The organism is Hymenobacter negativus, from assembly GCF_017571495.1.
In the GTDB taxonomy this organism is placed as follows: domain Bacteria; phylum Bacteroidota; class Bacteroidia; order Cytophagales; family Hymenobacteraceae; genus Hymenobacter; species Hymenobacter negativus.
In genome coordinates this window covers 170,996-228,666 of sequence record NZ_JAGETZ010000005.1, presented here as the reverse complement: position 1 = coordinate 228,666, position 57,671 = coordinate 170,996, and the positions used below count along the sequence as shown (strand labels likewise).

The 57,671-nt window shown below is 60.0% G+C and carries 49 protein-coding genes (2 of these 49 running past the window's edge); 19 read left to right on the top strand and 30 right to left on the bottom strand.

All coding sequences use genetic code 11. The features are described from left to right. The 3 genes in view from J4E00_RS13370 to J4E00_RS13360 are tightly spaced (each overlapping or abutting the next) and all read left to right on the top strand, a layout consistent with a single transcriptional unit that may run on beyond the window. Positions 1-2,318: the 3' portion of an urea transporter gene (locus J4E00_RS13370; RefSeq protein WP_208175677.1), read on the top strand. Its footprint begins 49 nt before the window's first position; only the last 2,318 of its 2,367 coding nucleotides appear in the window; the start codon falls outside the window, past its left edge; it ends in the stop codon at positions 2,316-2,318. Further along, entirely contained in the window at positions 2,315-3,616 is a 1,302-nt protein-coding gene (locus J4E00_RS13365) for a tetratricopeptide repeat protein (protein WP_208175676.1), read from the top strand. Before J4E00_RS13370 ends, J4E00_RS13365 begins: the two co-directional genes overlap by 4 nt. Then, positions 3,604-4,215, top strand: a complete 612-nt coding sequence (locus J4E00_RS13360; protein WP_208175675.1) for a tetratricopeptide repeat protein — start codon at positions 3,604-3,606, stop codon at positions 4,213-4,215. The genes J4E00_RS13365 and J4E00_RS13360 overlap by 13 nt, the downstream gene beginning before the upstream one ends. An 89-nt stretch (positions 4,216-4,304) precedes the next feature. Here the strand turns inward: J4E00_RS13360 and J4E00_RS29855 are convergent, their stop codons facing one another. Together J4E00_RS29855 and J4E00_RS13355 are read right to left on the bottom strand one after the other, a co-directional pair. Then, positions 4,305-4,436: a hypothetical protein gene (locus J4E00_RS29855; protein ID WP_262898408.1), complete on the bottom strand. Its 132-nt coding sequence runs from the start codon at positions 4,434-4,436 to the stop codon at positions 4,305-4,307. 49 nt (positions 4,437-4,485) lie between these two features. After that, entirely contained in the window at positions 4,486-4,896 is a 411-nt protein-coding gene (locus tag J4E00_RS13355; protein WP_208175674.1) for a hypothetical protein, read from the bottom strand. Positions 4,897-5,261: 365 nt separating this feature from the next. Between J4E00_RS13355 and J4E00_RS13350 the strand changes: the two genes are divergently transcribed. From J4E00_RS13350 to mgrA, 3 genes are all read left to right on the top strand, one after another. Then, a complete protein-coding gene (locus J4E00_RS13350) occupies positions 5,262-5,678 on the top strand; it encodes a T9SS type A sorting domain-containing protein (RefSeq protein WP_208175673.1) in 417 nt (138 codons plus the stop codon). Between the two features lie 224 nt (positions 5,679-5,902). Further along, the gene (fbaA, locus tag J4E00_RS13345) at positions 5,903-6,988 is read left to right on the top strand and encodes a class II fructose-bisphosphate aldolase (RefSeq protein WP_208175672.1); all 1,086 of its coding nucleotides are present in this window, start codon (positions 5,903-5,905) and stop codon (positions 6,986-6,988) included. Between the two features lie 150 nt (positions 6,989-7,138). Then, complete coding sequence (mgrA, locus tag J4E00_RS13340; protein WP_208175671.1) at positions 7,139-8,125, top strand: L-glyceraldehyde 3-phosphate reductase; 987 nt, start codon at positions 7,139-7,141, stop codon at positions 8,123-8,125. A gap of 94 nt (positions 8,126-8,219) precedes the next feature. On the opposite strand, the gene J4E00_RS13335 is transcribed toward mgrA, so the two are convergent. The 3 genes from J4E00_RS13335 to J4E00_RS13325 all read right to left on the bottom strand — a co-directional run bounded on the left by J4E00_RS13335 (position 8,220) and on the right by J4E00_RS13325 (position 11,152). Then, positions 8,220-8,879, bottom strand: coding sequence for a hypothetical protein (locus J4E00_RS13335; RefSeq protein ID WP_208175670.1), 660 nt, complete (start codon positions 8,877-8,879; stop codon positions 8,220-8,222). 87 nt (positions 8,880-8,966) lie between these two features. Beyond that, positions 8,967-10,460, bottom strand: a complete 1,494-nt coding sequence (locus tag J4E00_RS13330; protein ID WP_208175669.1) for a hypothetical protein — start codon at positions 10,458-10,460, stop codon at positions 8,967-8,969. A 179-nt stretch (positions 10,461-10,639) separates the two neighbouring features. Beyond that, positions 10,640-11,152 (bottom strand): hypothetical protein, encoded by a 513-nt coding sequence (locus J4E00_RS13325; protein ID WP_208175668.1) that lies wholly within the window; start codon positions 11,150-11,152, stop codon positions 10,640-10,642. A 421-nt stretch (positions 11,153-11,573) separates the two neighbouring features. Here J4E00_RS13325 and J4E00_RS13320 point away from each other — a divergent pair, with 421 nt between their 5' ends. Further along, complete coding sequence (locus J4E00_RS13320; RefSeq protein ID WP_208175667.1) at positions 11,574-11,852, top strand: hypothetical protein; 279 nt, start codon at positions 11,574-11,576, stop codon at positions 11,850-11,852. Here the strand turns inward: J4E00_RS13320 and J4E00_RS13315 are convergent. From J4E00_RS13315 to J4E00_RS13300, 4 genes are all read right to left on the bottom strand, one after another. Further along, positions 11,814-15,221 carry a hypothetical protein gene (locus tag J4E00_RS13315; protein ID WP_208175666.1) on the bottom strand — a complete coding sequence of 1,136 codons (3,408 nt, stop codon included), beginning with the start codon at positions 15,219-15,221 and terminating at the stop codon, positions 11,814-11,816. The two genes, J4E00_RS13320 and J4E00_RS13315, sit on opposite strands and share 39 nt — an antisense overlap. 187 nt (positions 15,222-15,408) lie before the next feature. After that, positions 15,409-16,893 (bottom strand): hypothetical protein, encoded by a 1,485-nt coding sequence (locus J4E00_RS13310; protein WP_208175665.1) that lies wholly within the window; start codon positions 16,891-16,893, stop codon positions 15,409-15,411. A gap of 156 nt (positions 16,894-17,049) precedes the next feature. Continuing rightward, entirely contained in the window at positions 17,050-17,460 is a 411-nt protein-coding gene (locus J4E00_RS13305) for a hypothetical protein (RefSeq protein WP_208175664.1), read from the bottom strand. A gap of 15 nt (positions 17,461-17,475) precedes the next feature. Then, positions 17,476-18,813 (bottom strand): hypothetical protein, encoded by a 1,338-nt coding sequence (locus J4E00_RS13300; protein ID WP_208175663.1) that lies wholly within the window; start codon positions 18,811-18,813, stop codon positions 17,476-17,478. 168 nt (positions 18,814-18,981) lie between these two features. On the opposite strand from J4E00_RS13300, the gene J4E00_RS13295 reads away from it, so the two are divergent. From J4E00_RS13295 to J4E00_RS13285, 3 genes are all read left to right on the top strand, one after another. Beyond that, positions 18,982-20,919, top strand: coding sequence for a KUP/HAK/KT family potassium transporter (locus J4E00_RS13295; RefSeq protein WP_208175662.1), 1,938 nt, complete (start codon positions 18,982-18,984; stop codon positions 20,917-20,919). Positions 20,920-21,068: 149 nt separating this feature from the next. Beyond that, positions 21,069-22,085 carry an NAD(P)/FAD-dependent oxidoreductase gene (locus tag J4E00_RS13290; protein WP_208175661.1) on the top strand — a complete coding sequence of 339 codons (1,017 nt, stop codon included), beginning with the start codon at positions 21,069-21,071 and terminating at the stop codon, positions 22,083-22,085. Between the two features lie 103 nt (positions 22,086-22,188). Continuing rightward, the gene (locus tag J4E00_RS13285) at positions 22,189-22,515 is read left to right on the top strand and encodes a 2Fe-2S iron-sulfur cluster-binding protein (protein WP_208175660.1); all 327 of its coding nucleotides are present in this window, start codon (positions 22,189-22,191) and stop codon (positions 22,513-22,515) included. Positions 22,516-22,676: 161 nt separating this feature from the next. Here J4E00_RS13285 and J4E00_RS13280 read toward each other — a convergent pair whose 3' ends face one another. The 4 genes from J4E00_RS13280 to J4E00_RS13265 form a co-directional block, all read right to left on the bottom strand. Next, positions 22,677-22,931, bottom strand: a complete 255-nt coding sequence (locus J4E00_RS13280) for a hypothetical protein (RefSeq protein ID WP_208175659.1) — start codon at positions 22,929-22,931, stop codon at positions 22,677-22,679. Between the two features lie 9 nt (positions 22,932-22,940). Continuing rightward, positions 22,941-23,519, bottom strand: a complete 579-nt coding sequence (locus J4E00_RS13275) for a sigma-70 family RNA polymerase sigma factor (RefSeq protein WP_208175658.1) — start codon at positions 23,517-23,519, stop codon at positions 22,941-22,943. A 77-nt stretch (positions 23,520-23,596) separates the two neighbouring features. Then, the gene (locus tag J4E00_RS13270) at positions 23,597-24,358 is read right to left on the bottom strand and encodes a DUF1223 domain-containing protein (protein WP_208175657.1); all 762 of its coding nucleotides are present in this window, start codon (positions 24,356-24,358) and stop codon (positions 23,597-23,599) included. 267 nt (positions 24,359-24,625) lie between these two features. Next, positions 24,626-25,573: a nuclear transport factor 2 family protein gene (locus J4E00_RS13265; protein WP_208175656.1), complete on the bottom strand. Its 948-nt coding sequence runs from the start codon at positions 25,571-25,573 to the stop codon at positions 24,626-24,628. A 171-nt stretch (positions 25,574-25,744) separates the two neighbouring features. On the opposite strand from J4E00_RS13265, the gene J4E00_RS13260 reads away from it, so the two are divergent. Beyond that, complete coding sequence (locus tag J4E00_RS13260; protein ID WP_208175655.1) at positions 25,745-26,245, top strand: KdsC family phosphatase; 501 nt, start codon at positions 25,745-25,747, stop codon at positions 26,243-26,245. Positions 26,246-26,338: 93 nt separating this feature from the next. Here J4E00_RS13260 and J4E00_RS13255 read toward each other — a convergent pair whose 3' ends face one another. Next, positions 26,339-26,992: a LuxR C-terminal-related transcriptional regulator gene (locus J4E00_RS13255; RefSeq protein WP_208175654.1), complete on the bottom strand. Its 654-nt coding sequence runs from the start codon at positions 26,990-26,992 to the stop codon at positions 26,339-26,341. Between the two features lie 264 nt (positions 26,993-27,256). Between J4E00_RS13255 and J4E00_RS13250 the strand changes: the two genes are divergently transcribed. Beyond that, entirely contained in the window at positions 27,257-27,910 is a 654-nt protein-coding gene (locus tag J4E00_RS13250; protein ID WP_208175653.1) for a response regulator, read from the top strand. A gap of 65 nt (positions 27,911-27,975) precedes the next feature. On the opposite strand, the gene J4E00_RS13245 is transcribed toward J4E00_RS13250, so the two are convergent. Beyond that, entirely contained in the window at positions 27,976-28,701 is a 726-nt protein-coding gene (locus J4E00_RS13245) for a DUF1345 domain-containing protein (protein ID WP_208175652.1), read from the bottom strand. Between the two features lie 67 nt (positions 28,702-28,768). Between J4E00_RS13245 and J4E00_RS13240 the strand changes: the two genes are divergently transcribed. Then, the gene (locus J4E00_RS13240) at positions 28,769-30,259 is read left to right on the top strand and encodes a nicotinate phosphoribosyltransferase (RefSeq protein ID WP_208175651.1); all 1,491 of its coding nucleotides are present in this window, start codon (positions 28,769-28,771) and stop codon (positions 30,257-30,259) included. 158 nt (positions 30,260-30,417) lie between these two features. Here J4E00_RS13240 and J4E00_RS13235 read toward each other — a convergent pair whose 3' ends face one another. The 13 genes from J4E00_RS13235 to J4E00_RS13175 form a co-directional block, all read right to left on the bottom strand. Then, on the bottom strand, positions 30,418-30,840 hold the full coding sequence (locus tag J4E00_RS13235; RefSeq protein ID WP_208175650.1) for a hypothetical protein: 423 nt from the start codon (positions 30,838-30,840) through the stop codon (positions 30,418-30,420). 337 nt (positions 30,841-31,177) lie between these two features. Then, positions 31,178-32,275, bottom strand: coding sequence for an AIR synthase-related protein (locus J4E00_RS13230; protein WP_208175649.1), 1,098 nt, complete (start codon positions 32,273-32,275; stop codon positions 31,178-31,180). Between the two features lie 163 nt (positions 32,276-32,438). Then, entirely contained in the window at positions 32,439-33,938 is a 1,500-nt protein-coding gene (purF, locus tag J4E00_RS13225) for an amidophosphoribosyltransferase (RefSeq protein WP_208175648.1), read from the bottom strand. Positions 33,939-34,022: 84 nt separating this feature from the next. Continuing rightward, a complete protein-coding gene (purN, locus tag J4E00_RS13220; protein WP_208175647.1) occupies positions 34,023-34,730 on the bottom strand; it encodes a phosphoribosylglycinamide formyltransferase in 708 nt (235 codons plus the stop codon). A 23-nt stretch (positions 34,731-34,753) separates the two neighbouring features. After that, positions 34,754-36,043, bottom strand: coding sequence for a phosphoribosylamine--glycine ligase (purD, locus tag J4E00_RS13215; RefSeq protein WP_208175646.1), 1,290 nt, complete (start codon positions 36,041-36,043; stop codon positions 34,754-34,756). A gap of 30 nt (positions 36,044-36,073) precedes the next feature. Continuing rightward, positions 36,074-36,457, bottom strand: a complete 384-nt coding sequence (locus J4E00_RS13210) for a nuclear transport factor 2 family protein (protein ID WP_208175645.1) — start codon at positions 36,455-36,457, stop codon at positions 36,074-36,076. Positions 36,458-36,468: 11 nt separating this feature from the next. Then, complete coding sequence (locus tag J4E00_RS13205; protein WP_208175644.1) at positions 36,469-37,887, bottom strand: phosphoribosylaminoimidazolesuccinocarboxamide synthase; 1,419 nt, start codon at positions 37,885-37,887, stop codon at positions 36,469-36,471. Between the two features lie 21 nt (positions 37,888-37,908). Continuing rightward, complete coding sequence (locus J4E00_RS13200; RefSeq protein ID WP_208175643.1) at positions 37,909-38,844, bottom strand: phosphoribosylformylglycinamidine synthase subunit PurQ; 936 nt, start codon at positions 38,842-38,844, stop codon at positions 37,909-37,911. A 41-nt stretch (positions 38,845-38,885) separates the two neighbouring features. Next, a complete protein-coding gene (locus tag J4E00_RS13195; protein ID WP_208175642.1) occupies positions 38,886-41,939 on the bottom strand; it encodes an AIR synthase-related protein in 3,054 nt (1,017 codons plus the stop codon). Positions 41,940-41,993: 54 nt separating this feature from the next. After that, entirely contained in the window at positions 41,994-42,620 is a 627-nt protein-coding gene (pyrE, locus tag J4E00_RS13190) for an orotate phosphoribosyltransferase (protein WP_208175641.1), read from the bottom strand. Between the two features lie 52 nt (positions 42,621-42,672). Beyond that, positions 42,673-43,452, bottom strand: a complete 780-nt coding sequence (gene pyrF / locus J4E00_RS13185) for an orotidine-5'-phosphate decarboxylase (protein WP_208175640.1) — start codon at positions 43,450-43,452, stop codon at positions 42,673-42,675. 60 nt (positions 43,453-43,512) lie between these two features. Next, positions 43,513-44,361 carry a dihydroorotate dehydrogenase gene (locus J4E00_RS13180; RefSeq protein ID WP_208175639.1) on the bottom strand — a complete coding sequence of 283 codons (849 nt, stop codon included), beginning with the start codon at positions 44,359-44,361 and terminating at the stop codon, positions 43,513-43,515. Positions 44,362-45,462: 1,101 nt separating this feature from the next. Beyond that, positions 45,463-47,682 (bottom strand): hypothetical protein, encoded by a 2,220-nt coding sequence (locus J4E00_RS13175; protein WP_208175638.1) that lies wholly within the window; start codon positions 47,680-47,682, stop codon positions 45,463-45,465. A gap of 369 nt (positions 47,683-48,051) precedes the next feature. On the opposite strand from J4E00_RS13175, the gene J4E00_RS13170 reads away from it, so the two are divergent. From J4E00_RS13170 to J4E00_RS13160, 3 genes are all read left to right on the top strand, one after another. Continuing rightward, a complete protein-coding gene (locus J4E00_RS13170; RefSeq protein WP_208175637.1) occupies positions 48,052-49,410 on the top strand; it encodes a sigma-54-dependent transcriptional regulator in 1,359 nt (452 codons plus the stop codon). Positions 49,411-49,488: 78 nt separating this feature from the next. Then, a complete protein-coding gene (locus J4E00_RS13165; RefSeq protein WP_208175636.1) occupies positions 49,489-52,398 on the top strand; it encodes a PAS domain S-box protein in 2,910 nt (969 codons plus the stop codon). A 14-nt stretch (positions 52,399-52,412) separates the two neighbouring features. Beyond that, positions 52,413-53,516: a flavin-containing monooxygenase gene (locus J4E00_RS13160; protein WP_208175635.1), complete on the top strand. Its 1,104-nt coding sequence runs from the start codon at positions 52,413-52,415 to the stop codon at positions 53,514-53,516. A 299-nt stretch (positions 53,517-53,815) separates the two neighbouring features. Here the strand turns inward: J4E00_RS13160 and J4E00_RS13155 are convergent, their stop codons facing one another. Next, positions 53,816-54,205 carry a T9SS type A sorting domain-containing protein gene (locus J4E00_RS13155; RefSeq protein ID WP_208175634.1) on the bottom strand — a complete coding sequence of 130 codons (390 nt, stop codon included), beginning with the start codon at positions 54,203-54,205 and terminating at the stop codon, positions 53,816-53,818. Between the two features lie 175 nt (positions 54,206-54,380). Here J4E00_RS13155 and J4E00_RS13150 point away from each other — a divergent pair, with 175 nt between their 5' ends. The 3 genes from J4E00_RS13150 to J4E00_RS13140 all read left to right on the top strand — a co-directional run bounded on the left by J4E00_RS13150 (position 54,381) and on the right by J4E00_RS13140 (position 57,606). Beyond that, on the top strand, positions 54,381-55,499 hold the full coding sequence (locus J4E00_RS13150; protein WP_208175633.1) for an NAD(P)/FAD-dependent oxidoreductase: 1,119 nt from the start codon (positions 54,381-54,383) through the stop codon (positions 55,497-55,499). Between the two features lie 181 nt (positions 55,500-55,680). Next, on the top strand, positions 55,681-56,892 hold the full coding sequence (locus tag J4E00_RS13145; RefSeq protein ID WP_208175632.1) for a type III polyketide synthase: 1,212 nt from the start codon (positions 55,681-55,683) through the stop codon (positions 56,890-56,892). A gap of 3 nt (positions 56,893-56,895) precedes the next feature. Continuing rightward, complete coding sequence (locus J4E00_RS13140; protein WP_208175631.1) at positions 56,896-57,606, top strand: methyltransferase domain-containing protein; 711 nt, start codon at positions 56,896-56,898, stop codon at positions 57,604-57,606. 36 nt (positions 57,607-57,642) lie between these two features. Here the strand turns inward: J4E00_RS13140 and J4E00_RS13135 are convergent, their stop codons facing one another. Further along, positions 57,643-57,671, bottom strand: partial view of a histone deacetylase gene (locus J4E00_RS13135; protein WP_208175630.1) — the 3' portion only. It continues 874 nt past the right edge of the window; 29 of the gene's 903 nt are visible here — the last part of the coding sequence; its start codon lies off the right edge, out of view; its stop codon occupies positions 57,643-57,645.

The window sequence follows — 57,671 nt, the reverse complement described above, 5'->3', positions numbered from 1 at the left end:
TGCTGTTCTTCTCGCAGCATCGCGGGCTGGGTGGCTTGTTGCTGCTGGTGTCATTTGCCCACCCGCTGGTGGGCATGGCGGGGCTGGCCAGCACAATGCTGGCGGTGGCGGGCGCACGGCTCGGCGGCTTCAATAGGGAGTGGACGGACCGGGGCGCCTATAGCTTCAATTCCCTACTGACGGGGCTGGCACTAGCATCGTTTTATGCGCCGGGGACGGCACTGGCGGGTCTGGTGCTGGTGGGTGCGGGCGTGGCCTTATTGCTGAGCGTAGCGCTGGGCGGCTGGCTAAGCGGACGCGGGTTGCCAGCGCTGTCGCTGCCCTTCGTGGCTACCGTCTGGCTGCTGATGCTGGGCAGCGCCCCACTGCTGCACCTGCTGCCCGCCGAGGCCAACATCTACTGGCTGAATGAGGCCTACGCGCTGGGTGGCCCCCGGCTGGTAAACCTGATGCAGTGGGTGGGCGAATGGCCCTGGCCGCCGCTGCTGGCCACCTACTTGCGCGCGCTGGGCTCGGTGCTGTTTCAGGATAATGCGCTGGCGGGGCTGTTGGTGGCGGCGGGGCTACTGTGGCACTCGCGCATTGCGTTTTCGCTATCGGTACTGGGCTTTTTGGGGGCCTATGGGGTGCTCCTGCTGGCGGGCCCGGCAGGCAGCGGACCCCTGGAATATAACCTCGGGGCCAACTATATTGTGGCGGCTGTGGCCGTGGGCGGCGTATTCGTTATCCCCTCGGTGGCCAGCTATGGGTGGGCGCTGCTCAGCGTGCCCGTAACGGTGGTGGCGCTGGCTGGCATCACGGCGGTATTGAGTAAGCTTGGCCTGCCAGCCCTATCGCTGCCTTACTGCGCTACGGCGCTGCTATTCCTGTATGTGCTGCTGCTGCGTGAGCGGCCCGGTGCGGGGCTGGTGCTCACGCCGGTGCAGCGCTACTCACCTGAGCGCAACCTGTACGCCTACGCCACCGACCGCGTGCGACTAGCTCACCAGGGCACGGTAGCTTTCACCCTGCCCTTCCTGGGCAGCTGGCGGTGCACCCAGGGCTATGCCAGCGGCGGGCCCACTCATCTTGGGGCCTGGGGCCAGGCCCTCGACTTTGCCATTGCCGATGCCGACGGCCGCACCTACCACGGCACTGGCCTTGCCCTAAGCGACTACTATGCTTACAACAAACCCGTGCTGGCCCCCGCCGACGGCGTAGTGGAGGAGGTAGTTCAGCACATTGAAGACAACAATATTGGCGAGGTAAATACCCGCGACAACTGGGGCAATACCGTGGTGTTGCGCCACGCGCCCGGCCTCTACTCCCAGCTCTCGCACCTGCGAGCCCACTCCGTGCCCGTGAAGCCCGGCGACTACGTGCGGCGCGGCGACGTGCTGGGCACCTGCGGCAGCTCGGGCCGCTCGCCGGAGCCGCACCTGCATTTTCAGGTTCAGGCCACGCCCTACGTGGGGTCGCGCACGCTGGCCTATCCGCTGGCATATTTCATGGCCGTGCCTGCTACAGAAGCGGGCACGGCCGCTGAGTCCGTCCGGCAGGGCATCGCCGAAGCGGCAGAGCTCTCAGGCGGATTCCGGCAGGCATACAGCTCAGCCGGATGGGCGCCGGAACCCGTTTGGGCGGCAGTCGGCCCTGGCGAAGGGGGAACGGACGGGTTTCCGCAGCTTCCCCCAGTTCCCCGGCTGCATCACTTTGACGTACCGCGTCAGAACGAAACCGTGAGTCCGCCCACCTTCAACCGCACCTTGAGCCAAGCCCTGCGCTTCCCGCCCGGCTACGCGTTGAACGTGCGCAACCCCGACACGCCCGACGCCCCGGCCCAGCGCTGGGAGGTCTTCACCGATGCCTACAATTTGACCTACTTGCGCTGTCAGACCACCGGGGCCGTGGCCTACTTCGCGGGCGATGAGTCGGTGTTCTACTTTACGGCTTTCTATGGGTCCGAAGCTTCCTGGCTCTACCTCTTTTACCAGGCCGCCTACCGCATACCGCTGGTAAGCCTGCCGGGCCAGACCACCCACGACACGTTTCCGCTCTCCATCATTCGCAACCCCGCTCTGAGTTGGGCGCAGGATGTGCTGGCTCCCTTCTACCGCTTTCTCAAGCCGCACTTCCGGCTGGAGTGGGCCGGTGGGGCCGAAGCCGCCTGGCCCGGCCGCCCGGTGCGCCTGCGCAGCCGCGTCACGGTGGGCTATTTCGGCCGCGAACGCACCGAGCAGACAGCAGAGCTAACCTTCCGCGACGGCCTGCTGACTGAGCTGCGGGTGAAGCAGGCAGCGCGAGAAGTATACCTGACGTGTTCAATAGCTGGCGCATGAGGAAAACAACCTCTCCCCCCGGCCCGACGACGCAGCCAGCCAACCGGTTGTCGGCTAGACAGCCCCGTGCGCCCCGAAGCGGCCCGCCGCCACCCGTTCAGCTAGCGGAGCGGGTGTGGCCGTGGCTCCGCTTCCTACTGGTCATATTCAGCCTCGGCACCGGCACCCTGCACGCCCAACAGCCCGATTTTCAGACCACCGATAGCCTCATCAGCACCCTCGCCAACCAGTACCGTTGGGCCGAGCTCGACTCTGTGGGCCGCGCCCAGCTGCGCCTCGGCACCGACTACCCCGACCTACGCCGCCGGCTGGGCCAGGCTGCCCTGGCGCAGGACCGGCCCGCCGCCGCCATCCATCACTACGGCCACGCCCTGCGCGAAAACCCGCTTGACACCACTGCCCGCTACGGGCTGGCCCTGGCCTATCTGGAACTTAACCAACCCAACGCTGCTGCCCTCATTGGGCATGGCTTGCCCGACTCGCTACGTCGTCCCCTGCACCTCAACGGCTTTCAGTTGCTCAGCCGCGTCGAGGTAGAAGGCAGCGTGCAATTCCCTGATAACCGCCACCGGGGCACGGCTGGCTTTTTCCGGGTGGGTTTGGGCACCCGCCTCAGCCCCCGCTTTACCTTCAGCCAGAACCTGAGCTTTTTTGGCCAGGATATTGAGCTGCCCGACCGTTTTCGGCGCGGGGCAAGTGCCCCCTACCCCGTGCGCCAGACCCAGTACCATGCCCTACTAGGCACCCAGCTGGCCCCGCGTTGGCGTGCCCTGCTTGGCGGCCATTACCTGAGCAGCGACTTTGGCCGGGTCGAAGCCATTAGCAACTACCTCGGCTATGCTGCCGTGGCCTACGCCCGCCCCTACTGGGCCGTCCAGGCCGGCCTCTACGCCGGCCGCCTCACCGATACCACTCGCTTCCAAACCGACCTACGCCTGACCGTGTACCCATTCGGCAACCTGCGCCTTTATGGTTTTGGGCAGGCCAGTGTGGTGCGCTCCGGGGGCCGCAGCTTTCCGCACGGGCTACTGGGCGCGGGTGGGTACCTGCACTGCGGCGTCTGGCTGGAAGCCTACGGCGGCCTGGGCCAGGTGCCGGTACTGGCTGAGCTTGATGGCCTGTATGTTTACAACCTGCTCGACCCGCTGCGCGCCCGCGCTGGGACGAGCCTGCTACTTTTGCTGCCGCAACGGCTGTCGCTGCGCCTCGGCTACGGCTTTGAGCGCCGCCGCGACTTCATCAGAGGCAACCGCTATAACTTACATTCCCTAAGCACTGCCCTCGCATGGACCTGGTAAAGCTGACCTTTGCTACCGCTGCCCTGGTGTACGCCACGCCGGCTGCCGCCCAGGCGCCGGACCAGGCGGCCGCCTTTGCCACCAGTTACACCGCCGAGGCCAAAGCCGACTACGCCGATGCCATTGCGCCCATCAAGGCCATTTACACCGGCACTTACGAGCAGAATCTGCGCCTGGGCTGGCTCTACTTTCTGGCCAAAAACTACACCGCTGCCGCCGCCCACTACCAGAAAGCCGTGGAGCAGCGCCCCTATGCCCTCGAACCCAAATTCGGCCTAATCAAGCCTCTGAACGCACTGGGCCAGATTGAGCAGATGCTCAGCACCTACGAAAGCATCCTCAAAATAGACCCCCAAAACACCCAAGCCAACTACTGGACCGGCGTCATCTACCTCAACCGCAAAACCTACACCCAGGCCGCTCACTACTTCGAGCGCGTCGTCAACCTTTACCCGTTCGACTACGATTCTACCCTTTCCCTGGCCTGGTCCTATCTCAACATTGGCAAGAAGGCCGAAGCCCGCGCCCTCTATACCAAAGCCCTGCTTATTCGCCCCGGCGATGCTGCCGCTACCGCCGGCCTCAAGCGGTTACAATAGCAAGTATTGTCCGGTTATCTTAAATCAAGAACGTGACGCTCCGGCTACGCTCAACATCACGTTCTTGATTTGACTAGAGCGGAATCCGGCTACTTACTAGGCTTTCGGCCCGGCCGCCGTGCCCGCTGCTGAGCGGCACGCTTGGCTTGAAACTTGGCGTATTCATCGGCTTTTAATACCGTGCGGAGTTGGTTGTCGAATTCGTCTTCAAAGCGTTGCATAGCAAAAATGGAATGGGTGAAAAAGGGACAGTCCGGGAATTAGTAACCCTTATTGCAAAGACGCGACCAAACTAACCCGACGGTCGCTGGGCTGGGCCGTTTCCCACTGCCGCAGCTGGTCCAGTTGGGCTTCTGTAAGCAATCCGCGCAGCGCCTGATTGGGAGCCTCAGCTTCCACGGTGCGGGGTGAGCAGGCAGGTAGTAGGTGCGCAGCCAGCGTGCGACGCATGGCCAGTACCTGGTATGGTTGCAGTTGCAGCGTGGTAGTGAGCTCGCGTAGCAACGCAGCACACTGCGCTGGAGAATACGTTTCAAAGCCACCCGGCGTGTTGGCTTCGGCCGGGCCGATGGGGACGCGTGGCTTGGCGTATTCTATGTCGCGCATTTGGGCAGTGGCGGTTCCTGCCCATAACAACGACAACAGGCAAACAGCGGCGCGGAAGATTCTCAGAGGCGTCATATTTGTGTGGGGATAAGTGAATGAGCAGATAGGTGGGCCCGACGGCCTGCCGGGCTACTCTCGATGCATCAAAGGTGACTGGAGGCCCCATCTCTTTCAAGCCCAATCGCCCAGTCCGTCTGCTACCCCGACCACTGGCCATTTTTTGCTTACTCAGCTCATTTTAATGGCTTACAGACAGTTCGGCGACCACACTCTCGCGTTGGTAGCGGATGCCCTTGCGCTCATCGACTTTTTATAGGCTACTGCCGAGTAATTATCCCATCAGCAGACCGTCGTTCTCATCTTCGGAGAAGCAAATCAAGAACGTCTTTCTTCTGCTTATGTGCTCTTCTTTTTCTCCAATCCCATCCGTCAATTGCCACATGGCTGATGCTCCAGGCTTCGTCAAATCCGCTTTGTTTTCGGACTCAGCACCTATCAGTGGCTGTGCCGTTACCCCCGACGTAATACTGCCGCTCACCAACATTTTTGGCCCACGTATCCCCGACCGTGTAACCGGTGGCCAGTTTATTCTTGGCCAGAACTATCCCAACCCGTATAAGGGTGAAACCAATGTGCCTTTCACCCTGGCCAACTCAGCCGATGTCCGCCTCAACATCCTCGACCTGATGGGCCGAAAAGTGGCCGGCGTGGTGCGCAAGGGCTGCAGCGCCGGCGCCCAAAGCATCCGGCTAAACCTGACCGGTATTGGCTTGCCACCCGGCGACTACGTATACGAGTTGCAGGTCACGACCCGCCAAGGCGTGTACCGACAGTCAATGCTAATGACAACCGAATAACCAGAATGGGCCGCACGAATAACTACCGTGCCGCTTCGAGGCTGACCGCTGCAACGGTCAGCCTCTTTTTTGGGGGTTAATCGCGCCGGGAGCCAAGTCGTTGGGACAAGTCCTTTCAGGTTAGGCGGCAGGGACCGTACTTTGCTGCCGGGGCCGCCGCGCAGGTGGCCCGCTCGTTCTGCCGCTTTCACATCCCACCGCGGCCCTGCCGCACAACTTTTTTTATGGCTGACCAAACCCTAACCGGCCTGCGCGCCGGTGTGCTGCACGGCGACGAAGTGCAGGCCCTCTTCCGCAACGCCAAAGCCAACGGCTACGCCCTGCCCGCCGTGAACGTGACCGGCACCAACACCGTGAATGGTGTACTCGAAACCGCCAAAGCCCTGAATTCGCCGGTGATGGTGCAGTTTTCGAACGGTGGCGCGCAGTTCTTCGCCGGCAAGTCGGTACCCAACGACAAGCAGCAGTCCAGCATCGCAGGCGGCATTTCGGGAGCGCACCACGTGCACCTCATGGCCGCGCTGTACGACGTGCCAGTAGTGCTGCACACCGACCACGCCGCCAAAAAGCTCCTCCCCTGGATTGACGGCCTGCTCGACGCTGGCGAGAAATACTACGCTCAGCATGGCCAGCCCCTCTACAGCTCGCACATGCTCGACCTGTCGGAAGAGCCGATTGAGGAGAACATCGAAATCTGCAAGCGCTACTTGGAGCGCATGGCTAAAATCGGGATGACGCTGGAAATCGAGCTCGGCGTGACCGGCGGCGAGGAAGACGGCGTCGACAACTCCGACGTGGATTCGAGCAAGCTCTATACCCAGCCTGAGGAAGTGGCCTACGCCTACGAGCAGCTGAGCGAAGTGAGCAACCGCTTCACCATTGCAGCTGCTTTTGGCAACGTGCACGGCGTGTACAAGCCCGGCAACGTGAAGCTGCAGCCCAAGATTCTGCACAACTCGCAGGAGTTCCTGCGCCAGAAGCACAACATTGAAGAGGCCCTGCCCATCGACTTCGTATTCCACGGCGGCTCAGGCTCGAGCCAGGAGGAAATCCGCGAGGCCATCAGCTACGGCGCCATCAAAATGAACATTGACACCGACTTGCAGTGGGCGTTCTGGGAAGGCATCAAGGATTACTACGTGAAGAACGAAGGTTTCCTGCAAGGCCAGATTGGTAACCCTACCGGCGCCGATTCGCCCAATAAGAAATACTACGACCCACGCGTATGGCTGCGAAAAGGCGAAGACACCTTCGTGGCGCGCCTGAAACAGGCCTTTGAAGACCTGAACTGCATCAACCGCCGCTACTAGCACTTATTGCCAAAAACAGAACGTCATGCTGAGCTTGCCGAAGCATTTCTACCGTGTTAGTAAAATCAATTACTCTTGCGGTAGAGATGCTTCGGCAAGCTCAGCATGACGTTCTGTTTTAGTACCTTATACGCCACTTCTTCAACCATCATGCCGTACCAGCCCGCTCCCACTCGCTACCAGGATATGACCTACCGCCGCTGTGGCCGCAGCGGCCTGAAACTACCGGCGCTCTCATTGGGCCTGTGGCACAACTTTGGCGGCGTAGATACGCTCGAAAACGGCCGCGCCATCCTGCGCCGGGCCTTCGACCGCGGCATCACCCACTTCGACCTGGCCAACAATTACGGCCCGCCCCCCGGCTCGGCCGAGACAAATTTTGGGCGCATTCTGCACGAGGATTTTGCTGCTCACCGCGACGAGCTCATTATTTCCAGTAAGGCTGGCTACCACATGTGGGAAGGCCCCTACGGCGAGTGGGGCTCGAAGAAGTACTTGGTTTCCAGCCTCGATCAGAGCCTCAAACGCATGGGCCTAGAGTACGTCGACATTTTCTACCACCACCGCCCCGACCCCGAAACGCCCCTGGCCGAAACCATGTCCGCGCTCGACCTCATCGTGCGTCAGGGCAAGGCGCTGTACGTGGGCCTCAGCAATTACCAGCCCGCCGAAGCCGCCGAGGCCTTCAGGCTATTGCGCGAGTTGGGAACGCCCTGCCTCATCCACCAGCCCAAGTATTCCATGTTTGAGCGCTGGGTAGAGGGCGGGCTGCTCGACCTGCTGGACCAGGAAGGCGTAGGCTGCATCCCCTTTTCACCCCTGGCCCAGGGCCTGCTCACCAACAAATACCTGCACGGCATTCCCGAAGATTCTCGCGTGGCCAAGGGCGTCGGCTTTCTCACCGAGAACAACCTCACGCCGGAGCGCCTCTCACAGGTCCGTCGCCTCAACGACCTCGCTCAGACCCGCAATCAAAGCCTCGCCCAGATGGCCCTGTCCTGGCTATTGAAAGACGAGCGGGTAACCTCCGTCCTAATCGGCTCCAGCAAGCCCGAGCAACTCGATGACTCATTGCGTTGCTTAGAAAACTTAGCGTTCAGCGCGGAGGAGTTGGCAGCGATTGAGGAAATTCTGTAGGGGCGGGTTGCACCCACCCGCTGTTGAACGATTCGTCGATTGAAAGCACAACGGTCGGGTTTGATGCGAATAGGCGGGCGGGTGCCACCCGTCCCTACTTTCCAATCGACCCAATCTTGGGCTGAATCTGAATGATAAACCGCTTGTTTAGAGCCTCCTGGCTGCCGGTGTAGCGGCCCGCGCCGCGGAAGCCGCTGCCGGCCGCTATTACCTCCAGGTTGCTGGGAAAGCGCAGACCGGCTTCCTCCCAGAGGCGAATTACCGATAGCGCACGGCTGTAGCTGAGCTGGCGCACGGCCGGGCCGTCGAGGTTGTGCGGGTCGTTGGCGGGGTAGCGCAGGTCTTTGGCGGCGCGGCCTTCTACCACAATGAGGTACTGTACGTTGTCGTCGTTTTTTATCGACTGCATTTCGCGCAACAAGAAACGGCCGGCTTTCACGAGCGGTGTTTGCGCCTCATAGGGCAGCACGTCGCTTTTGGGCGCGAAGGTGACCGGAAACTTCAGCTCGTAACGCTTGTAAGTAGGGTTGTACTCGAAATAATTGCTTTCAAGGCGTTTGAGCGCGGCTTTTATCTCATCGAGCTTGCGCTTTTCCTGAACCTGCACTTTCAGGTCGGAAATCAGATGCTCGTTAACCCGTTGCTTGTCGCTGGCCCGCTTGAAGCCCAGCACGAATAGTACGAGCATGATGAGGAACAAGGCCGTCATAAGGTCCACGTAGCTGGGCCAGAAGAAGTCCTTGTCTTTGCTCATGGTCTGGATATTAACTGGATTGATTTAGCACGTCATGCCTCGGCTGCACTGGGCATTATGTTCCTTCTATTGCGGTGCTTCCCCTGCCTATTTCTTGCCCAGCACGGTGCGCTGAAACCAGTTGGGCTTGGTCAGTTCTTCCAGCACTTTATTGGTCCGGTCCACCTGTTTCAGTAGCTCCTGTTGCAGTTGCGAATCAACCAGCAGGCGACCTTCCAAGCGCTGCATGGCCTGGGCCGTTTGCTGGGCCTGGCGCTCCTGCAGCAAGTTCAGGTCTTTTTGCTGGGCCGGAAGCTGAGTGAAAGGATTGAGGTACTCCGTGATTTTTTGGTACACGTTATTCTCATTAAGGCGGCGGAAATGCTGCTGCCACTGCTCGTGGGCGGTGCTGGCTTCCTTTTGCAACTCTTGCAGGCGGCCATCCAGCTCGGCATCCATGCGGTGCACGCCCTCGCTCACGCCCTGGCGGATTTGGGCGCCTAAGTCCTTTAGCAGCGCCCCGTGCTGGGTGAAGAACGCGACTTGCTGGCGCAATGCGTCGTCGTGCTGCTGCAGGTATTGCGGCACGCTGGCGAGCCCCTGTTCCAGTGCCGTGAGGCGGTTGAGGAGCGAGCCGATGGTTTGCGCCGCCTCGTTGCTGTGGATGACGGTGGTGTTCAGTGCCTGCTGGTAGCCCAGGAATTTCTCGAAAGTCTGGGCGCTTTCATCTACTCTATCAAATACCTTGATGGTAGCGTTGGCCAACTCGGAGTAGCCAATTTTCTCCAACTGCTCGAGAAAGCGCTTTTGCACGCTCACGTTCTCGGTAATGCTGGCGATGAGCGGCGTAAACTCGTGAATTTTACTAAAGAAATCGTTTTGAATCTGGCTGAAGAACTCGGAGTTGAACGAGTCGAGTACCGCTTTCAGGTTGCTCATACCCGCCTGCATATCGGAGTTTAGCTTGGGCAGCAGGGCTTTTTGCAGGAAGGTGTAATAGGCGTTTTTGTTGCGGTCGCGCACGGCGCGGGCTTGCTTCAACAGTTGGTTGCCAGCCAATGTGAAGGCTAGGCCAAACAAGCTGCCAATCATGGCAATAAGCACGCCACCGAGGAAATGCTGCACGTCGCCGTTACTGAATGACGTATCGGTGGTCGGATTGGCATCCACATCAGCAAAAGGATTGCCTATCAGCGATACCAGCCCAATAATAGCTCCGGTGAAGGTGCCCAGCAGCCCCAGGTACAGCGGCGTGGTAATTTGGGCCTGAATCTCGTCGTCTAGGGCTTCGGCGTGGCGTTCGGAAATGTCTTTCAGGATACCGAAATCGGCCGCCGCACCGCGGTTGTTCAGCAAGTACTCGTTTGTATCTGTGATGATTTGACCGAATTCCGGCGAAGCATCGCGGGTGATAAGGGCATCGTACTGAACATCAAAGTTTTTCTCGGGCTGCGCGGCAGTGAACGGAATGGGCTGCACACCCACTGCGCCCGCCACCGGGTACATGCCTTGAATACGCCCAATGAGCTGGCGGTTGCGGAGGAACACCACCGCCTGCCACGCCACCAGCGCCAGGATTAACAGGATTTCAATTAAGAGCATAGCTGCTTTTTCAGATAATGGCCGAAGTTACAGCAGGGCTGTAGAGACGCGACACTTCACGTCTCATTGTTGCACAATCGGAACTGGGCAGAACAATGAATGCCCACCACGCAACTATAACAGCATCAGCAACGGATAGACGCAAAGTGTCGCGTCTCTACACGCAAAGGGCCAGAATTTTAACTCAGCGCAATGCCCGCTTTCTGCACCACGTGCCAGGCATCATCGCGCTTCTCAAGCTTGCCAGCCGTCAGATTTTGAATGGTGGTGAACTGCTCCGTAGGTGGCAGCTCAAACTGGAAAAACTCCTTCAACTCGCGCACACCGTTGCCAATGATGCGCGACTGGTCGGCCTGCGGGCTAAACGAAAACTGCGCCACGGTAGCTTCTGAATGCGGCAGGGTGATGAGCAGCGGCATTTGCGGCAGCGGGTTGGGACTGAGCTTGCGGTGCTCGATGCTGGGCACATCGGGAGCGGGAGCGTAGTAGTGCAGCGGGCCATTGTTTGGAGCAGCAGCCGCTTTGGAAGTCGCTGGTGCCTCAGCAGGAGCCTCAGAAGCTTCTGGTGCACTGGCCTCAATCAACTCCTGAATGGCGGGCGGCGTGGAAGTCGGGGCGGCCCACTCCACGGTCTGGCCGGGCTCTAAGGGTTTTTCGTCGCCAGTGGTTGGCGTGGGGGTAGTCGGATTCATAGCGGCGGAACGAGGGGCTATTGGCGGCCAAGCATCGGCAGATTTTTCCGATACGGGGCTGCGGGAATTGAAGTTAGGCTTCGACCTTTTGTCTTTTCCAGTCTGGGAGTTCGATGGTTTCGAAGTAGTGCCCTGCACCTCACGCATCGATTTAAATGACACACCCTTGCCTTGATTTTCGGCAGGTGCCGGCGGTGTCGTTGCAACTGGAGCAGGTGGCGTCTTAGCCGAAACAGCTGGTGCGGCTGGCGGGGCACTAGCAGTAGACTCCTTGGCTTGTGGAGCTTTGTAGACGTTTTGAGCAGTTGGCTTTTTCCGAACTTGTTCAACTGGAATTCGCGGGGCGGGGCTTGGTGCTAAGCTTTCATCCCGCTTCGCTTCTGCCGAGCGCCTTGTCCACAGCCACACCCCCAGCGCCCCAATGGCCACGCCGCCCAGCACGGCCCAAACCGTTGTCCAATTCGACGCCGGTTTAGCAATTGGTGCAGTCGTGGTTGTGGCGGCTGAATCACCAGCAGCTGCGGGAGTTGATGAGCCAGCCGCTGGCTGCGCCCACGCTGCCGGGCTGCCACTCAACAGCCCCAATAGCAGGAGAAGCAGCAACGGCCGGCCGCCCCAACGGGAGCGGCCGGCCGACTGGAGCACAGGCGCCGTGGCGCCGCTAATTGAGCGGCTGCGCGTCATGAAGCACCTTGGATAGTTCATACAGGGCGTTTTTGAACGGCAGGAAAAAAAGCGTCTCAGGTATCGTGTCGCCGTCGCGCAACACATCGGCATATTGCTGGCGGTATAAGTTGAAGGAGTCGCCGAGGCTGCGCTCAAGCGTATTCATCACCAAGCCAGGGTCGTTTTTCACACCGAGGTCGGCCTGCACGCGCTTCAGCTCGGGGTCTTCGAGCAGCAGTTTCAGGCAGGCGCGAGCGTTGCTTAGCACAGCTTGCTTTATTTCGTCGGTTACGCTAGCAGCTTCAAGGTGGTGTTCACCTTTATCAGCTTGCGGGTTCTCGGCATCGGGGGCAATTCCCACCGGGCGCACCAGGGGCGGGTCCTGCGGAATCTGGCCGGTGGCGAGCACGCCGCCGTTGGCAGTAGTTTGCTTGGGGTCGTCGGCCAGCTTGATGCGGAAATCAGCCGGCACGGTCTGGGCGGTGGCTTTTTCCATGATGAGGCGGGCCAGCTTCTCCACCGGCTGCAGGTTGGCCCCGGCCGCTAGCAGGCGCACATAGAGGCTGCCGCGCCCGGTGAAGCACAGGTAGCGCGGCAGCTGCTGGCCGTTGGCCACCGTCACTTGCGCCACGTGGTAAATCAGCGCGCCGAAGTGCAGGTAAAACAGTACCCGCAGGTGCTCCGCCCGCAAAAGTCGCTCGCTGAAACCCAGCAGTTGGTCGTAGTTGAACAGGAAGCTAGCCACGTCCTCAGAACCGAAATTATCGGTACTCTCAGCCACCAGCACGTATTCGCGGGCCCGGCGGGCGGCGGGCGAAAGCACCGCGCTCTGCACCCCGGCCACGCCGAAACGTACAAGGCCGTTATCCTTCGAGCCGCGGACTTCGGCCCCACCATCGCCCCATAGGTCATTACCGGCGAAGCGGAACGAGGTACTCAGCACCGGCTTACGGTCGGCGTACAGCAACACGTCGGTGGTACCGCCGCCAATGTCGATGAAGGCGGCATTTTCGCCCGGCCCCAGCGTCACGATGTTACGACGCGTGAGGTAGTAGTATGGGGCCGTCGATTCGACCATGCAGGGCATGGAATTGGTCGTCTTGAATACGTCGTGAAACAACGTGTCCCACTCGCGCTGGTACAGGTTGCGCTGGTAAGTCGAGAAGCTCAGGGGGGCAAACCAGGTGATTTGCGTGGCCGCGAGGTTGCCACCGTTCAGGGCTAACTTAGCGCGGCATAGCAGCAGGATTTCCTTGAAAAACGCACGCACACGGTTGGTATTTGCGATGTTCAGCGAATTATCCCACTTCAGGTTGGTGTGATAATTTGGTCGGCGCTGCTCCTCGGTAATAATGCCGAAAGCCACGTTGATGTTGCCCAGTACGCTCAACTCTTGGGTGGCGTAGTTGGCCGCCTCGTAAGTAGCGGTACGAGCTGGGAAAGCATAAGGAGAACTGTCGGCCCCAATGATGGGCGGCACGAATTCGCGCTCCTGGTACTGCTGCCAGCGCTTGATTTGCACGAAGTTGGCTGGGTCATCGTCGATGCCACGGTATAGGCGCTCGTAGGCGGTGCGGTCAGGCTCGGCAGTGCTCTTTTTGAGCAGCGCCACTGGCGTATCGGCCAAGCCGAAGCTGAATGGCTTGGGCTCCTGGCCGGGGCTGTCCTGCATGGCCACGTGGGTGTTCGTGGTGCCGAAGTCGATGGCGAAACGGTATTCCTTGGTGCCCTGGCGCACTTCGGGCCAGCGCGGAATGATGAGCGCGCGGCCCTCGGCCGGGGCCGGGTTCAGCACTTCGAGGTAGTCGAAATGGGTGCCGCGCACCTCGTAGTAGGTGCTGCCTTCGTCCTGACTGGTTTTGGGGGTGCGCTCGTAGCGGGTGGCGCTCTGGTCAGTGCCGGTTTCGCTGAGTTGGTGGCCGTTGGCCCAGAATTTCAGGTCGACTTTCTTGGTCACCATGCTCGGGTCAATGTTGTTAGCATCCACCAGCATGACTTTGTAGAAGTCGTTGTACTGCGGCGCGTCGGCCACTTTCACGAATGGGAACACCGACAGCGCCACGTTGGTCACGCGTAGGCGCCCTACCCCGTCGCCCTGCGGGTTGGGGTAGTAGGCACGCTCGTAGTCCACGTAGTCGCCGCCGCTCACCGGTACCCGCAGCCGCACCCGGATGCAGGCCGATTCCAACTCCAGCGAGAGGTGTTCGGCCAAATCCTGCTGCGTGAAGTAGTCAAAATAAGCTGGCTTGATAGGCAGTAAAGGCCAGTTGCTCGGCCGGTAACCGGGCGCAATCTTCACGCTGCCAGTGAAAAACCGCGTCTCATCCACCTCATAGGGCACGGCCAGCAGGGTTTCTTCCAGCAAGTCGTTGACGGTCAAGTACGGATATGGCAATTCCGGACCAGGCAGCGTGCGCTCCTTCAGCGGGCGGGCATCCGAGGCCGGTACAATGGCCCCGCTGTCGGCAAACAGCGTTTCGTTGTAGTATTTTTTGCCAACCGCCTTCAAACCAGGCCGCAGCACGATGGGCAGCGGCCCCGTCACCCCCGCCCGCGTGGGCCGGATGAATAGGTCGGAGCCGCGCAGGGTGCTTTCGTCGGGCCGCACGCGCAGCAGCACACCGGCCACATCAATCTGGTTGTTAGAGGCGTCCGTCAGTACCGGAAAGTTGCTGAGGCTGGCGGTGCCATCCATTGCCCACTTTTGCAGCAGGCCGCGGTCGAGGGTATCGCGCACCAGCGGCGCGAGGGCCATCAGAGCCGGGTCACCCACGAACTCCTGATACACGTAATCGCGAAACGCAGCTTCGCGGTTAGCCAGAGGCACATACTGGTTATCAAAGTAATAGCCTCCACCCTGCGGGCGCTGCACCGGCAGCGGCTTCACATTCGGGGCGGGGAAAAACAGCGTGAGCGGCGAAGTGCCACCGATGAGCTGCGGCACGCCATTGGCCCCGGGGTAGTAGATGAGGTGCATCTCGGTCAGCTTTGCGAAGCGGCCGTCGAGGTACAGGGCCAGCACGTCGGCCAACGGGCGGGTGGCGGGGTTGGCGCGCAGCTTGGCTAGTTCCTCATCTTTACGCCAAGCCCGGATTTGCAGGCGCTGGCTGGCCAGCTTGCGCTGGTGGAAGTTGAATACCATCTCCCACACGTCCCAGAAGTGGCTCACCAACTGGTGGTAAACGGAATCCTGGCTCGCACCGCCCTGCGTCACAAAGCGCAAGGCCGTTTCGACCAAGTGCATGCGGGCGAAGGGCGAGGGAATCGAAACCGCCACCTTGGCGGCGCGGCCGCCCTGCGGGTCGAGCAGGCGCTCCACTTCGTGGGGGCCAATTTTACCAGTCGGTCCCCAGCCCTCGTGGGTGCTGGAGCCGGTATCGTGCAAACGCAGGATTTTAGCCATGTGTATTATTAAGAAAGACGCTAACGGCGGAACCTCCCCCCGGCCCCTCTCCCTAAAAGAGGGAGCCATGGCGGTGCCGGCGTTGGCTGCGGCTACGAAAGGCCTTTAATGTTGTTTCAAGTTTGTTTTAAGCAGAATGCCGTCGGGCTCCCCTCTCTTGGGGAGAGGGCACCTTGAGGTCCTAGCACTATGAATACTGCAGCTTCTTATCTAGAATCTCGCCCGTAGCTTCCTCAAAAGCCTTTACAACCCAGCGCAGCGCCTCGTTCTCAGTTGGGTTCGTGAGCGTGGCTTTGCCTACAGCTTTCGTCAGCTCGTCGCGGAAATAACCCGGCGTGATGCCTTTGCTGAAAATGCCGGTTTCTACCGTTTTATCGGCTACCATCCGGTTGAAATCAGCTTCGTCGGCGCGGATGGCGGTATAGCGCCGCTGGTTCACGCCCAGTTCCCGAATCCACTCGTTATACTCGCCGAAAAAGTCGTACAACTCGCGCAGGGCGCGGTTGTTGCGCAGCTGGGCTGCGAGGTCGCCGGCCTCGTAGTAAGGCGCTTTGGCGTCGTCGGGTGTGTGCTTGAGGAAGTAGCGGGCGAAGTAGTGGAGTTGAATCAGCGGGCGGGCTACTTCCTGGCGCATATCGGTGGGAAGCTGGCCGAAGTCCACGTCCGGCGTGTCCGATTTCAGACCGTATTCATGGAAGAGCGGTTGGTTGCCATCCAGCTGGTTATCGGGTACTTCCATGAAATGTTGCACTGAGAGGGCGCCCAACATTTCGAGCAGGTGGGCCTGGTTTCGCTGCTCGGCGCGGCCGGGGTGATTGGCCAACGGCTGCCCGGGTTGGTCGCCGAGATAGTACATGGCTTCCAGCCCTTTCAGGTTGTCGGCGTAGTACGAAAGAGCGGTTTTCGTCTTCGTGATGAAGGTATTGGAGTCGATGAAATCCTGCCCGGCGGCTTTTTCATCGGCCGATGGCTCCTGCAATTTGAAGTAAGGCAGCATCACCAGCGCGCCCGCTTTGAGGCGGCGGCGCACTTCCGGGTGGGCCAGCGGGGAGTTAGCATCGCGCAGGTTTTTCACCAGTAGCGGGAAGCCAGCGGCCCCCGTACCGCCGAAAATCGAGCTGATGAAAAAAGCCCGGTCGCCGTCCTGTAGGCTCTGAGCGAGGTAGCGCATTTCCTTGGACTGTACTACCGCATTCAGCACCACCGAACCCACGTTGGGCGAGCCGCGGAAGCCCACGTCGAGGTTGGCGGCGAGGCTGTCCTGGGTGAACAGCAAATCAACCAAGCCCTGGGTTTCCACCGATAGGTCGTTGTATTTCAGGTAGTCGCGGAAGGGCTGGCTGATACCGCCGAAGTCGTACACAAACGAGTCGCGCAGTTCTTCGCCGCCCCCACCGCTGGTATTCAGGTGGGCCAGCGTATTCATAGGTTGGCTGAAAAAGCCGGTTTTTTCCTTCTGGCCGTCGCCATACAGGGCATCGTGAATGCGGGCGTAGCGCTTAAGCAGGGCTACAGTGCGCGTCACGTCGCCATTCTGGGTGTCTGGGTCGATAAGGACGGGCACCAGCTGGTCGCAGTTTGGAATGCGCACGCCCGAGGCCAGCAGCATGGTGAGGGAGCGCAGCACGCGGGCCCCAGTACCGCCCACGGCAAAGATGAATAGTTTGGACATAGCTTGTTCTGACGTGAAAACCCCACCCCCGGCCCCACTCCCCAGGAGGGGAAGCCACGGCGGCGTGAGTAAAATCATTTCTGTAAGTAATTCTCAAAAGCCCACCTGCCAATCGTAAGGCTCCCCTCTCCCCAAGGCGAAGGGCTGGGGGCGAGGTTAAAACGGCCCCACAAACGGCGTGGTGCGGGCGTACGTGCTCCACCGCTTCAGCAGAATTGAGAAGATGAAGAACCACAGAGCGGCCACAATCATATTCACGACCATGAAGTAACCCAGGTAGCTGCTCACTTCCGCACCGTGGCTCTTGCTGAGGCTATTAGCCAGAAACGTGCCCAGACCAGCGGCCAATGCCAGCGTTAGCACCCAGTGTGTGCTGCGAAACATACCAGTCCGCAGGGCCGAGTTGAAAAGGTAGTAGAAAGTCAGTACCAGCAATAGGCTTACGCCCAGCGTGCTCCAGCCCACAAGCGAAAACAGGTCGGTTTTATACAAGCCGTAGTCGGCTGGGCGCTGGCTTTGGAAGATGGAAATAAAAGCCGAGTACAGGCTAGTGAAGAAGGTTTGCATAGCAGGAAGCGCGGGTTATTTGTCGTTTTTGAGGGGGAGCTGAACCGTGAATACGGCCGGCAGCGGGGTTGGATACGATTGGCGGACGCCGGCCAGCAATTGGTCGAGGCCAAACGTGCGGGGGGCGGGGGTATTGTCGTTGGTGGTGGCCCAGGCGGCTACCCAATCCGGCGTTTCCGGAGCAGGCAGCGAGATGGTAAGCATGGCGGTGGGGGCTACCAGCTTGCTCACCCGCAGGCGTGCTACGTGAGTGTAGGACGCCAGTACGGGCTGGCCGCTTTGCTCATCTTCGGTGAGGGAGCGCACCGAGTTGGGCAGCAGGCTGGCCTGGCCGTTGGGAAGGCGCACTTGCAGATGTTGGGCCAAAAATGCGGGTTTTTGCCACGCGGCGGGCAATTGTTTCAAATCCAGACCTACTGAAAAGTCCACCGGGTCATCGGACGGGTTCAGGGTCAGGCCGTTATTTTCGGCGTATACCGTGCCACCGCTCGACTTTAATTTCGGGTCGGTGAGCTTGGTGAGCAGCGGCGCGAAGGCTGGTGCGCTCGTCTTCAACCCAAAGAAGGCCTGCTGGGCGGGCGCATTCTTGAATACCTCGGCCGCGTAGCGGGCCACTTGCGCGGGCGGCCCAATCACCCACACGTAGTAAGGCACCTTTTCGCCGTTTAGGGTGCTCTTGGGCACCGGCGTTTTCACGGCCGGATGGTAGGTGCCGTAGAAACGCGACGCCTCGCCAAACACAGCCACGGCCAACTGTTTCTGGCTAACCGGCGCGATAGACGTGCGAATCAGATTCGGCAGTTGCGAAAAATCTGACTTGCGCGCCGGACCATAAATAAAGTCTGAAATCACCACGCTCACTTCCTCCCCTGCTTTGGGCCGGTTGAGAATGCCTTCCAGCATCTGCGGCAGCTCGGTGCCAAGGGCGGCTTGGTTCACCTCGCCCTGCACGACATCGCGTAGCTCTTCGAATTTTACGGGCCGGGGCGCGGCATTTTCGCAGAGGTAATATTTGCGCTCGGCCACGGCGCCGTTCACCTGCGTTTCGGTGATGAGCGCGCCGATGCGCTGCTGAAATTCAGTAGCGGGCTTGTCGGCACCGCCGCGGGGCACGAAGCCTTTCATACCGCCCGAATATTCCAGAAAAATACTGACGTGCAGCGGAGCCGCTTCGGGAGCGGCCGGGGCATCGGCTGGCGCTTTTGTGCCTTTGGCAGGCTTGCTGGCGGTGGTTTCAGCTGGTTCCGAGTTGCAAGCTGTCAGCAGTGAAACGGCCCCCACGAAGACGCTGGCGAGTCGGAGATGGCGAAAAAGCCGCGACGCAGGCAGGGTTCCGGAAACGGATATTGGCATAGGTGAAGCGCAAAACAGGTTTTAGAGGCGAAGTATAGGCATTACGCAACGAAATGCCCGCCGGCTGAAAACCAGAACTGCTAAACGCAGGGCTGGCGCTGGTAGTACGTTTACTTTGCCAACGCTTTTTCCACCTCATCCAGGCTTCGTTTTCCTGGTTGCCGTTTTATGTCGAGTTCTACTTCCCTGTCCCGCGCTTCTGCCGCCGGCACTCTCATCGCCCTTGGCATTGTGTACGGCGACATTGGCACCTCCCCGCTCTACACCGTGCGCGGTGTGTTCGCCAACCGGCCCGTGACCGAGGAAGTGGTGCTCGGCACCATCTCCTGCATCATCTGGACGCTCACGCTGCTCACCACCGTAAAGTACGTTTTCATTGCCCTCAAGGCCGATAACCACGGCGAGGGTGGCATTCTCGCGCTCTACGCCCAACTGCGGCGGCTGCGCGTAAAGTGGCTTTATCTTCCGGCCATCATCGGGGCGGCGGCGCTGCTGGCCGATGGCATTATCACGCCGCCCATTTCGGTGTCGTCGGCCATTGAGGGGCTGCGCATCTTCAATCCTGAGCTGAACACCGTGCCCATCGTGCTGGCCATTCTGGTGGGGCTGTTTGCCCTGCAGCAGTTCGGCACGGCCATTATTGGCAAGTTTTTCGGGCCCATAATGGTGGTGTTTTTTTCGATGCTTGGCGTGCTCGGCATCACGCATCTGGTGCACGAGCCCACCATTCTGCGCGCCCTCAACCCCTACTACGCCGTGCACCTCATCACCCAGATACCGGGCGCGTTCTGGTTGCTGGGCTCCATTTTCCTGTGCAGCACCGGAGCCGAAGCCCTCTACGCCGACATGGGCCACGTCGGGCGGCCCAACATCTACGTATCGTGGACCTTCGTCAAAATCTGCCTGCTGCTCAATTACCTGGGACAGGGCGCGTGGCTGCTCCAGCACCTGGGCCCGGCCCTAGGCGAGAAAAACCTGTTCTTCCTGATGATACCACCGGCGCTATTGCTCCCGGCCATCATCCTCTGCACACTGGCCACCATCATCGCCTCGCAGGCCCTCATCTCGGGTTCGTTTACGCTTGTTATTGAGGCGCTACGGCTGCACTTCTGGCCCAAGGTGCGCATTTCCTACCCCACCGAGCTGCGCGGACAAGCCTACGTGGCCAGCCTCAACGGACTGCTGCTGGCCGGCTGCGTGGGCGTGGTGCTCTACTTCCGCGAGTCGGGCAAAATGGAAGCGGCCTTTGGCTTAGCTGTCACAGTTACCATGCTCATGACCACCGTGCTGCTGGGCTATTATCTGCGTCTACGGCGCACAGCGGGCCTCATCATTTTTGGATTGATTGGACTGTATTTCCTCATCGAAGGCTCGTTTCTGGTGGCTAACCTGCGCAAGTTTCCGGAAGGCGGCTGGCTGAGTGTGATGCTGTCAGTGCTCATTCTGGGCGTGATGGTGAGCTGGATTCAGGGCCAGAAAATCCGTTCCGACCTCACCGAGTTCGAGCCGTTGGCTGACTACCTGCCGCTGCTCAAGGAGCTGAGCAACGACGAATCCATCCCAAAATACGCCACGCACCTGGTCTACCTCACCAAGTCATCGGATGCGAAACTGGTGGAAAATGCCATCACACACAGCATTTTCAAGAAACGTCCCAAGCGCGCCGACGTCTACTACCTCGTCCACGTCGACACCACCGACGACCCCTATACCCGCACCTATTCTGTGACGCACATTCTGCCCCAGGAAGTGGTCCGGATTGATTTCCATTTGGGCTTTCGGGTCGACCAGGCCGTCAACTACATGTTCCGGCAAGTGGTGGCCGACCTCGTGAAGGGCGGCGAAGTCGACATCACCTCGCGCTACGAAAGCCTGCGCGGGCAGGACGTGGTGGGCGATTTCCAGTTTGTGATTCTCAACAAAACCCTACCCTACCAGCACCTGCTGCGCGGCTGGAAACGCTTGGTGCTGCGCGCCCACGGCTGGCTGCGCTGGCTGGGCGTGAGCGAGCAGGAAAGCTTTGGCCTCGACAACAGCGCCTTTACCGTGGAAAACGTGCCCCTGCGCATGCCCGCCCGCCCCGAGCTCCAGCTGACGCGAGAGTAGCGCTGGCCGCCAACGTTTTCGCGCATCCGGGTGTTATAAAACGAGCGGCCGATTGGCCGCCCCAACCCCGACCCGTACCTTTGCGCCAACGGCCTCCTACGTTGTGGCCGCCTCAAAGCCGACGCCCGGTTAAAGGCACTTTTACCCTTATGTCCACACCCATTTCCACCGATATCTGCATTATCGGAGCCGGCCCGGTCGGTCTGTTTGCAGTGTTTGAGGCGGGCTTGCTCAAGCTCCGCTGCCACGTTGTTGATGCCCTGCCGCAACCCGGCGGGCAGCTCTCCGAGATTTATCCCAAGAAGCCGATTTACGACATTCCGGGCTTCCCGGAAGTGTTGGCCGGCGATTTGGTCGACAATCTGATGAAGCAGATTGAGCCCTTCCACCCCACGTTTACGCTGGGTGAGCGGGTCGAAAAATTCGAAAAGCTGGATGACGGCTCCTTCCAGCTCTTCACCACCGACGGCACCGAAATTCACTGCAAAGCCGTGGCCATTGCCGGTGGCCTGGGCTCGTTCGAGCCCCGCAAGCCGGCCGTGGAAAACCTGGAGCATTTTGAAGGCGGCAAAGGCGTGCATTACATGGTGCGCGACCCCGAGCACTTCCGCGACAAGAAAATTGTCATCGCCGGCGGTGGCGACTCGGCCCTCGACTGGACCAATTTCCTCGCCAACGTGGCCTCCGATGTGACGCTGGTGCACCGCGGTACCACCTTCCGCGGCGCCGCCGACTCGGCCGAAAAAGTGCAGAAGCTGCACGAAGCCGGCAAAATCAAGCTCGTGCTCAGTTCCAACGTCACGCACCTGCACGGCAACGGCACCCTGGCCGAAGTAACCATCACCGGCAACGACGGCAAGGCGGAAAAAGTCCCGCTCGACTGCTTCATTCCACTTTTCGGCCTCACGCCCAAGCTCGGCCCCATCGGCGAGTGGGGCCTGGAAATCGAAAACGACGCCGTGAAAGTGAACACCGTAGACTACAGCACTTCGCTGCCCGGCGTGTACGCCATTGGCGACATCAACACCTACCCCGGTAAGCTGAAGCTCATCCTCTGCGGTTTCCACGAGGCCGCCCTTATGTGCCAGGGCGCATTTAAATACATTTTCCCCGACAAAAAGTACACCCTGAAGTACACCACGGTCAACGGGGCACCCAGCATGTAATCTGGTAACCCAGAACGTTCTGCTGAGCGCAGTGGAAGCATCTCGTGTGGATTCCGGCGGCGCTCAGCAGGACGTGCTTTGGTCTACTGATTCAACTCAATTTATGGAAGAAGACATCCGCGTCTACGTCGAGGAAGCTCCCGGCCAACGCACTGAAATAACAGGCCCTACCGATATGGGCCTCAGCCTAATGGAGCTGCTGAAAGCCAGCGGCTACGACATTCAGGCCACCTGCGGCGGCATGGCCCTTTGCGCCACTTGCCACGTCGAAGTGTTGGCCGGTCCCGCCCTGCCCGAGCCTGAAGACGCCGAACTCGACATGCTCGAAACCTTGCCCGTGGTGCACGAAGGCTCCCGCCTGAGCTGCCAGATTCGCCTCACGCCTCGCACCGATGGCTTGGTGGTGCGCCTCGTGCCAACGGGCGCATAGATACCACCTGTTATGGCGAGTGGAGCGCGGCAATCCGTCCTCCCGATGCAGAAAAGCCCCGGCTCTGGAGTAGAGCCGGGGCTTTTCTGCTTTATAAAAACGCTTGTCGCAGTTAGAAGCTGGTCGCGTTAGCCTAGGTTTCACTCCCAATGACAAACGCACTATCCGGCTGCGGCCAGCCGTTCGCGCATCCGCTGCTTGGCGGCTTCTGATAAGGCCGTGTCGGAACTGGCACGGGCAGTGGCTGCCGCTTTGGCCCATTCGGCAATCAGCACGGTTTGTTTGGCGTAGCGGTTGCAGTAAGGGCAGTAGCGCAGGTGCAGCCACAAGCTGGCCGACATCGACTTGGCGGCCGACTGGTCGGCTTGCTGCTCCAGCAGCATGGTGGCATTCTGGCAGGTAATAAGACGTAGCATATCGACTAATTAATTTTTTCCGAGGCCATGCTTTTCGAGACAGCGGCGGAGCTGCAGCTTGGCCCGATGCACGATAACCCAATAGTTAGCGGAGCTCAAACCTAGCTCCTGACAAATTTCCTCGGCCGATAATTCCTCTACAAAGCGCATAGCAAACACAGCGCCCTGCTGCGGGGGCAGCCGCTCCTGGCAACGCGCCAGAATCTCGTGCAGCTCTTGCTGCTCCAGCGCGGCATCGGCATTGAGCCAGCTGACCGGGGTTTGAGAATTGGTCCAGTGGCCGTCTTCAGGGTTGAAGAAATCGGCTTCGGTGGGTCCGCCTTCGTTGATTTCATCCAAGCCTACACGGGTGGTACGGGCCTGGCGGCGGTAGTGGTCGATGATTTTGCGGCGCAGGATGACGAACAGCCAGGTCCGCTCCGAGGCTTCAGCCCGAAAGGTAGCCAAGCCGTCGAGGGCACTCAGAAAGGTTTCCTGCACCAGCTCTTCGGCCGTTTCAGAGTCGGAGACGCGGCTCAGGGCAAAGCGGTACAGCTCGTCGCCGTAGCGGTCGGGCCACTGGGCCGGAACAGGGATTGATGGAGTCATGCGGAGCGACTACGGAGCTGGCAAAGGTCGCACTACAAGATTACGCCAGCCACCGGAAAGAAAGCAATGCGCCGGCGCTACAGCGCCACCGCCGCTACGCCCACAATGTGGTGCGAAGCGACTTCCTGAACCAACGCCACCGCCCGCAGGTTTGGCCGTTTCCAGTCGGCACCGATTTTCAGCTCCGGATTGGCCGTGAAGGTGCCATCGGCTCCTACTTTGCCCAAGGGCATCAGCTGGCGCACCACGGAGGCATGGCGCAGCAAACGGCCCGAGTTTTCGCCCCGCCCTACCTGAGACGAAAGGCCGCTTTCGGTGATGGCCAGCAGCACCTCGGTAGCGGCAGTGCCAGCGGGCACACTAGCCACGCGCACCTGCACCGTGCTACCGCTCGGGGCGAGCGTAATGCTGGCCTGTGGACTCTTGGCCGCCTTCGCCACGGTTTGAGCGAGTTCGCCGGTGCGGCTGCCCACAAATTCGTAGCGGCCATTCACCACGGCTTGGGGCGTGTAGGAGCCGGTACCAAAGCCCTGCGCATACTGCCGTTGGCGCTCCGTGTAAGCGGCCGAGGAAAAGCCGTCTTTCCAGCCCAGCCGATTCCAGTAATCAACATGCTCACCCAAGGCAATAACCTCAACACCGGGCACCGACTGGGCCGCTTCCAGTTCGCGCAGGGCCGCGTCGGCGGCCGGGCAGCTAGAGCAGCCTTCGGAGGTGAATAGCTCTACTACTACCGGCACGCGGGCCGCCAAAGAGGATGGTATTGCCCGCGGGTGGGCTGGTGCTAGTAGTGCCAGCCCACCCGCCAAGGGCAGTGCCAGCCATAATAAAACTTTCATACCAAGAAGAAAAAACGTGAACGGGCCCTCAATGCGTCCCTCGCACGGCGGCCCCACATCATCAGACGTCCATCACGCCCTGACCTTACAAATGGCCGCCTGTACGGCCCTTCAATAGCTCCTTTGGCTGGGAAAGCGAGTAGCCCATCAGAGCGTCATCTACTACGCGCTATACGACGCTCTGCGTTTTGAACAGTTGCTGAGTAAAAGCAAAAGCCCTTCCCCGCGGTATCGGGGAAGGGCTTTTGCTGTTGATATGTGTCTTTTTTACTGGCCAACCTTGGTGGGAAGCTGGCCAGTGGCACCGGGCGCGGGAGTTGCTGGCGCACCAGCTGGCGCGTCGGCCGTGGCAGTGGGTTGCGCCGCGAGGTTGAACATTTCCAGCACAATGCGCCAGCCGGCATCAGCTTCGCGGCGCCAGATGCGTAGGTAGGTGCCGTTTTCTTCGGGGTGCTTGCCGCTGGCTGGGCGATGCAGCGTGCCCACCACATAGCCAAGGTCGCCGGCAGCAGCCAGGTAGCCAGTGTTGGCCACGAAGAGGTAGCCGCCGTCCAGGTTTTTCATGTTAGCGACGGCCGCCGCACCGAGCATCATGGAAAGCCCGGGGCGGTACAGGCGGGCTTCGGAGCTTAGGCTCTGCTGGTAAGTGGCACCTGGCTTCATCAGCTCGGCAGCCGCGAACTTGCTGTCCACGTCGAGCACAACGTTGGAGGGCGCGGTGCTGGGCACGGGCACGGCGGGCAGCAGCTTGGGCTGGGGCACCTCGGCAAACGGGGCGGGCGCAGACCCGATGCGCTCAATGGTCATGTTCACGGCAAATTTCCACTTGCCATCCAGCTGCTTACGCCACACGGTCACGTATTCGCCGGCCAAATCCGGGCGGCCATTCTGAAACTGCGTCCAGGGGCCGGTAGTGTACCCCAGGTCGCCGGACTGGGCCGCGTCGGCCAGCACCGGGTACCAGGTCATTTTGCGGCCGGGCTTGCTCGGGCGGGAACGCCACACATTCTGAGCATTGGCCAGCTTGCCATTATCGGAGGCCAGCGAGTTGGGTGCGCTATTGGCCAACAAGGCGGCCTCCGTGCTGGTTTGAGATGCTTGGGCAGCAAAGGCGGTTTCGGCCGCCACTACTTGCCGTACCGGTTTGGTTTGAGCCTGTGCGGCAGTGGGCATCAATAAGGCGGCCATAGCGCCGATAGTCAAGTAATTCTTCATAATATACTAACAAAATTGATTCCTAGTACCAAGGTACGCACTACGGTATAATTATACTTTCGGTGCAAATCAAAATTCCCCTCTTCGTACCGAACTTGCGGCCCTATCGGTCTCACAGGGGCCGTTTTGAATATTTCATTTTTTACAATAGCACCACTTTTCCTTGCTTTTATGAAACTAGCCGACCTTACTGCCCGCGCCCGCCGCATTCGCCTGGTACTCACCGACTGTGACGGCGTGCTGACCGATGGCGGCGTGTATTACTCGGAGCGAGGCGAGGAAATGAAGCGCTTCAACATCCGCGACGGCATGGGCGTGGAGCGCTTGCGTAACCATGGCATTGCCACGGGCATCATGACGGGCGAAGTTTCGCCTTCCGTTCGCACCCGTGCTGCCAAGCTGAAAATTGAGGAGCTGCACCTCGGCATCAAGGACAAAGCCACCTGCCTGCACGAGATTCTGGCCCGTACTGGCCTCACAGCCGAAGAGGTTGCTTTCATCGGAGATGATACCAACGACCTGGAAATTCTGGCGCTGGTGGGCTTTTCGGCCTGCCCCGGCGACGCCACTTCGTTTGCCCGCGCCGCCGCCGAATTTCATTGCCAGACCCCCGGTGGCCACGGCTGTTTCCGCGAACTAGCCGAGTTCATCATTGCCGCGCAGGCGCAGTGACGAAATGAGTAACGCGAGGTGTCCAAGTAATTAATGGCCTTGATTGCGCCGAACGGATATCCCAATGTCAACAACTCAGTCAATCGGTTACCACTACTCCGGCAACAGGCCCTGGCGGGCTGCCAGTTTGATGAGCGAGGCCGTATTGCGGGTCTGAGTTTTCTCCATGATGTTCTGGCGGTGGGTTTCAATGGTGCGCTTGCTGGTGAACAGACGCACGGCGATTTCGGCGTTGGTGAGGCCTTCGGCTACCAAGCTCAGTACCTCCATTTCGCGCTTGCTCAGCCCCAGCACCAGACGGGCCGCCGCACCATCGGGGGCGGGCTTCTCGGTGTAGAGGCGGCTCAGCAGCGCCAGCCCAATGGCCGAGCACAAGAACGGCCGGCCGGCCGCCACGGTACCCAGCCCATGCAGCAGTTCCGAAAGCAGGGAGCTTTTGAGCACGTAGCCGTGCACGCCCAGGTCGAAGGCGCGGGCGATGTAATGTTCGTTGGTGAGTTCGCCGCGGGCCAGGATGCGCAGTTGGGGGTATTGCTCGCGTAGGGCCAGCAGAACAGCAAATACATCGGGGCCGGGCATGCCCAGGTCGAGCAACACCATCGATGGTGCGACGCTAGCAACAGCATCCAGCAGTTCGGCCCCAGTACCAACTTCCCCCACTACTTCCAAGCCCACTGCCGCACCCAGCCCGATGCGCAGCGCCTGCCGGGTGGAGTTGTCACTGTCGGTAAGTAGCAATCGAATCATACGAAGTAATGGTAGGGTAGAGCGGCAAGCGTGAGTAATTGGATGGCCGGGGTGCCAACTAAAAAACAACTTTTAAGATTCCAAAACTACCATTATGGCGAAGCTCAACTGTGGAATTAGCAACAAAAGCCGTATTAATTCCTTAAAAATCGCCAGTCAAACTGATTTATAGAGTAGAAATACGGAGCGACTTCACACGTATACACCTGCGGCCCAACTTTGTCTTCGGTTGACCGTTTCGACAATCTTATCCTTCCTTTCGCTATGACTCGCATTATACTTGCTGACGACCATGCCATCCTGCGCGATGGCATCCGGGCCCTTCTCTCCGCCGAACCCGACCTTGATGTGGTGGGCGAGGCCAGCAACGGGGCCGAAGTGCTGACCATCCTCGAAACTACGCCTGCCGATGTGGTGCTGATGGACGTGCAGATGCCGGTGCTCGATGGCTTTGCCACCATGCCCGAGCTGCGCCGCCGGTTCCCCGATGTGCGGGTGCTGGTGCTCACCATGCTCGACCATGAAAACTACGTGGCCCGCATGCTGGAGGCCGGCGCGCTGGGCTACGTGCTCAAGAATGCGGCCATCAGTGAAATTACGCATGCCATCCGGACGGTGGCCATGGGCAGCCCTTTCCTATGCACTGAAATTGGGCTAAACATGCTTTACAAGGCCGTGGCACAATCCAGCAGCCAGGCCAATGTCGAAATTGCCCACGCCGGCGCCGACCTCACGGCCCGCGAGTTGGAAGTGCTCAAGCTCATTGCCGAGGGCATGACCAACGCGGAAATCTCCGATAAGCTTTTCACCAGCAAGCGCACCATCGAAACCCACCGCCAGAACATCATCGCCAAAACCCAGGCCAAGAATACCGCTGCCCTTATCAAGCTGGCCGTGAGCCGCGGACTTATTTCTTAATGATTAACAGTTAGGGATTAATGACTTTTACTCACTACCAATCATTAATCCCTAACTGTTAATCATTAACTCAACATCCCGCCGATGGTGCCGATGGTGAGGGCCACAATGGCCGTATTGAACAAGAAGGAAATGAGGCCGTGTAGCAGCGCGGTACCCCGAATGGTGCGGCTGCTGATGCCAATGTCGGCAGTTTGGGCGGTCATGCCTATTACAAAGGCAAAGTAGGCGAAGTCCAGGTAATTGGGTTCAAGCAGGGGCTCGGCGTCGGCTTTCCCAGCGTCGTCGGGGAAGGTGAGGCCCCCGCAGTCGTGGCCCTGCTCGTTGGTGTTGTAGTAAGCATGAGCGTAGCGGAGGGTGAACACGCAATGCACCAGCGTCCAGGCCAACACCACAGCCCCGATGCCCAGGCCCAGGTGCAGGGCTTTGGCTTTTTCGGGCAAGCCTTTGATAGTGCCCAGCAGGCCCACCACCGCTACCAGGCTGGCCAGCGCCCCAGTGATGACGACGGCGGAGGCAGCAGCACGGGTAAAATCCTCGCTGGCAGCTACGCGGCGAATGTCCTCCACATCGGCCAGGCGCATGTTCAGCACCATCAGGGCCAGGGTGGTGAGAGCGAAACCGTCCCAGGCGGCTACGGCACGCACCAGTGTTCCCATCACATCCGGGGCCAGCAGCGCCACCAGCACCCCGGCGGCCAGGCCCAGGCCCAGGCGCCACGGCAAGCTCAGAAAGCGGCTGAAGAAGGAAGCTTTGCCGTGGGAACGGGCGGTGTGGGATGATGTGGGCATGGGCAGCAAGGTAGCGCCGACGGGCCGACAGCGTGCGTAGCGCCGGATATTCCGTTTCTTTGCCGGCATGAACGCAGCCCCTCTTTCCGGCCTCTACGCGCCCTCCCTCACCCTCGTCACCGACCTTTACCAGCTCACCATGGCCTACGGCTACTGGCAACAGGGCTTACAGGACCGCGAGGCAGTGTTTCACCTCTACTTCCGCAAGGCACCTTTCCAAGGGGGCTACGCGGTGGCGGCTGGCTTGGCGCTGGCCGTGGACTGGGTCGAAAACCTGCATTTTTCCGATGATGACCTCGCCTACCTCGGCAGCCTGCGCGGCAGCAAGGGCACGGCCATGTTCCCACCGGAGTTTTTGGAATACCTGCGCCAGTTGAAATTTACCTGCGACATCGACGCCATTGCCGAGGGTACCGTGGTGTTCGGCAACGAGCCGCTGGTACGGGTGCGCGGCCCGCTGCTACAGGCCCAATTGCTGGAAACGGCTCTGCTCACCCTCATCAATTTCCAAACCCTGATTGCCACCAAATCGGCTCGCATTCGCGAAGCAGCCGGCCCTTCCGACCAGATTCTGGAGTTCGGCCTGCGCCGCGCCCAGGGCTTCGATGGCGGCCTGGGAGCCAGCCGGGCGGCTTTTTTAGGCGGGGCCGATGCTACCTCCAACGTACTGGCCGGGCAGCGCTACGGCATCCCGGTGCGCGGTACGCACGCGCACAGCTGGGTCATGTCGTTTGAAGACGAGGTGACGGCTTTCTCGGCCTACGCCAAGGCTTTTCCCGACGACTCGGTATTCCTGGTCGATACCTACGACACGCTGGAAGGCGTGCGCCAGGCCATCAAAGTGGCCCGCGAGATGCGCGCCAACGGCCACGAGCTAGCTGGTATCCGGCTAGATTCGGGCGACTTGGCCTACCTCAGTCGGGAGGCGCGGGCGGTGCTCGACGAGGCCGGCTTCACGGAAACGCGCATCGTGGCCAGCAACGATTTAGAGGAAAACCTCATCACCAGCCTCAAGCAGCAGGGCGCCCGCATCGATACCTGGGGCGTGGGCACGCAGCTCGTGACGGCCTACAACCAGGCGGCTTTGGGGGGAGTTTACAAGCTTGCCGCACTGCGCAAGGCCGATGATTCGGGCTGGGATTTCACCATCAAGCTCTCCGAACAGGTGGCTAAAACCAGCGTACCGGGCATTTTACAGGTGCGCCGCTACCTGAATGAGTACGGCAAGCCCCGCGCCGACATGCTCTACAACACCGCCGAACCCCTGCCCGACCAGCTCACCCTCATCGACCCGCTCGACAGCACGCGCCGCCTCGCCATCAAACCCGAAACGAAATTCCGCGAACTGCTGGAGCCGGTGTTCCGCCAAGGCAAACGGGTGCTGGAGCTGCCCACACTGGCCGAAAGCCGCGCCCACGCCCAGCGCGAAGTGCAGAGCCTCGACCCCAGCATCCGCCGCTTCCTCAACCCCCACACCTTCCCGGTGGGCCTCGAAAAAGGGCTGTACGACTACCGCACGCAGCTTATTCTGGAGAAGCGCCCGGTGCGCCCGGCGTAGGCAGACGCCCAGCGTCAATGTCTTGGAACGTCATGCTGAGCTTGCCGAAGCAGCTTTACCGCGCAACGCAATTATTTGCTAGTGCAGTAAAGCTGCTTCGGCAAGCTCAGCATGACGTTCTTTTTTCCTTTCGCCGCTTCACTGTCAGTGGCTTTCTCCTACCCCACGGGCCGCGCCGGCAGCATCTCGCCCCGCCCAATGGCTAGCAGCCAGTCCTCGCCCCAGCGGGTGAGGCGGTACATACGGCGCGGTCCCTCGTAGGCCCATTGCAGCAAACCTGCGTGCACCAGCCCGGCGGTGGCGCGGCCACCTGCCACGCGCTCCACGTTGGCGGCATCGGCCAGGTTGCGGGCCGTGAGGGCTTCGTGTGCAAAGAAGCGGTAAAGCATCTGGGCCTGCACGGTGCGCCCGCGCTGGTTGCGGCCGGGCACCAGCGGGGCCAGCGCCGTCAGCAGGCGGTGCATCACCTGTTCCGGGGCATAGGGGTTGGGCACGGCCAAGGCGGGTTGGTCGCGGCGGGCAATGCGTTCGGCCAAGCCCCCGAACAGGGCTGCGGCGTTAGGGTCAGGGGTCGGATTCATGCGCGACCCGGCCCGTAAGGTGGGCCGGAGCCCTAAGCTACGCCACAAACAACACCCGGTAGCACCATATCCGAAGGCAGCTGTGCCACTAATACCACTGGTTGTGCCATAACACCATGCCGTTGTTCCTATTCTGGCAACAGCATGCGCCATAACACCATGCCGTTGTTCCTATTCTGGTACCAGTATGCACCATTACACATCGTGGTTGTGCCAATAAGCACAGTCGCCTGCGCCATAGTAACATGGGGGTGCGCCACAACCTGGTATAGGATGTGCCATAACCACCGGCGGCTGCACCGTATCCGGTGGCGCGGTGCGCTACTACCCGTCGTTGCTAGGCGTACCGCAACTCCCCCGCCGCCACGCGCAGCGTCACGCCGCTCTCGGCCGTAAGGCGGCCGGCTACTTGCGCATCGTAGCCGCTGGCTTGCAGCGAAGCCACTACAGCCGCGGCACTGGCTTCTTCGGTCACCACCAGCATACCGGTGCCCATATTCCAGTAGAGGTAGGCCGTTTCGGCGCTGATGTCGCCGATTTCGCAGAGGCGCTGCATAGCGGGCAGCGGCGCAAAGAGGGTATCCAGCACCGCGCCTAGGCCGTTTTTCAGCACCCGCGAGAAGTTATCGGCCACGCCGCCGCCCGTGATGTGGGCCACGCCGTGCAGCGGCAAACCGGCATCGAGCAGCGCCGCCACGCCGGGCGAATAGATGAGCGAGGGCGCGAGCATGGCCTCGCCCCAGGTGGCGTGCTGGTCAGCGTCGGAGCCGTCGTAGGGGGCCTCGTGCCAGTTGTCGCCGAATACTTTTTGCAGGGTTTTGCGGGCCAGCGAGTAGCCGTTGGAGCGGAACGAAGGCGAGCGCAGGGCCACCACCGCGTGGCCGGCCTGGGCGGTTTTGCCACTCAGGGGCTGGGCCAGGCTGGGGTGCAGCACCCCAATGGCCGTGGAGCACCAGTTGAAGTTCATCTTGGCACCCGGCCAGCCGCCGATGCGGTTGCCCAGCTCCGCGATTTCGCCGCCCGTGATGGCTACCTGGGCGAAGTTGGCGGCATCGTGCAGGCCGCGCATCATCTGGTCCACCACGTCGTAGTCGAGGTGGTTCACGTCGATGATGTTGGAGAGATTGGTGGGCACGAAACCGGCGGCAATGAGGTCGTCGGCCGTCATGGCGATGAGGTCGTAGCCGAGGGTATCGTACTTGTTCAGGCGCTCGGCCACTTCAATCTTGGTCCCGATGCCGTCGGAGCTGATGCCGAGCCGTTCCGCGCCGAAGCGGATTTCATTGGAGAAGCCCCCGTCGAGGTCTTGGGCGGGTTCGCCGGGTTTACCGCTGCGGTTCTGGAAGGTTTTTTTCGACCAGTTGTAGGCGTTGCGCGAGGCGGCGTTGCCTTCTTCGATGGAGTAGCCGGCGGGGTTTTCGGTGGAAGTGGACATGCTATTGAAACGGGAAACGGGTATGCTAATGGATTAAAAAGAACGTCATGCTGAGCGCAGCCGAAGCATCTCTACCGCAGTAGTAAATCTGATTACTCTCGCGGTAGAGATGCTTCGACTGCGCTCAGCATGACGTTCTTCATTCGTTGTTAGTGGCAGCAGATTAATGCTCCGTCGGCTCGGGCGCTTTGGCGCTCACCGATTTCTTATCCTTTTTCTTGTCGCTGCGGTGGCTGGCGCGCTCCTCCTGGATATGGCGCAGGTAGTGCGTCACGTCGCCCGTCGGGTACTTGCCCGAGAAGCAGGCGAAGCAGGAGCCACCGTGGCCGCGCTCCTCCGAGAACAGCTCGTACAAATCCTGCAAATCCTGGTAAATCACCTTGTCGGCCTCAATGTAGCGGCAGATTTCGTCCTCCGTGTAGTTGGCCGCAATTAGCTCGGTGCTCATGGCCATGTCGATGCCGTAGATGCAGGGCGATACGATGGGCGGCGCGCTCGAAATGAAGTACACTTCCTTGGCTCCGGCCTCGCGCAGTAGGCGCACGATGCGGCGCGACGTGGTGCCGCGCACAATGCTGTCATCCACTACGGCCACCTTTTTACCCTCCACAAACTCGCGGATGGGATTCAGCTTTTTCTTCACCACGTCCTCGCGCCCGGCCTGAGTGGGCACGATGAAGGAGCGGCCCATGTGGTTGTTTTTCACCAGCGCCCGGCGGTAGGGTACCCCAATGGCCTCGGCCAAACCGGAAGCCGAGAAGTAGCCCGACGAAGGCACATCAATCACCATATCGGGCTTCAAACCGGCATCTACCAGCTTGCGGGCGATAATTTTACCCAAACGCACGCGCTCCCGCGCCACCAGCCGGCCGTGAATCACGGAGTCTTCGCGGGCAAAATAAATCTGCTCGAACACGCAGAAATTCTTGGGCAGCTCAGGCTGGTTTTTGCGGTGAACCTGGTAGTTATTATCGATGAAAATGGCTTGGCCGGGGCCAACATTTTCTACGAATTCAAAGTCCAGATAATCAAAGCAGGTACTTTCCGACACGAAAGCGTAGACCGGTCCATTCGGCGTGTCGCGCCGCCCCAGCGCCAGCGGACGGATGCCCAATGGGTCGGTGAAGGCCAGCAGGCCGTGCCCGGCAATGACCGTGATGGTAGCGTAAGCGCCCTCCACCAGTTCCTGCGTGGTCTCCACGGCATCGAAAATATCTACCACCGAAATGTGGTCGAGGTCTTTCACGCGCAGCTCAGAGGCGAAGGTGTACATGATGAGTTCCAGGTCGTTGGTGGTTTTGGGCAGCACGTGGTACTTGTCGTGCAGGCGCTTGGCCACGTCGCGGAAGTTGATGACGTTGCCGTTGTGCACCATCGCCAGCCCAAAGGGGTAGCTGGTGGTGAAGGGCTGGGCTAGGTCGGAGTCGTTGGCACCCTGGGTGGTGTAGCGCACGTGCCCGATGCCGATGTTGCCTTTCAGCTTCTTCACGTGCTTGGGCTTGAACACGTCGTTGACGAGGCCCTGGCCCTTGCAGAGGTGAAACGAGTCGTCGAACGTGGCGATGCCGGCCGCATCCTGCCCCCGGTGCTGGAGGGCGGTGAGGCCAATTATCATGTCGCCTACGACGTTATCGGGACCGTGAAAACCTACTATTCCGCACATGGGATGGGGTGATTTTGGTGTCTTATAAAAACGGTCATGTCGAGCGCAACCGAGACATCTCGCGTGCGTCGCTAAACGATTGGGTTACTCCTTCAAGCGAGATGTCTCGGCTGCGCTCGACATGACGTTCTGGGTGCTTGTAATTAATTCGGCCAGTGTCCTGGCATAGATTTCATGCTCCACGGCTAGGCCGCGGCGCTCTACTTCTTCCAGCGTATCAGCGCCGCGCAAATCCACGGTTTGCTGGGCCAGGATGGGGCCGGTGTCGAGGCCTTCGTCAACCAGATGCACGGTGATTTTGGTTTCCGGCAACTTGTTTTCGAACGCCCACTCGTAGGCATGTAGGCCCTGGTGCTGATGGGTGTCAGCGGGATGGATATTAAGGATGCGGCCCGCGAAAGGCTGAATGAAAGCCGGCGACAAAATGCGCATGTAGCCCGCCAGCACCACCAAATCGGGCTGGTACTGCTGGAGCAACACCGCCGCTTCGGCATCAAAAGCTTCGCGCTTGCGGCCCTGGCTGGGGAGTGAAGCCACGGGACAGCCCTGCTCCGCCGCAAAGGCCAAGCCGGGTGCATCAGGTTTGTTGCTGAACACGACTACCACTTCGGCGAGGTCTTTCAGCACACCGGTTTTGGTAGCTTCCACCAGCGCCAGCATGTTGGAGCCCCGGCCCGACAGCAGTATGGCCAAGCGGGCTCGCCGCCCTCCCTGCCCTGAAGAGTGCTCGGTCGCATTCCCAAACGAGAGGGCCGATTGCTTGAATTGCTCAAAAGAGGCGAGGAGCTTCATCAGTTTCAATTGGGCTTCCGGTCTCAATTTACAACAGCAGTGGTTACAACTGGCGCAGGGCGCTGCGCAATGTCGGTGCGGAAGTAGGCTCCCTCGAACGTGACGCGGGCGCAAGCCTCGTAGGCGCGGGCCGTGGCTTCCTCCAGGTCGTTGCCGTGGGCCGAAAGCACGAGGACGCGGCCGCCGTTGGTCACCAGCTCACCGGCCTCGTTGCGCTTGGTGGCGCCGTGGAAGGCGCGCACGCCGGTGGGCAGGTTGTCGAGGCCGGTGATGGGGAAACCGGTGGGGAATTTCGGAGCCGGGTACCCGCCCGAGGCCAGCACCACGCCTACAAACGCGCCGGGCCGCTGCTTCACGCCCTGCTGGGCCAGCGTCCCATCGAGCGTCGCCTTAATGAGCGTGAGCAGGCTGCTATCCAAGGCGGGCAGCAGCACTTCGGCTTCCGGGTCGCCGAGGCGCACGTTGTATTCCAGCAGCTTGGGGCCGGTGGGCGTGAGCATGATGCCAAAGTAGAGGAAGCCCCGGAACTCGAACTGCTCGTTTTGCAGGCCGCGCAGGGTGGGGTCCACGATGTCGCGGCGGATGGCGGCCAGCACGTTGGCATCGGCGAAGGGCACGGGGCAGTAGGCGCCCATACCGCCGGTGTTGGGGCCCTGGTCGCCGGCCAGCAACTGCTTGTGGTCCTGCGAAGTGGCCAGCAGACGGATAACGTGGCCATCAGTTAGGCCGATAATACTGATTTCAGGACCGGTCAGCTTCTCTTCCAGCAGGAAGGAAAACCAGCCCGAATAGCTCGTTTGCAAGTCATCGAAAGCCGCCTCGGCTTCTTCCGGTGAAGAGCACACGTACACACCTTTGCCGGCGGCTAGGCCGTCGTACTTCACCACCACATGCCCGCCCAGCTCAGCCGCCTTGGCACGGGCGGCGGCAATGTTGTCGCTCCGAAATGGCCAGGCCTGTGCCGTAGCCACGCCGTGGCGACGCATGAATTCCTTGCTCCACACCTTCGAGCTTTCCAGCCGCGCCGCCGAACGAGTCGGGCCGAAAACCTGGATATTGGTACCGGCAAAAAAGTCGGTGATGCCGGCCGCCAGCGGCGCCTCCGGCCCCACCACAATCAGCTTGGAATCGTGGGCTTGCGCAAAGGCGCGCACCGCCTCAAAATCCAGCGGATTGACCTCGGGGTGGCTGTTGGGGATGCCGGCGTTGCCGGGCAGCACGTGCACCGTGGCCCCGTCGCGGGTCAGCTTTTCGGCTAGGGCGTGCTCGCGCGCGCCGGAACCGAGGAGAAGAAGGGTTTTGGAGTCAGTCAAGGGAGGATGGGCTTAGGCTGGCGCCGCGGGCTAAATAATGTCTTCGATGGAAATAATCTGGCCGTTTTCCGTTTCAAAAACGGACTTGCCCTGCAGGTGCAAGGTGTCGCCCGGCTTCAGGCCGTTGGGAAATGCTATAGCGGCTACTGCCGTGTAGTCAATGGCAACTTCGACCCGTTGGGCGCTTACCTGCCATTCAGTGACACGCTGCTCACGCTGGGAGAAATACTGCGTGGCTTGCTCCGCCTGCTGACGGAAAGCTGCTTTGCCGGTCGTAGTCAGGTTTACTTCGCCATTGGAAACGTTGCGAAACACCACGTCCTCGTGCAAAGGCGCCAGCATGCCAGCTACATCGAAGCGGTTGTACGCTTCGATGTAGGCTTCAACAAGTTGCTTCGGCGCAGTGGCTTCCATCAGTGTTTTAATTACAGTACCCGAAGTTCCTCGTCGGCCGCTTTCAGCTTGGCTTTGGTGGCGAGGATGTCTTTGCTCAGGCGCTCGCGCAGGCGAGGGATATTCAGGGCGCGCAGGGCGGCCTGGGCGGCGTTGTCGGGGCGCACCACCGTGAGGTTGGGCGTGCCGCTGGGCATGATGACCGACGAGTTCAGGTTCATGGCCAGCTCGGCGTAGTCCTTGTAGGGCGGGCACGAAATCACGGGCACGTTCACGTTGGCCGCCAGCGCGCCGCCCAGGCCGTTGCTCAGGCCGGCCACGGCGATAATGACGCCAGGCTCGATGCTGTTGTTCCAGATTTCGGCCATGCCGGCAATGGCTTCGCCGTTTTTATGGGCCGAAGTCACGCGCAGCTGGGTGAAGACGTCGTAGCCCTCAAACTGCTGGCGGATTTTCTCGCAGTGCTCTTTGTCAGCGGGCGAGCCCATCACGATGTTCACCCAGGCGTCCTTAATCAGGCCGGCCTGCACGAGGTTGGCCAGCATGCGGGCGCGGGCGTCCTGGCGGCCGGTGTGGGGGGCGTCGGCGCCGTGGGTATCGGCGGTGGGCAGGGGCTCGCCCACGATGCGCTCGTAGATGTCGAGGTAGCGGCGGCTGGCTTCGGCGGTCACTTCCGGGGTGAGGGCGCGGAGGTATTTGCCGTCTTTCTTGTTGGCGATGAGCCACTGGCGGACGTACTCCTTATCCATCTGCTCGGCCGTTTCGGGGTTCTTGGCGTAGTCTTCGGCGCTCCAGAAACGCGACGAATCCGGCGTGTGCATCTCGTCGATGAGAATCAGCTGGCCGTTCAGCAGGCCGAACTCATACTTGGTGTCCACCAGAATGATACCCTTTTCGGCCAGCAGGCGCGAGCCCACGGCAAACAGCATCTGCGACTTCACGGCCATCTGGTCGTACAGCTCCTTGGTCACCCAGCCTTCGCTCACCAGGTTTTCAGGCGTGATTTCGCGGTCGGATTCCTCCTTGGTCGTCGGCGTCACGATGGCCTGCGGGAAGGCCTGGTTTTTGGTCAGTCCATCGGGCACGGTCACGCCCGAGAACGTGCGCTGGCCGGCCTGGTAGCCGCGCCACATCGAACCCGTCAGGTACTGACGCACAATCATTTCCACCTTAATAGGCTCGGCTTCTTTCACCAGCATGGCGTTGGCGTCGATGAGCTTGATGACGTGGTTGGGGATGATGTGGGCCGTCTTTTCAAACCAGAAATTTGCCAGGCCGTTCAGCACCGCGCCTTTGTGCGGGATGGCCGTTTCCAGCACGCTGTCGAACGCTGAGAGGCGGTCGGTCACGATGATGAGGCGGTCGCCGCTGGGCGCGCGGAGGCTGTCGCGCACTTTGCCGCGGTGCAGCAGGGGGAGTTGGGGAGAAGCGAAGTGGGTGAGGGTGTTCATTAGCTACGTTTCTGTGAGAGGCTAGTGTTGGTTGGCGAGTTGCACGGCCGGGGCCGCGGTGGTATGTTTTTGGGCGATGTGCGCCACGATGTTTTTGAAGATTTGCAGGCCCTCCCCTTCCTCGGTGGCCTGGGGGTTTTGGCGGCGGCGGCGGGCCCAGTCGGGGTGGTTGTAGGCCGCCAAAAACGCCTCAGGGTGAGGCATGAGGCCGAACACCTGCCCGGTGGGGTCGGTGAGGCCGGCGCAGTTCAGGTCGGCGCCGTTGGGGTTGAGGGGATATTCGCTGGTGCCGTCGCCGTTGGCGTCGATGTAACTTAGGCAGTTCAAGCCGGCTGCTTCAATGGCGGCGCGGGTGGCATCGTCAGGCACTACGAGGCGGCCTTCGCCGTGGCGCACGGGCACCTCCAGCTTGTCGATTCCTTTGAGGAAAGGTGTGCGCGAGGCGGGGTTCACGCGGAGCGTCACCCACCGGTCTTCGTAGCGGCCGCTGGCGTTGTGGGTCAGGGTCACTTCGGGGGTCACGTCGCCGCCCATATTGGGCAGCAGGCCCAGCTTCACGAGCACTTGGAAGCCGTTGCAGATGCCGAGCACAAACTTGCCATTGGCGATGAACTGCTTGATGTCGTCGAGCAGCGTGCGGCCATCGGCACTGGTTTGGCGGTAGCGCAGCTTGTTAGCCAGCACCACGCCCGAGCCCAGGTCGTCGCCGAAGGAGAAGCCACCGGGGAAGTTCAGCACGTCGAAATCGTGGATGCTCACCTGCCCGTATAGCACCTGGTTGAGGTGCACGATGGTGGCTTCCGCGCCAGCCAAACGGTAAGCGGCGGCGAATTCTTCTTCGCAGTTAATACCGAAGCCAGTCAGAATCAGCGCCCGCACCGTACCGTCTACATTAGCCGCATCGGTTTGTGCCTCCGATTGAACTTTATGTGCTCCTTGAGCCGAGTCTTGTACCATTTCAAAAGTCTTTTGGGCCAATGGAAAAGGGTCTTGTGCTTTTAGAGTGAATTTGAATGGCTGAGGTTGTCGTTTGACACAACGCCAAGTAAATGATTGACAGGCCCGTTAGTCCAGACAGCGCGCAACGCGGCGGTATTTGCTGAAATAACCGTTTTACCTGCGTGGCGCACAGTCAGCTCACCGTCCGCCGTCACGCGGCCGAGGCGCGTGGCGCGGTCGCCGAGCATCTGCTCGAATGCCACCACGTCTTCTGGCGCCACCGTGGTAAGGAAGCGGGAGTGCGACTCCGAGAACAGCTGCGTGGCCAGCGGCAGGCTCGTTTCGGGCAGCTCCACCACCGCGCCATAGCCGTAGCCGAACGTGGTTTCGGCCAGCGCCACGGCGAGGCCGCCGTCGCTCAGGTCGTGGCAGGACTGGATGAGGCCTTGGTCGTTGGCCTGGCCGATGAGGGTGTAGAGCGCCTTCGCTTTAGCGAAATCTACCTTCGGCACATTGGCTCCAAGCTGGCCGTGCAGGGCGTAGAACTCTGAGCCGCCCAACTCGTCGTGGGTTTCTCCGAGAAGGTATACCACGTCGTCGGCCTGCTTGAAGTCGGAGGTGATGGCGCGGCGCACGTCTTCAATCTTGGCCGTCACCGAGTAGAGCACGGTGGGAGGCACCGAAATCTTCACGCCGTCGGCCTTGAAGTCGTTTTTCATCGAGTCCTTGCCGCTGGTGAGCGGGATGCAGTAGGCCGCCGTGGCGTCTCGCAGAGCCTCGCACATGCGCACCAGCTTGGCCAGCTTCTGCTTGCCGTCGGGGTTGCTGGCGGGGTCGTACACAGAATCGGGCACGCAGAAGTTATCGTTCACCGACCAGAAAATGCCGTCGCCGGGCGTCAGGTTTGGCAGCTTCCCTCCCACCGCGATAATCTGGCGCACAGCCTCGTCAAACGAGCCGGCCGACATATCATAAGCGTCCAAATCGCCGTAGCGCGGCAGGATGCCGTTGCTCACGGCCACACCCTCCCAGCTCTCGAAATTGAAGCGTACCACGGCTGCATCCTGCGGCGCCTGGCCCGTCGCGCCCATCAGTGGCTTCACAATCGTGCGGCCCTTCACCTCGTGGTCGTACTGCCGAATGACCGATTCGCGCGAGCAGATATTGAGCGAGCCCAGCAGCTGTGTCAGCGTCTCGGTGTAGTCTGTGGCCGTCGGAATTTCCGGCTCGGCGGCGACGGGTTTGGCCCACTCCGCTTCCAGGATTTTGCGCGGCACGCCCTCGTGTAGGAATTCCATGTTCAGATGGGCAACCGGCGCGCCATCGAAACGCACGTCCAGGAAACCATCAGCGGTGAAGTAGCCGATGTCGGTCAGCTCCACTTCCATTTCTTGGCCAAGCGCCGTGATTTCGGCCATTTTGCCGGGCTCTACCACCAGCGTAAACCGCTCCTGTGACTCACTCACGAAAATCTCCCAGGGCCGCAGGCCGGGGTACTTCAGCGGCACGCGCTCCAGCTCCACCACTGCGCCGCCGCTAATGCCGGCCAGCTCGCCCACAGAGGATGAGAGGCCACCTGCGCCGTTGTCGGTGCTGCATTTTAGCAGGCCGCGACGGGCCGCCAGCAGCAGGAAATCCATCGCCAGTTTTTGGGTGATGGGCGAGCCGATTTGCACGGCCGTGGCGGGCGCGGTTTCGTCCAGCTCAATGCTCGAAAACGTGGCGCCGTGGATGCCGTCCTTGCCCACCCGGCCGCCGGCCATGATGATGCGGTCGCCGGCATCAATCTTCTTTTCCCAAGAGTCCAGCCCCGCGAATTGCATGGGCATCACCGCGCCGGTGCCGCAGTACACCAGCGGCTTGCCGGCGTACCGGTCGTCGAACACAATCGCGCCGTTCACCGTGGGCACGCCCGACTTATTGCCGCCGTCCTCAATGCCCTTGCGCACGCCTTCCAGAATGCGGCGCGGGTGCAGCTGCCCGGTCAGTAGCTGCCCATCGAATTCGGGGTTGCCGAAGCACAGCACGTTGGTATTGAACAGCAGCCGCGCCCCCCCAATGCCAGTGGCCAAGGGGTCGCGGTTGTTGCCTAGAATACCCGTAATAGCCCCGCCGTAGGGGTCGATGGCCGAGGGCGAGTTGTGCGTTTCCACCTTCCACACGAACAGCGAATCGGAGTTGATGCGCACCGCGCCGGCGTTGTCCGAAAACACCTTAATCAACCAGTCGTTGCCGTTGGCGCGCAGCTGACGGTCCACTTCCGATGTGGCGTTTTTGATATAGGTTTTGAAGAGCGAGTCAATCTGCTTTTCCTCGCCCGTTTCGGTATTTTTATAGTTGATAACGGCCGCGAATTCCTTGTGTTTGCAGTGCTCCGACCACGTCTGGGCGATGATTTCCAGCTCACAATCCGTTGGGTCGGTCGGCAGGCCTGCGGCCTTCCGCTCCTCTTGCGTCTCAGTGGCGGCGAAGTAGTCACGCACGGCGCGCATTTCCTCCAGGTTCAGCGCGTAGATGTTGTCTTTCGACAATTGCAGCAGCGCGGCGTCACTCAGGCCAGTCAGCGAAACAACTTCGGTGATGGCCTCGGCGCCGCCGCCGGGGCGCGGCGTGTAGTCGCGGATGCCATCAGCCACGCGGCCCACTTCCAGCCAGTTGATGAGTTTGTTGCCGAGCAGCTCCTCCGCGATGCGTCGCAGGTCCGTTTCGGGTAGGTCGTTTTCGAGCAGGTAGAGCTTTTTGCTGAAAATGTGCTGGGTGTGCACATCCAGCGGCTCGTTCAGGATGTCGGCGAGGGCGTTCTGGGCGGAGGTGCCTTCGTCGTCGGTCACGCCGGGACGGCGGGCCACCAGGATGTAAGTAGTGTAGCCTTCGGCGCCGGTCAGCTCGTTCAGGCGCACGTCGTGCAGCACCGGGTCGGCGAGGCAGCGGGTGGCGAAGTCGCTCAGCTGGTTTTCGTTCAGCGGGTAGCGCACCGTGTAGAGGGCGGCGCTGCGCACGCGGCCGGTGGCCAGGCCCAGGTGGCGGGCGGCAGCTTCGGCTACGCGCTGGCCGTCGCCGTCGTGCTGGCCGGGTTTCAGCGTGAGCTGGATGGTATGGGTGGTGTTTTCCAATTCTGCCAAAATCTAGGTTCCTCCTTTATCCTCCGTAAATCTCTCCTCGTGGTCCTAAAACGCTTTTTCAGGCCGGCTGCCGGGCTTCACCACCGGCACGCCGGCGGCGCACAGGGGGCAGCTTTCGGGTGCAAAGGTCGCTGCTACCACCGGAAGGAGCGCAAAATGTGGAAAATCTAATCCACCTTTTCCGCCGGTCCGGTCGATGAGGGAGGCCACGGCCAATACCTCCGCGCCCATAGCGCGCAGCACTTTAGCCACTTCCAATGTGCTTTTGCCCGTCGTCACCACGTCTTCGGCGATGATAACTTTCTCGCCGGGCTCGATGGTGAAGCCGCGCCGCAGGGTCATTTGGCCGTCAGCGTCGCGCTCCGTGAAGATGCCGGGCACACGCAGCTGGCGGGCCAGCTCGTAGCCAATCACCACGCCGCCCATAGCCGGGCCCACTACCACATCTGGCTTCAGACCCGCCGCTTCAATCTGCACAGCCAGTGCCGCTGCCGCGGGCGCGGCCAAGTCAGGCCGGCGTAGGAAGCGGGCGCACTGCACGTAGGTATCCGAATGCAGGCCCGACGACAGGCGAAAGTGCCCGCTCAGCAGCGCTTCTTCCTGGCGCAGCAGGTGCTCCAGCGTGGCAGCATCAAAGGCGGCGACTTTAGAGATATCTAATTGATTGGTCATTTCTTGCAGAAAAACTAACATGCAAAAAGCCGCGGTGAAGCGGCTTTTTTGTTCAGGCGTTGGCCGGGCTCTTCACGGCCCGAAATTGGTTAATTTGTTCCATCAATTCCCGCGCTGCTGCGCCCGCGTCATCGGCTTGCCAGATGCTGCGCGAGGCGTTTATCAGCACGCCGCTGCCGTCCGCTCGCAGGCCGGCGCGGAGCGTGGCTTCAAGGTCGCCGCCCTGCGCGCCGATGCCCGGCACCAGAAACCATTGGTCCGGGCAGGCGGCCCGGACTTTGGCCATACTGGCTGGTTCAGTAGCGCCCACCACTAGGCCGATGGTCGACTCGGTCAGCTCCTCGTCGAGCTGCCGGGAAATTTGCGCGGCGCGGTCGCTGAGGGTTCCGCCTGTGGTCAGGGTTTCGTCCTGAAGGCCGTAGTGGGGCTTGTTGGAAGTTTTGGCCAGCGAAAACACCAGCTTGCCGGGCCGGGCGAAGGGCCGGATGGCGTCGTCGCCCATATAGGGGTTCACAGTCACCGAATCGGCCCCAATGACATCGTAGGCGAAATGGGCGTAATGCTCGGCAGTGTTGGCGATGTCGCCGAATTTGCCATCCAGAATCACGGGGATGTCGGCCGGGATGCTTTGCACTGTTTGTTGGAGCAGGGCCACTCCGTTTTCACGGCTCAGAAAGAACGCTAGGTTGGGTTTGAAAGCAGCCGCGTACGCTGCCGTCTCCATCACTACTTCACGCAGGCGCTGGGCCGCCGTGGCGTCGTCGCCCGTAGGGTCCAGGCCTACGCAAAGCAGAGAATTGGCAGTTTGAACGCGGGTGAGAAGCTTCTGCATCGAAACGGGGGTGGTGATGAAAAAGGGAAACGAGGTAATATGAGTACTTTATAGAATGTTCTATCGGGTTACAGAAGCATTGTGCGCTACTTCCGACGCTAGCCGCGCCGAGAGGCCGGGCGAGAGCCATTCGCCACTGGCCACTTGCACGGCTTGGGCGCCCACTTTCAAATAATCCTCCACATCACGCAGCGTGAAAATGCCGCCGGTGCCAAAGATGGGCAGGGTGAGGTTGGAGTCATTCGCCAGCTCCCACACGCAGCGTAACGACAAGGGCCGTAGCGCTTCGCCCGAGAGCCCGCCCACCAGCGGCGCGGCGTTGGGGTCGGCCGGCAGGTGCAATACTTTCAAGGTGTTGGTGGCGGCCAGCGCCGTAGCCCCGCCTTCCTGCGCCGCCAGGGCCAGGCCCCGAATGTGGTCGGGCCACGGGGGTAGCTTTACTATCAAAGCCAGGTCAGCGTGCAGCTCGTTGCGCACGGCCTCGGTGGCTTCGCGCACGAAGCGGGCTGTCACATCGGAACCGGAGCCGCCATGCGGCACGGTGATATACACTTCCAGACCGGCAATCTGGTCGCCGGCTTCACGCTGTAGGTAGCGCGCAATTTTGCGAAAACCGGGCACGCCGGGCGCCGTGATGCTCACGAATACTGGCACGCCGAAACGACGCAGGCGCGGCAGATGCTCCTGCACCAAACCTTCCGCACCCTCGATGCGGAGGTCGGTGCGGTTGAGCAGGGTTTGGTCAGCCACCTGCAGAATGCCTTCGTCGCCGGGCAGGCCGGCGCGAGGCTCCATGGTCACGGTTTTGGTGAAAATCGCGCCGAGCTGCTCGTAGCCTTCGCCCGTAAGGTCCCACGGAGCCGTGGCCAAGCAAACGGAGTTTTGTAAGGTTATGGCGCCGAGTTTCATAGCTTTTTAAGGGGTTTTGGTACTCGGTATGAGAAATTCAGTTTGCTAGTCAGAATGTCAGGACGAACTAACTACTTCATGCTTAAAATGACTAGCCACCTCCACTCAATGGGTGCTAAGTGAGGAGGACCTTCGGCCGGCGTACCGACCAGGCATCAACTGGCTAATATTGTTGGGGTTAATTCAGAAAGAGGATTTGATTACCGCCATGCGCTTAGGGTCGATGCTCAAGCTGCCATTACCGGCGTGAGCGTAGCCCCAGCTACTTTAGAAGCAAGCGTGTTAGTATCCATTATGATTTGAAGTAGTGAGGGCTGTTACCAAAATTCTGAGAAAACGAATCAGAGCCGACAGCGCACAAAAAAACCGTTTCGAAATCCGAAACGGTAGCAGGGCAAAAACCAGAACAAGCAAACGAGAAATCGGCGAAACCCACGGGGGCCAATACCTTTTGAGCTCGCTGCGGAGCGTCGTGGCCGAGCGTTCCGCACTTCATCAATTTGTTATTGGGGTGAAGCACGATGCAAAATTACGGAATGTTTATGCCGGGCAAATCCCTGGTCACATTAAGTTTTTATTCCGCAGTTTTTTCAGGTTCATTTTCAACGCCAATTTTCTACCTAACTCCCTAATCAGCGCACTTTTTGGCCTTATTGTTTGGTTCCAAAAAAATTTTGGCATTTTCTAACCCATTGCTTTGCAAGCAGTACCCACTGTAACTTTGACCCTTTGTTCCATAAGTATAGGCGCAACCAGCATGTTGTGGTTGCTAAGAAGCCCATGAAATACGGTTGTATTTCATGGGCTTCTTAATTTCTATTCAGTTTGCTGTCAACAAGCTGGGTTTAACGTTTAAAATCACTGCAAACTCGACAACATAGTTCAGACTTAGTTAGTGGGACCGATGCCCATGAAATAATCTGTATATGCTTCTCAAGGCTGGGAGACGGTAGCGCCCCCAGCTTGAGTTAATGAACGTGGTGTGGGCCTGTCGGCGGCGATGCGCGTGCTGGTGCTAACAACAGGTCGCCTTGGAACCGCCGCAAATGCCGGACAACTCACAACGCTCTTACCAAGGCCGCAACATTGGCCCAGAAGGGCTTACCGGCCACTCACCACCAAGCGTTGCGTGGCCAGGCGCTGCCCGGCGGCATCGCGGAGCACTATATGGTAGAGGCCCGGGGCCAGCTTAGGCAGCGGCAAGCGAGCGGTAGCTTCGGCTACGGGCACCTCACTTACGAGCTGGCCCATTTCTGAATAGGTCTGCACGGTGCTGCCAGCGGCAGGCTGACTGACGTAATTCATCATCACCGCTTGCGCATCGGGTGTTGGATTGGGATACAGCTCCAGCGATGCCGCCACTGTTAGCTTTCCAACCGCTACGGCCACGACCGGCGAAAATACCTGCGTGCCATCCACATCTACCTGGCGCAGGCGGTAGTACAAGGTGGCCATGTTTTGGGTAGCAGCTTCGGCGTCGCGCAGCTGATATGTGCGGGTGCTGCTGCTGGTACCGGCAGCGGCCACTTGGCCCACAGCTTGGTAGGCAGCATCACCGCCTACCGAGCGCTCCACCACAAAATGGCTGCTGTTTTTCTCCGATGCGGTGGTCCACTTCAACTCCGTAGCGCCGTTCACCCACTTGCCACTGAAGGAGGTAAGCTCTACTGGCAGTGGCGTAATGGCGGTGATGGTGCCCCCGGCCAGATTATCGGCAAAAGCCTGATACACGTTGATATTCACTCCTAAGCCCACCGTCGAGGTTGCGCTCAACTGCACCGAGGTAAAATTCTGGGTGGTGAGGAAGGCAATTTCCTGCTTGCCGCCCGGTAGCAGGTTCAATGACAATACTGACGAGCCCGAAGCGCTTTCGAGAACATTACCGGCGGCATCGTAGGTAGTCAGGGTCAAGCGGTCGAGGACGCTGGCATCGAGCAAGCCAGTATTGTTGCTGATAACCATGCCAGCACGGTAGCCGGCAGCCCCGGCACCGTTCAGGGCCACTTTCAATTCTACGGTAGATACCAACCCGGCTGCCACGTTAAGCACAGCATTGGTATTGGGGTCATTATCAGCGGCCCCCTGTGGATTCGTAACCCCGCAGCCTGCACACACAGCCCCACTGACGCTGGTTGACGTTTTAGTTGTTGCCGTAGCGGGCGTAAAGTCAGATAGGATGCGCGTGGTACCCAAAAATGCACTCGGCTCCACCCCAAAGCCATAGTAGATATTGAGGTTGTTCAGCACGGCTGCCGTATCCAGTTGCTCAATCTGTACTTCATCAAAAGGCAGTGTGGAAGCAAAGCTGACCTGGTATTGGCCATTAGGTAGCAGTTTCAGGTCCAGCAGATTGGCACCAGTGGCTGATTCCTGCTTGGTGCGCACGCCGTTCACGGTTCTGTACGTAGTGAGGCGCAGCTTGGAGAGCACGCTCAGGTCCAGCAGGCCGGAGCTGCCCAGCATGAAGCCTGCGTAGTAGCCAGCCGGGGCCGTCCGCAGCCCTTCGAGCTTCACGCTCAACGACGACGGGCAATTGACCGAGATAAAGGTGCCAAAGCGGGCATAATTGGTCAGGTCGGTGTCGACGGTATTTTCCGGATTGGTCACGTTGGTATTAGCACACACACTGATGAGCGGATTGACGGGGGTGATAGTCGTGTTGTAGTAAGCCGACAGGTTGCTGCCCGTGAATTTCGACACCAGCCCTTTCACTGGCTGTTGCACAAGCGCCGATACCTTGTAGGCGTAGTACACGTTCAGCGTGTAGGCCAGGCTGGCGGCACCGCTAATTACCAGCTCAACGGCATCGAACTGCGCGCCGGCTATGAATTCCAAATGCATCGGCCGGCTATTACCAGCAAGCAGCTTCAGGCTCTGCAGCACCGCTGCATCTACCAGATGCGACTCCGCCACCTGCCCATTTTTATAAGTAACCAGCGTGTAGGTACCCAAGGCGCTGAGCGAAACCAGGCTGGCACCCGGTGCTACCACCACCCCAGCCCGGTCGCCAACCTGGCCGACCGCGCTGAGCCCCAGCTTCAGGCTCACTGTCGAACTCGACAAAAGTCCTTTATAGAGAGTGGCGTAATCGGTGAGCGGGCTTGTAGCCGCTGCCAATGGGTTCACCACCCCTTGTCCAAAGCTCAGGCACACAATAGCATTACCACAAGTATAGCTTGTTTCATATGTACCCGATATTGAATAAGCCGTGGTAGGCACGGCGGCTCGGGCAATGAATGTTACCAAGAACAAAGCGGCTATCAGTCCCGTCCGAAACCGGGCGCACGAAGCGAGGTCGAGAGTAAAATAGAGGGAATTCATGATGAGCAGGAAAAAAAGTTAGCTTTTGACAGCATGTCTCTGCATTTCATGCAATTCCGTAGCCATTTCGATTTCCTGCTATTCGTCAATTAAAAATCAGCTACATACACTTCGCCTGTCATTTCAAAATTGTCCCATTTCTGGATTTTATTCCTAAAACGAGAAATACATTGTTTAATCCATGCAATCCAACCTGCTTTTTAAGTCGTATATCGTCTATTTTACCCCGTTTACTGTCGGATGAGCTGATTGTTTCGTATTTTTGTAATATAATTTTTCCAATAGAAATTCGCTAATCAATCGCTCTCATTATTCCATATTGCCCGCACTGGGAAATAGAGTACTCTACCAAGCCTAATTGCTACCACTATGACAGCTACTTTACCTTTCAAAATTTTCGTCATTGAGGATAACGAATGGTATGGGGAACTCCTCATGCATCGGCTAAGTCAGAACCCCAACCATAGCGTTTTTCGATTTACCACCGCGCGGGCCTGTCTCGACCAGTTGAGCGAGCAGCCCGATTTTATTACCTTGGACTATTCGCTGCCCGATGCCAAAGGCGAAGAAGTGCTGCGTCAGATTCGGGAGCGGGTGCCGGGCACCGAGGTTATCGTCATTTCGGGCCAGGAAGACGTTCGCACAGCGGTGAACATGCTTCAGCAAGGTGCCTACGACTACCTGGTGAAGGACGAAAACACGCTGGACCGCCTCTGGAACATTGTGAGCAAGGTGGAGCAGCAGGCTCGTCTGCGCCGTGAAAACTCGCAGCTGCGCCAACAGATTGGGGCACGCTATGGGGCCGGGCAAGCCCTATTGGGCGAGCACCCACTCATGCAGGCGGTGCACACACTCATTGCCAAAGCGGCCCGTACCACCATCACGGTGAGCGTGAGTGGCGAAACTGGCACCGGCAAAGAACTGGTAGCCAAAGCTATACATTTCCAATCGAGCCGCGCGGCACTTCCCTTCGTGGCCGTGAACATGGCTGCTATTCCGCACGAGTTGGTGGAAAGTGAGCTCTTCGGGCACGAGAAAGGTGCCTTTACCGGGGCCATTGCCCGGCGTGTGGGTCGGCTGGAAGAAGCTAACGGCGGCACCCTGTTTCTGGATGAAATTGCTGACCTTGACCTGAGCCTGCAAGCAAAGCTGCTGCGCGTGCTGCAGGAGCGGGAGGTAACCCGGGTAGGCGGCAACCAATCCACTCCCTTTGATATTCGCCTGATTGTGGCCACGCACCACGACTTGCTTGCGGAAGTACAGGCCGGGCGCTTCCGCGAAGACCTATACTATCGCCTCTTGGGTCTGCCCGTGGCGCTGCCGCCGCTGCGCCAGCGCGGCAACGATGTGCTGCTGCTGGCCGAAGCCTTTGTGCGTGACTTCTGTAATCTCAACAATATTCCGCTGCGCCAGCTTACCGAAGGCGCCCGCGAACGGCTGCGAGCGCACCCCTTTCCCGGCAATGTGCGCGAGCTGAAAGCAGTAGTGGAACTGGCCACAGTGCTGGCCGATGGCGAGCAGATTTTGGCCGAAGACCTGCCTTTACGCTCGGGCAAGCCAACCGTGGGCCCAGGCAGCCAGTTGTCGTTGCGCGACCAGACCACGGCCATCGTGCAAAACTGTCTCGACGAAATGGACGGCGATGTACTGGCCGTGGCAGCCCGGCTGCGAATCGGTAAATCCACCATCTACCGGATGATACAACAACAGGAGCTACACATAGGTTAAGCACAAGGGGCAGTTGTTCGCGTGGCAGCCCCCTTTCGTATCTTCTCCGTTTGTCTCACCGCTTAGCTACCGAACTGCATGCGCCGCTCTCGTTCACCCCGTCTGGCCCGTCGGGCGGCACTACCTGCTGTTCGGCGGGTGCAGGGCAGGGAACCACATACCGGACCAGCCCTGGCAAAGGCGCAGGTTCGTGCCAATGCTCCTACCAATTTCTCGGAACCGCCACCGTTTGCCCAACAGCTAGCCGATAAGGTTCCGCTCATTCTGTTCAGCTACGACTTACAGCACCAGCGCCTGCTGCAATGCAACCAGCACTGTAAAACGGTGCTGGGCTACAGCAGCGCTACGCTGCTGCAAATGGGCCCACTGCTGGCTACAAGCCTATTGCACGCTGACTCCTTATACCAGCTACGGCGGGCCGATATTCTTACGCAATTATCCCGGGAACGCAGCATCAGCTGGGACTGCCGCATTCGGCACCGGGAAGGTGGGTGGCGGTGGCTGCGCATCCGGCTTCGGCCCAACATGTTCGACGCCGTTGGCCAGCCTATTGAAGTAATGGGTACGGCCGAAGATGTGACGCGCTACCGGGCTGCCGTGACGGAGCTGCGCCAAAACCGGCACCTATTGCGGCAGGTGGTGGACCTTGTGCCCAACCTGGTGGCCATTTTTGACCTGCGCCAGCAGCGCATCACCTATACCAACCGCCGCATTGAAACCCTGCTGGGCTATAGCAGCGAAGAAATTGAGGCCATTCCGGAAGGACAGGTGCTCCAGATGATGCTGCCCCCCGATTCGCTGGCGAGGTACAAGGCCCACCTTACGGCCGTAGCGCAGTTGCCCGATGGCCAAGTAAGCACGCTGGAATACGCAGCCCGCCACCAGGATGGCTCCCTGCGTTGGCTACATTGCACACACACCCCCTTTAGCCGCGATGAGCAGGGCCAGACCGTTAGCATTATTGGCGTGTCGGAAGACATTACCGAGCGGCGGGCGGCCGACGAGCGTAACCAAGCCGCTACGGCCCGCCTCATGGAACAGCACCGCTTGTTCCGGCAGATAATTGATGCCCTGCCCCACCCTATCTACCTGAAAGATGGCAACGGCAACTACCTGCTGGCCAACCAGGCCATGGCCGCCCTCTATGGCCTGACGCCCGAAGAACTGGTGCGGCACGGCGAGGCCAATCTGCCTATTGCCAGCACCCTGGACACGGCCCGCTACCAGTCGCAGGACCAGCACGTGCTGGCCACCGGCCAGGACCTGACCATTCAGGAATCCTACACTTCGCCCGAAGGCTTGGTATCGTGGTTCAGCAGCACCAAGCGGCTGTTCGTGCGGGCCGATGGCACGGCCCAGGTCTTGGGGGTGGACAGCAACATTACCCAACTCAAGGTAACCCAACAGGCACTGGAGGAGGCCGTGAACGAGGCTGAAGTGGACTCGCAGGCTAAGCAGGACTTCCTGGCCAACATGAGCCACGAGATTCGGACGCCGCTACACGGCATTTTGGGCTTGGCTGGGGTGCTGTCCAAAACCACGCTGAGCCGCAGCCAACACGACTACCTGCGGTTGCTGGACGAATCGGCGCAGCACCTGCTTACCGTCCTGAACGATGTGTTGACCACTGCTCGCCTCGGCGCGGGCAAGCTGCGCGCCGAAAGCACGCCCTTCAACCCTGAGTTGCTGTTGCTGGATTGCGCGGCCCTGCTCCGGCCCCGGGCGCGGGAAAAAGGCCTGCGGCTGCGCGTCGAAAAGCCCGAAGCATTGCCTGCTGTGCTTGGCGACCCGCACCGCCTGCGCCAGGTGCTGCTCAACCTGGTCAGCAACGCCATCAAGTTCACCGAAGAAGGCCATGTGCAGCTGCAATGCCGCACCGTAGCAGCGCCCCTGCAACACCGGGAGCCCGAAGGCACCATCTGGCTGCAATTCATCGTGAGCGACACGGGCATCGGCATTTGTGCCGAAACGCTGGACAAAATTTTTGAGCCTTTCGCCCAAGCCACCGACAGCACCGACCGTGAATATGGCGGCTCCGGGCTGGGCCTGAGCATTTCCGAAGGCCTTGTGAAGCTCATGGGCGGCACCCTACGCGTGAGCAGCGCTGTGCAGCAAGGCAGCACGTTTGCCTTTACGCTGGCTTTTGCACCAGTAGCCGCCACCGAAACGACGGCAACCCCAGCAGAAAAACAACTGGCCACGGCCCCCGAAAACGGCCGCGTGCTGCTTGTGGAAGATAATTTGGTGAACAGCCTGCTAGCCGAGACGGTGCTGCGTAACTGGGGCTGGCAGGTGACCACCGCCGCCAGCGGGCCGGCCGCCATCAAATTGTTCGAGCATCGGTTGTTCGACCTCGTCCTGATGGATATTCAGATGCCGGGCATGGACGGCGAAACCGCGGCCCGGGCCCTGCGCCAGCACCCCAACCCGGTACAGGCCGCCACCCCCATTATTGCCCTCACTGCCCGGGCCCAGGCTGGCGAGGCCGAACGATTGCAAGCATCTGGCTTTGCCGGCTACCTTACCAAGCCTTACCGCGAAGAGCAGCTCCTCGATACCATGCGAGCAGTGCTGGCCCGGCACCACGCCGCTTTTTCTCAACGACCTCACCCTAGCCCAACTCCCATGTCCGCCCCCGCTCCTCTTTACAACCTGCAAAACGTACGCCAGCTGGTGCACGGCGACGAAGCCATTGTCCGTCGACTGGCCTGGGCGTTTATTGAAACCACCCCCGCTATTCTGTCGGCCCTCGACGAGGCCCTGACCACAACCAATTGGGTGGCCGTAGGGGATGCCGCTCATCACCTCAAAAGCTCGCTCGATGGCCTAGGTGTAGATAGTCTGCGCCACGTTATCCGGGAAGTGGAGGCCTACGGCGAAAACCCGCCGGCCATCCCGGAGCTGGCCGCTCAGCAGATTGCCCAAATACGCACCACTACCGAGCAAGTGATGGCGGCGCTGCGGCAGGAGTTTCCCGAGCAGCAGTAAGCGCCGGCTGCACCTTGAGTACGCCAGATGCCACTGCCACCCACCTACTCACCGCACTTGATACGGTAGTCATTGGCGCAGGCCAGGCTGGTTTGGCTGCTGCCTACTACCTCCAACAACATGGTGTTGCATTCCGGCTGCTGGAAGCTGCAGCTACACCTGGAGCCGCTTGGGAAACCCGCTACGACTCGCTACGGCTGTTTTCGCCGGCCTGGGCCAGTGGGCTGCCTGGTTACTCCTGGCCCGGGCCGGCACTCCGCTACCCCACCCGCGACGAAACCACGGCCTATCTACAGAAATACGCGGCCCATTTCCGCTTTCCCATCGATACTGGCCAACGTGTAGTCCGGCTAACTACCGCATCCAGCCAAGCTGGTTACGAAGTGCAGACCGAGGCTGGTGGCCACTACCTGTCCCAGCGCGTCATCATAGCTACGGGGCCTTACACCACACCCCGCATACCCAGTTGGGCAGTGCAGGTACCCGCACAGGTTATTCAACTACATAGTAGTGCATACCGACGCCCAGCGCAGTTGCCGGGAGGGGGCCCGGTGGCTGTAGTAGGCAGCGGCAACTCGGCCCTGCAAATCGGGGGTGATATTGCGGCTACCGGCCGACCAGTAATGGTAGCGTTTGATGAGAAGACGCCCGCCGTGCCCAATAACCAACTCAGTTGGGCCTTGCTGGCCGCCACTGGGCTGATGCGCATTCCGCGCCACACGGGGCTAGGCCGCTGGATGCACGCCCAACCCGAACCCGTGGTGCGTGGTGACCTAGCCCATTTGCGGCGTTTTGCCAATGCAACGTTTATCGGGCGGGCCACGGCGTCGCGGTCTGACGGTAGCCTGCAAGGCCAGCAAGCCGCCAGCCCGCCTCTCGATGCCATTGTGTGGGCCACTGGATACCAGCCCGATTACAGCTGGATTGACCTGCCAATCATCGGCTCCGATGGCCATCCACGGCATCAGCGGGGTCTGACTGCGGCGCCTGGCATAGCCTTTTTGGGCCTGGACTGGCTCGACAGCCGTAACTCGGCCCTCTTGAATGGGGTTGGGGCCGACGCCCGCCGCGTGGTACATACACTGCTCAAGCAACCCCGGTCAGTGCATGGCTCATAACCATTGAAAATGCCCGAATGTTATTGAAACTTGAGCTACCATTTCAGGGTTGAAGATTCTAGATGCGGCCTTTGGAAAAGGGCCGCTGCTCATCCACCTGTATTTCGTATCGCATCATGTTTATTTTCATGCTGGGCCTTATTCTGGCCACCGCCATCCTCGCGCTCAAAACGGTTTCGGAAGCTAAAGAAATGCTGGTGCCCGTGCCCGTTCGTAAAAGCTAATCCGGCTTACGCTGGTCACAAAAAAAGCAGCCTTTCGGGCTGCTTTTTTTGTGACTTCTATCAGGAGATTTCCGGTTAGCGAATCACGAGCTTACACATCTGACTAGTGTTGTCCGATTCCAGCCGCACGTAGTACAGGCCGTTGGCAAACTTACTGAGGTCAAGCATTTTGGTGTACCGCTCGTTCATTTCCGTGAGCGTTTCGTGGTACATCACCGAGCCGATAACGTTCAGCACGCTGAGTTCTACTTTTTTACCTTGCAGGTTATTGATGGTCAGGTGAACGATGCCGGTGCTGGGGTTGGGGTAGACCAGCAGGGTTTTGTTGTCTTCGCCGGGTTTGGCCTGCTGGCCGGGGCGGTGCAGCGATACTGCCGATGCGGCAGGAACCGTGCGGAGCATTGGGCCAAAACCGAGGCTCAGACACACGAATAAGACAAAAGGAATAAGTAGGCGTTGCATCATAGTATAATTTGGTGGGCGGGAAAAGAAGCGCGAATTGTAAACGAGTTAACGAAAGCGGATGATTTTAGTTGACAAAGATACGGTGACCAACTTAAAAGGCCTACCCGTATATACAGAAACCTCGATGAATTACGGTAATTTCGCTTCCATAGTTCTCATTTTGCCGACCAACTAAGTGGATATTCTGGTGATTGGCGGTGGGCTGGCTGGTTTGGCAGCCGCGTTGGACCTGGCTGGGCGCGGCCACCGCGTGGCGGTGGTGGAGCGAAAGCAGTACCCCTTTCACAAAGTATGCGGCGAGTACGTGAGTAATGAAGTACTCCCCTACCTGCAGCGCCTTGATGCCGACCCGGCCGTGTTAGCGCCAGCCGTCATCTCTCAGTTCCTGGTATCGTCGCCGGGCGGGCGCACCCTTACCCTGCCACTCGACCTGGGCGGCTTTGGGGTGAGCCGCTATGTGCTCGATGATTTCCTGTACCAGAAAGCCGTCGCCCAGGGCGTTACCTTCTACTTAAAATGTACGGTAACGGATGTGGTTTTTGATGACAAAACGGACCAGCACCGGGCCACCCTGGCCGATGGCCGGGTGCTCACGGCCCGCGTAGTGCTGGGGGCCTACGGCAAGCGAACCAACCTCGACCGGCAGCTGCAACGGCCGTTTTTTTCGCAGCGCTCGCCTTACTTAGGTGTGAAATATCACCTGCGGCTGGCAGGCTTTCCACGCGATGTGATTGCGCTGCACAATTTTGCCGATGGCTACGCGGGCATCTCGGCCATTGAGGAAGACAAGCTTTGCTTTTGTTACCTCACCACCCGCCACAACTTGCGGCAGCATGGCACCATTCCGGCCATGGAGCAGGCCATATTAGCCAAAAACCCATTTTTGCGCGATATTCTTGGCACCGCCGAAGTGCTCTACCCACAGCCGGAAGTCATCAACGAGATTTCCTTTGCCCCCAAGCAGCCGGTGGAACAGCACATCCTGATGTGTGGTGATGCGGCGGGTCTCATCACGCCGCTCTGTGGCAATGGCATGGCCATGGCACTACACGGCGCGGCACTGGGCGCAGCGGCGGCCCACGACTTTTTGAGTAGCCACACCAGCCGGGCCGGTATGGAAGCTACGTATACCCGGGCCTGGACTGCGCAATTTAGCAACCGGCTGCGGGTAGGCCGGGCGGTCCAGCGCCTGTTTGGCGGGCCCATACTGAGCGAGTTGGTAGTGGGCAGCCTACGCTACTGGCCGGCGGCAGTGCGGGCACTGATGCGCCGTACGCACGGCGAAAGCTTCTGATTATGAGCCAGCATTTGGCAATTGAGCCACCGCAAAGCCAAAATGTTATTGCTTCATTTTGGCCAACTGCGGCGCAAACCCGTTTGTTGTACCGTAAATAGAAGGCTTCTTTCAAATTCCTGCCTCGGGCATTGGTCGCCCAAAGCAGAGCCGCGCTGCATCCACTTCATTCCTTTTCGGCATGCCGAGTTATTTAGGTGCCATTGGCACTGCCAATCCTGCTCATTGCATCGCGCAGCCGCAAATTGCTGATTTTATGGCGCAGGCCCTGCAGTTTGACGAAGGCGACACGCGCAAGCTGCGGGCGCTGTATCGGGTGTCGGGAATTGCACAACGCTACTCAGTACTGCCGGACTACGGCCGGGCCAACGGCGAATACACTTTTTTTCCCAATACCATAGGCCTGGAGCCCTTTCCGAGCGTGGGCCAGCGCATGGCCGTGTATCGCCGGGAGGCCCTGCCACTGGCCGTTGAGGCTGTGCGAAACAGCCTGCTTCAAGTGCCTGATGTGGCACCGGATAGCATCACGCATCTGGTTACGGTGAGTTGCACGGGCATGTATGCGCCGGGCCTCGATATTGAGTTGGTGCAAGCACTGGGGCTAAGGGCCGATGTGCGCCGCACCTGCGTAAACTTCATGGGCTGCTATGCGGCGGTGAATGCCGTGAAGCTGGCCGATGCCTTTTGCCAGGCCGATGCCCGTGCCCGCGTGCTCATTGTAAGCGTGGAGCTTTGCACCCTGCACTTTCAGAAAAGCCGGGAGGAAGACCACCTCGTCAGCAACGCTTTATTCGGCGATGGGGCGGCGGCTTGCCTGGTGCAGGCTGGGCCGCTGCCCAATGGCACCCCCAGCCTGGCGCTGCAGGGTTTTCACTGCGGCCTGGAGCCCGACGGGCACGATGACATGGCCTGGCACATCAACGACTTTGGGTTTGAGATGTCGTTGAGCAGCTACGTGCCCAAGCTGATTCAGCGCGGCATCCGTAAGCTGACGGATGGGCTGCTGGCCAGCCTGCCGGTGCAGCTGAGCGATATTCACCACTTCGCCATCCATCCTGGCGGACGCAAGATTCTGGAAACCATCGAAACTGAATTGGGCCTGACCCGGGACCACAACCGCCACGCCTACCGCGTACTGCGCGATTATGGCAATATGTCATCGGCCACGGTGCTGTTTGTGCTGCGCGATGTGCTGGCAGCGGCCACTCCAGCCGACCACGGCGCGCCGGTGCTCAGCTTCGCCTTCGGCCCAGGCCTGACAATGGAGGCTATGCTACTGGAAATTTCAGTTAACAATTATCATTCAACGCTTAACAAGCAAAAGGAAGAGGCGAAGCAACAGGACGCCTTGACTGTTTCTGCTCCTTCGCTCGAACTCCTAAATGCTGATTGATAGATGTTAACTGAAAGAGCTTCCGGTCCGGAGCTGATGGATGACCTGACGCTGGCATCTGATGCGCTGCGCCAAAACCTCGACGAGCTGGAAACCATCAATACCTGGCTGGGCGGCTACCAGCCGGTGCTCAATGCCTTGCAACGGCTGCGTAGCCACTTTCCGGCCGGCCGGCCCTTGCGCGTAGCCGACTTGGGCAGCGGGGGCGGCGATACCCTGCGCCACCTGGCCCGTTGGGCTCGCCAAAAAAGTGTTTCAGTAGAATTGACCGGGGTTGATGCCAATCAGTTTATGCTGGACTACGCCGCTGGCAAAAGTGCAGCATACCCAGAAATCAGCTACCGCAAATCCGACATTTTCTCGCCTGAGTTCCAGGCGCAGTCTTACGATATAGTGACGTGCAGCCTGTTTTGCCACCACTTTACGGATGATGAACTGGTGACGCTGCTGCGGCAATGGCAGCAGCAGGCACAAGTGGCCGTCGTCATCAACGACCTGCACCGACACTGGCTGGCCTACCACAGCATCAAATGGCTGACGCGGCTGCTGGGCGGCTCTTACCTGGTGCGGCACGATGCTCCACTGTCGGTAGCCCGTGCTTTCCGGCGCGCCGATTGGGTGGCGCTACTGGCGCGAGCGGGCATTACGCAGTACGAGTTGCGCTGGCGCTGGGCCTTTCGCTGGCAGTTAGTTATTAGTCAGCAGGCGGCATGAGTGTGGGGCCTCCCCGACTGCGCCGTCACAAAAACACTAGCTGAAAATCCCGGCGGCTACGCGGT

Coding starts and splice junctions, on each gene's coding strand:
- J4E00_RS13365 (WP_208175676.1), top strand. CDS start 2,315: ATGAGGAAAACAACCTCTCCCCCCGGCCCGACGACGCAGCCAGCCAAC.
- J4E00_RS13360 (WP_208175675.1), top strand. CDS start 3,604: ATGGACCTGGTAAAGCTGACCTTTGCTACCGCTGCCCTGGTGTACGCC.
- J4E00_RS29855 (WP_262898408.1), bottom strand. CDS start 4,436: ATGCAACGCTTTGAAGACGAATTCGACAACCAACTCCGCACGGTATTA.
- J4E00_RS13355 (WP_208175674.1), bottom strand. CDS start 4,896: ATGACGCCTCTGAGAATCTTCCGCGCCGCTGTTTGCCTGTTGTCGTTG.
- J4E00_RS13350 (WP_208175673.1), top strand. CDS start 5,262: ATGGCTGATGCTCCAGGCTTCGTCAAATCCGCTTTGTTTTCGGACTCA.
- fbaA (WP_208175672.1), top strand. CDS start 5,903: ATGGCTGACCAAACCCTAACCGGCCTGCGCGCCGGTGTGCTGCACGGC.
- mgrA (WP_208175671.1), top strand. CDS start 7,139: ATGCCGTACCAGCCCGCTCCCACTCGCTACCAGGATATGACCTACCGC.
- J4E00_RS13335 (WP_208175670.1), bottom strand. CDS start 8,879: ATGAGCAAAGACAAGGACTTCTTCTGGCCCAGCTACGTGGACCTTATG.
- J4E00_RS13330 (WP_208175669.1), bottom strand. CDS start 10,460: ATGCTCTTAATTGAAATCCTGTTAATCCTGGCGCTGGTGGCGTGGCAG.
- J4E00_RS13325 (WP_208175668.1), bottom strand. CDS start 11,152: ATGAATCCGACTACCCCCACGCCAACCACTGGCGACGAAAAACCCTTA.
- J4E00_RS13320 (WP_208175667.1), top strand. CDS start 11,574: ATGGCCACGCCGCCCAGCACGGCCCAAACCGTTGTCCAATTCGACGCC.
- J4E00_RS13315 (WP_208175666.1), bottom strand. CDS start 15,221: ATGGCTAAAATCCTGCGTTTGCACGATACCGGCTCCAGCACCCACGAG.
- J4E00_RS13310 (WP_208175665.1), bottom strand. CDS start 16,893: ATGTCCAAACTATTCATCTTTGCCGTGGGCGGTACTGGGGCCCGCGTG.
- J4E00_RS13305 (WP_208175664.1), bottom strand. CDS start 17,460: ATGCAAACCTTCTTCACTAGCCTGTACTCGGCTTTTATTTCCATCTTC.
- J4E00_RS13300 (WP_208175663.1), bottom strand. CDS start 18,813: ATGCCAATATCCGTTTCCGGAACCCTGCCTGCGTCGCGGCTTTTTCGC.
- J4E00_RS13295 (WP_208175662.1), top strand. CDS start 18,982: ATGTCGAGTTCTACTTCCCTGTCCCGCGCTTCTGCCGCCGGCACTCTC.
- J4E00_RS13290 (WP_208175661.1), top strand. CDS start 21,069: ATGTCCACACCCATTTCCACCGATATCTGCATTATCGGAGCCGGCCCG.
- J4E00_RS13285 (WP_208175660.1), top strand. CDS start 22,189: ATGGAAGAAGACATCCGCGTCTACGTCGAGGAAGCTCCCGGCCAACGC.
- J4E00_RS13280 (WP_208175659.1), bottom strand. CDS start 22,931: ATGCTACGTCTTATTACCTGCCAGAATGCCACCATGCTGCTGGAGCAG.
- J4E00_RS13275 (WP_208175658.1), bottom strand. CDS start 23,519: ATGACTCCATCAATCCCTGTTCCGGCCCAGTGGCCCGACCGCTACGGC.
- J4E00_RS13270 (WP_208175657.1), bottom strand. CDS start 24,358: ATGAAAGTTTTATTATGGCTGGCACTGCCCTTGGCGGGTGGGCTGGCA.
- J4E00_RS13265 (WP_208175656.1), bottom strand. CDS start 25,573: ATGAAGAATTACTTGACTATCGGCGCTATGGCCGCCTTATTGATGCCC.
- J4E00_RS13260 (WP_208175655.1), top strand. CDS start 25,745: ATGAAACTAGCCGACCTTACTGCCCGCGCCCGCCGCATTCGCCTGGTA.
- J4E00_RS13255 (WP_208175654.1), bottom strand. CDS start 26,992: ATGATTCGATTGCTACTTACCGACAGTGACAACTCCACCCGGCAGGCG.
- J4E00_RS13250 (WP_208175653.1), top strand. CDS start 27,257: ATGACTCGCATTATACTTGCTGACGACCATGCCATCCTGCGCGATGGC.
- J4E00_RS13245 (WP_208175652.1), bottom strand. CDS start 28,701: ATGCCCACATCATCCCACACCGCCCGTTCCCACGGCAAAGCTTCCTTC.
- J4E00_RS13240 (WP_208175651.1), top strand. CDS start 28,769: ATGAACGCAGCCCCTCTTTCCGGCCTCTACGCGCCCTCCCTCACCCTC.
- J4E00_RS13235 (WP_208175650.1), bottom strand. CDS start 30,840: ATGAATCCGACCCCTGACCCTAACGCCGCAGCCCTGTTCGGGGGCTTG.
- J4E00_RS13230 (WP_208175649.1), bottom strand. CDS start 32,275: ATGTCCACTTCCACCGAAAACCCCGCCGGCTACTCCATCGAAGAAGGC.
- purF (WP_208175648.1), bottom strand. CDS start 33,938: ATGTGCGGAATAGTAGGTTTTCACGGTCCCGATAACGTCGTAGGCGAC.
- purN (WP_208175647.1), bottom strand. CDS start 34,730: ATGAAGCTCCTCGCCTCTTTTGAGCAATTCAAGCAATCGGCCCTCTCG.
- J4E00_RS13210 (WP_208175645.1), bottom strand. CDS start 36,457: ATGGAAGCCACTGCGCCGAAGCAACTTGTTGAAGCCTACATCGAAGCG.
- J4E00_RS13205 (WP_208175644.1), bottom strand. CDS start 37,887: ATGAACACCCTCACCCACTTCGCTTCTCCCCAACTCCCCCTGCTGCAC.
- J4E00_RS13200 (WP_208175643.1), bottom strand. CDS start 38,844: ATGGTACAAGACTCGGCTCAAGGAGCACATAAAGTTCAATCGGAGGCA.
- pyrE (WP_208175641.1), bottom strand. CDS start 42,620: ATGACCAATCAATTAGATATCTCTAAAGTCGCCGCCTTTGATGCTGCC.
- pyrF (WP_208175640.1), bottom strand. CDS start 43,452: ATGCAGAAGCTTCTCACCCGCGTTCAAACTGCCAATTCTCTGCTTTGC.
- J4E00_RS13180 (WP_208175639.1), bottom strand. CDS start 44,361: ATGAAACTCGGCGCCATAACCTTACAAAACTCCGTTTGCTTGGCCACG.
- J4E00_RS13175 (WP_208175638.1), bottom strand. CDS start 47,682: ATGAATTCCCTCTATTTTACTCTCGACCTCGCTTCGTGCGCCCGGTTT.
- J4E00_RS13170 (WP_208175637.1), top strand. CDS start 48,052: ATGACAGCTACTTTACCTTTCAAAATTTTCGTCATTGAGGATAACGAA.
- J4E00_RS13165 (WP_208175636.1), top strand. CDS start 49,489: ATGCGCCGCTCTCGTTCACCCCGTCTGGCCCGTCGGGCGGCACTACCT.
- J4E00_RS13155 (WP_208175634.1), bottom strand. CDS start 54,205: ATGATGCAACGCCTACTTATTCCTTTTGTCTTATTCGTGTGTCTGAGC.
- J4E00_RS13145 (WP_208175632.1), top strand. CDS start 55,681: ATGCCGAGTTATTTAGGTGCCATTGGCACTGCCAATCCTGCTCATTGC.
- J4E00_RS13140 (WP_208175631.1), top strand. CDS start 56,896: ATGTTAACTGAAAGAGCTTCCGGTCCGGAGCTGATGGATGACCTGACG.